Origin of the sequence: Streptomyces viridochromogenes, assembly GCF_001270495.1 — a bacterium.
Classification (GTDB): Bacteria; Actinomycetota; Actinomycetes; order Streptomycetales; family Streptomycetaceae; genus Streptomyces; species Streptomyces viridochromogenes_A.
In genome coordinates, this window is the sequence record NZ_LGUR01000184.1 from 55,579 (window position 1) to 111,690 (window position 56,112).

Here is a 56,112-nt window from a genome sequence, read left to right on the forward strand (position 1 = left end):
GTAACCCCACACGGCCATGCAATTTCGAATTTCTCTCGGTAAATTCAATTCGCATGACTGCCGCACAAGCAGACCTGCAAATCGACCGTCCGGCGGTGGCCGACGGGGCCGCGCTGTGGCGGATTGCCAGAGACTCCAAGGCCCTCGACCTCAACTCGTCGTACAGCTATCTGCTGTGGTGCCGCGACTTCGCCGGCACGTCGGCCGTCGCCCGCGACGAGCGCGGGGAGCCGGTCGGCTTCGTCACCGGATACGTACGACCGGAGCGCCCGCACGTGCTCCTCGTCTGGCAGGTGGCCGTGGACGACGCCCACCGCGGACGCGGCATCGCCGCCGCGCTGCTCGACGGGCTCGTCGCACGGGTCGCCGACGAGCACGGCGTCACGAACGTCGAGACCACCATCACACCCGGCAACATCGCCTCCGAGCGCCTGTTCGACGCCTTCGCCGAGCGGCACGGTGCCGCCCTGGAGCGCGAGGTGCTGTTCCCCACCAGCCTGTTCCCCGACGGGCCGCACGACCCCGAGGTCCTGTACCGCATCGGTCCCCTCTCCCGCTGACTTTCTCCCCCCACGTAACGAGGAGCGATTCGTCGTGACCATCACCCAGCCCGACCTCAGCGTCTTCGAGACCCTGGAGTCCGAGGTGCGCAGCTACTGCCGCGGCTGGCCCACCGTCTTCGACCGCGCGCGCGGCAGCCGTATGTACGACGAGGACGGCCACGAGTACCTGGACTTCTTCGCCGGCGCCGGTTCGCTGAACTACGGGCACAACAACCCGGTCCTGAAACGGGCGTTGATCGACTACCTGGAGCGGGACGGCGTCACGCACGGACTCGACATGTCCACCAGCGCCAAGCGGGCCTTCCTCCAGACCTTCCAGGACCTGGTACTGCGCCCGCGCGACCTGCCGTACAAGGTCATGTTCCCGGGGCCGACCGGGACGAACGCCGTCGAGTCGGCGCTCAAGCTGGCGCGGAAGGTGAAGGGGCGCGAGGCCATCGTCTCGTTCACCAACGCCTTCCACGGGATGTCCCTGGGCTCGCTCGCCGTCACCGGCAACGCCTTCAAGCGGGCCGGGGCGGGGATTCCGCTGGTGCACGGGACGCCGATGCCGTTCGACAACTACTTCGACGGAACGGTCGAGGACTTCCTGTGGTTCGAGCGGCTGCTCGAGGACCAGGGGTCCGGGCTCAACAAGCCCGCCGCCGTGATCGTCGAGACCGTGCAGGGCGAGGGCGGCATCAACGTCGCCCGCCCGGAGTGGCTGCGGGCGCTCGCCGAGCTGTGCGAGCGGCAGGACATGCTGCTCATCGTCGACGACATCCAGATGGGGTGCGGACGCACCGGTGCCTTCTTCTCCTTCGAGGAGGCGGGCATCACCCCGGACATCGTCACCGTGTCGAAGTCGATCAGCGGCTACGGACTGCCCATGTCCCTGTGCCTGTTCAAGCCCGAGCTGGACATCTGGGAGCCGGGCGAGCACAACGGCACCTTCCGCGGCAACAACCCGGCCTTCGTCACGGCCACCGCCGCCCTGGAGGCTTACTGGGCGGACGGGTCCGCGATGGAGAAGCAGACCCGCAAGCGCGGTGAGCAGATCGAGCAGGCGCTCATCTCCATCACGGAGGAGAACCTCGCCGACGTGAAGGAGTACCGCGGGCGTGGGCTCGTGTGGGGCCTGGAGTTCCACGACAAGGAGCGCGCCGGACGCGTCGCGCACCGTGCCTTCGAACTCGGCCTGCTCATCGAGACGTCGGGCCCCGAGAGCGAGGTCGTGAAGCTGCTTCCGGCGCTCACGATCACCCCGGAGGAACTGGACGAGGGACTCAGCGTCCTCGCCCGCTCCGTCCGGGAAACCATCTGAAACACCACCTAGGAGGCATCGCAGCACCGTGATCGTCCGTTCGTTCAAGGACATCGAAGGAACCGACCGCCATGTGAAATCGGCGTCCGGCACCTGGGAGAGCAAGCGCATCGTCCTCGCCAAGGAGAAGGTCGGCTTCTCCCTGCACGAGACGATCCTGTACGCGGGTACGGAGACGTCGATGTGGTACGCGAACCACATCGAGGCCGTCGTCTGCGTCGAGGGCGAGGCCGAGCTGACCGACCACGAGACCGGGCGGACGCACCTGATCACGCCCGGGACCATGTACCTCCTGGACGGGCACGAGAGGCACACGCTGCGGATCAAGGAGGACTTCCGCTGCCTGTGCGTCTTCAACCCGCCCGTGACCGGCCGGGAGGACCACGACGAGAACGGCGTGTACCCGCTGCTCACCGAGCCCGAGGAGGTGTGAGAACCCCATGACCACCGCCATGACCGCAAACGTCACCGATCTCTACCCCAGCCGCGGCGCCACCGAGGTGTCGACCCCGCGACAGGACCCTGTCGTGTGGGGCTCCCCCGACACCCCCGGCCCGATCGCGACCGGCGACCTGCAGTCCTTCGAGCGCGACGGCTTCCTCGCCATCGACCAGCTCATCACCGAGGACGAGGTCGCGGTCTACGCGCAGGAGCTGGAGCGGCTGGTCACCGACCCGGCGATCCGCGCGGACGAGCGCTCGATCATCGAGCCGAAGTCCAAGGAGATCCGGTCCGTCTTCGAAGTGCACAGGATCAGTGAGGTGTTCGCCTCCCTGGTGCGCGACGAGCGGGTCGTCGGACGGGCGCGGCAGATCCTCGGCTCGGACGTGTACGTCCACCAGTCGCGGATCAACGTCAAGCCGGGCTTCGGGGCCAGTGGCTTCTACTGGCACTCCGACTTCGAGACCTGGCACGCCGAGGACGGCCTGCCGAACATGCGGACGGTGTCCGTCTCGATCGCGCTGACCGAGAACTACGACACCAACGGCGGGCTCATGATCATGCCCGGCTCGCACCGTACGTTCCTCGGCTGCGCGGGTGCCACGCCCACGGACAACTACAAGAAGTCCCTCCAGATGCAGGACGCGGGCACACCGTCCGACGAGGCGCTGACCAAGATGGCCTCCGAGTACGGCATCAAGCTCTTCACGGGCAAGGCCGGTTCGGCGACCTGGTTCGACTGCAACTGCATGCACGGCTCCGGCGACAACATCACGCCGTTCCCGCGCAGCAACGTGTTCATCGTGTTCAACAGCGTGGAGAACACGGCGGTCGAGCCCTTCGCGGCTCCCGTACGGCGGCCGGAGTTCATCGGGGCGAGGGACTTCACGCCGGTGAAGTGACCGAGGCACCCCGCACAGCAACGCGGCGACGCGGCCCGCTCCAGTACGTTCCGTACGGCGGGCCGCGTTGTCGCTGCGTTGTCGCTGCGCTGGGCGGGGCGGGGCGCCCAAGAGCTCGGGGGGTGCGGCCTCGTGGCGAGTGCGGGTACGTCGTGGCTTGTCGCGCCGTTCCCCGCGCCCCTTGAGCGGCTGCGCCGCCCGGCGCCCAAGGGATCAGGGGGGTACGGCCTCGTGGCGAGTGCGGGTACGTCGTGGCTTGTCGCGCGCATGCGGCGGAGCCGCACATAGATACAGCCCCGCGCCCCTTAGGCGGCGGCGCCGCCCGGGGGCGCAGGCGGTTCAGGAGGACAGGACGTCCAGTAGGCGTTCGACGTCGGCCGGCGTGTTGTAGAGGTGGAAGGCCGCGCGGAGGTTGCCCGCGCGGTTGGAGACCTCGATTCCGGCGGCGCTCAACTCGGGCTGGCGGTGGCCGAGTCCGGGTACGGAGACGATCGCCGAGCCGGGCGAGGGGACCGGTTCGTGGCCGAGGGTCGCGAGTCCCGCGCGGAAGCGGTCGGCGAGGTCCAGGTCGTGGGCCTGGATGGCGGACACGCCGAGTTCCTCGATCAGCTCCAGGGACGCGCGGAGCCCGGCGTGGCTGAAGAGGCTGGGGCTGATGTCGAAGCGCCGTGCGGAGCGGGCGAGGTCCTCGACGGGGCCGTAGCAGCTGTCCCAGGGGGCCTCTCCGGCGACCCACCCGGCGAGCAGCGGCGTGAGCCCGCCGAAGTCCTCCGGGACGACGCAGAACGCCACGCCGTGCGGGCCGAGCAGCCACTTGAAGCCGACGGCGGCGACGAAGTCGTACGCCCCGGCGTCCAGCGGCAGCCATCCGGCCGACTGGGAGGCGTCGACGTAGGTGCGCGCCCCGTGCGCCCGTGCCGCCGCGCGCACGGCGGGCAGGTCGGCGATCCGGCCGTCGGCGGACTGCGCGGCGCTGACCGCGACGAGGGCGGTGTCCGGGCGGACGGACTCGGCGAGGCGGTCCAGCGGGACGGCGCGCACCTTGAGGTCGCCGCGCATGTGGAAGGGGTTCACCAGGGAGGAGAAGTCGGCCTCCGCGGTGAGGATTTCGGCTCCGGCGGGGAGCGAGGCGGCGATGAGTCCGCCGTACTCGGCGACCGAGGCCCCGGTCGCGACCCGCTCGACGGGCACGCCGGCCAGCCGGGCGAACGAGGCGCGGACGGCCTCCGCGTCCTCGTACAGGGGGCCGAGCGGCGTGCCCTCGGCCCGCATCCGCACGGCCCGGTGCAGGGCGGTGACGGTGCGGGCCGGCAGCAGGCCGTTGCTCGCGGTGTTGAGATAGACGTTCTTCGGGGCGAACTCGGCACGGACCAGGCTCTCGAAGGTCTCCATGGCTCCACTCTGAAGCCTCGGCACCTCTCGGTCCATTGCGATTCTTTACGTGGTTTCGCTAAGCAGTGCTTATAGATCGGCCCCGACCTGCGCGTTCGCTCGGCAGCTCAGCGCTGCGGCACCGCGCATCCGTCGGGACCGCACGCGTCCGCGTCACCCTGGTCGATGAGCGTCAGCGGCGACCGGTCGCCCCATGCCTGCGTCAGGGCCTGCTCGAAGACCTCGGCGGGCTGGGCGCCGGAGACGCCGAACTTGCGGTCGAGGACGAAGAACGGCACGCCGGTCGCGCCGAGCTGGGCGGCCTCCCGCTCGTCGGCGCGGACGTCGTCGGCGTAGGCGTCGGGGTCGGCGAGGACCTTGCGGACGTCGTCGGCGTCGAGCCCGGCGGCGACGGCCAGCTCCACGAGCCGCTCGTCGCCCTCGGCGAAGACGGACCGCTCCTCGGCGAAGTTCGCCCGGTAGAAGGCCTGGATCAGCGCGTCCTGCCTGCCCTGCTTCTTGGCGAGGTGCAGCAGTCGGTGCATGTCGAAGGTGTTGCCGTTGTCCCGGCCCCGGGTGCGGTACTCCAGGCCCTCGGCGGCGGCCTGCACGCCCAGGTTGTCCTCGGCGGCCTCGGCCTGCGCCTCGCTGATGCCGTACTTCTTGGCGATCATGGGGATGACGGGGCCGGTCTCGGCCTTGTCACGCCCCGGGTCCAGCTCGAACGAGCGGTGCACCACCTCGACCTGGTCGCGGTGCGGGAAGGCCCTGAGCGCCTTCTCGAAGCGGGCCTTGCCCACGTAGCACCAGGGGCAGGCGATGTCGCTCCAGATCTCGACGCGCATGTCTGTGGCTCTCTCCACTCGAACGGGTTCGGAGACTCCCTCCGCTTAGTGCATGAACATTCAATCAGCGGGGGTTCATTCCCCGGTCGCCGGGTTCGTTCCCCGGTCGCCTGGTTGGTTCCCGGTCACGGAGAAGCACAGGTTCACATGGTGATCCCCGTCGGCGGGCGGGTTCCGCGGGTCCGGACGCCAGCCCCGGCCCGCGTAGAAGGTCCGCGCACGCCGGTTGTCCACGTGCACGTCGAGCACGGCCGTGCGCTTCCCGTCGGCCCGCCACTCCTCCACACAGGCGGCGTGCAGGGCGGTGCCGACGCCGCGACCCCACCGGTCGGGGTCGACGTGGAACTGGAACAGCTTGACCGTGTCGGCGGGGGCGCCCTCCGGGGTGCGGAAGGACGCGAGACCGACGATCCGGCTCTGCTCGACGACGCACAGCACATGCCCGTCCGGCCGCGCGATGGCGCTCTGCCAGGCGGCGAGCCAGTCGGTGCCGTCCTGCGGGATCCCGTCGGGGTAGTACGTCGCCCGGGCGCGGGCGTGCAGCGCGACGACGTCCTCGGCCTCGGCGGGTACGACGGTGCGGATGACACGGCTCGCGGGCACTCGGTCATGGATCATGCAACGGAGGACGTGGCCCTGGCGGCGCCGGTTCCGAGCCTGCTGAACTGCGCCCGGTACGCACTCGGCGTCAGCCCCGTACGCCGGACCAGATGCCCCCGCAGCGAGTCGGCCGTCCCCAGACCGCTGGCGTGGGCCACCTGGTCCATGGGCAGGGCGGTGGTCTCCAGCAGTTCCTTGGCGCGCTCGATGCGCTGGTGGAGCAGCCACTGCAACGGGCTCACCCCGCTCTCGGCGTGGAAGCGGCGGGTGAGGGTGCGGACGCTGACGCCGGCGTGGCGGGCCAGGTCGGTGAGGGTGAGCGGCTTGTCGAGGTTGCGCATGGCCCAGCCGCGGGTGTCGGCGCAGGCGGTGCCGCGCTCGGGTGGCAGCGGGGTCTGGGTGAACTGGGTCTGGCCGCCCGGCCGTACGGGCGCGACGAGGGCACGCCGGGCGACGTCGTTGGCGACGGCGGCGCCGTAGTCGGTGCGGATGACGTGCAGGCACAGGTCGATGCCGGCGGCGTAGCCGGAGGAGGTGACGTAGGGCCCGTCCTGGACGTACAGCACGTCCCCGCAGAGCTGGACGTGCGGGTAGCGGCGGCGCAGTTCGTCGGCGTGCGCCCAGTACGTCGTGGCCCTGCGCCCGTGCAGCAGGCCCGCCTCGGCGAGCTGGAAGGCACCGGTGCACAGCGAGGCGATCCGCTTGCCGGCGTCGGCCGCCTCCCGCACGGCGGTCACGATCCTGGACTCCGGCTCGAAGGGTTCCCCGGTCCCGGCGACGAGCACCGTGTCCGCCTCGCGCACGGCGTCGAGTCCATGGCGTACGTACAGGTCGAGCCCGCCGCTGGTGGGCACCGGTCCCGGCTCGGCCGCGCAGATGACCACCTCGTAGCCGGGCCGCCCGTCGACGTCGACCTTGCCGAACAGCATCTCCGGGACGGCGATGTTGAACATCGAGACGGGCGAGGGCGCGACGACGACGATGCGGTGGGGGGCGCGGGAGCGGGGCATGGCCAGAACCTCCGGGTGCATGGCATTCCGGCCACTACTGTACGGCGGCCCGAAACCCCAGCATGGAAGGCATGTCAACGAACCGGATCCCCAAGGGCGACGAACTGGCCTTGCCGAAGAGCGGGTTGGAGCCCAAGAGGCCCTCCCCCGTCCTCACCCTCACCGCCGGCCTCCTCGGCTTCGCGCTGGTCTGCCTCGACGCGTCCATCGTGAACGTGGCCCTGCCCGCGATCGGTTCCTCCCTCGGGGGCGGCATGTCGGGTCTGCAGTGGGTGGTGGACGCCTACACCCTGGCCTTCGCCGCGTTGATGCTGTCCACCGGGGCGTTCTCGGACCGGGCGGGGGCGAGCCGGGCGTACGCGCTCGGTACCGCCGTCTTCACGCTCGCCTCGGCGGCGTGCGGTCTGGCGCCGAACCTGCCGGCCCTGATCGGCGCGCGGGTGGCGCAGGGCGTGGCGGCGGCCGTCGTACTGCCGGCCTCGCTGGCACTGGTGCGGCAGGCCTACGCGGATCCGGCGCGGCGGGCCCGCGCGGTGGCCGTGTGGGCGGCGGGCGGTTCGGTGGCGGTGGCGCTGGGTCCGGTGGCGGGCGGTGTGCTGACCACAGCCTGGGACTGGCGCGGGATCTTCTTCGTCAACCTTCCGGTGGGCGCGCTGATCCTGGCGCTGTTGGTCCGGGCCCCGCGCTCGCAGCCCCGCCCGGCACCGCTGGACCTGCCGGGGCAGGTGACGGCCGTGGTGGCGCTCACCGGGCTGACGTTCGCGGTGATCGAGGGCGGCACGGCGGGCTGGGCGGCGCTGGCGGTGGCCGTGGTGGCCGCTGTCGCGTTCTTCAGGGTCGAGGCGCGCCAACCGCACCCGGTCGTCCCCCTGGGCCTCTTCCGCAACCGGACCGTGGCGGTGACGGTGGCGGCGGGAGCGGCCGTGAGCGTGGCCTTCTACAGCATGGTGTTCGTCTTCTCGCTGTTCTTCCAGCAGATGCAGGGCCGCTCCGCGCTCCAGGCCGGGCTGATGTTCCTGCCGATGACGGGCCTGATCGGGGTGACGAACGTGATCGCGGGCAAGCTGGCAGGACGATACGGCGCCCGGCTGCCCATGCTGGTGGGGCAGGGCCTGGCCGTCGTGGGACTGCTCGTGATGCTGTACGTCGACGCCGGCACGCCCCCGGCTCTGGTCGCCCTGCTCCTCGTCCCCATGGCCCTGGGCTGCGCGCTGACGGTGCCGCCGCTGACCGCGGCGATGATGGACGCCGTACCCGCCGAACGGGCGGGCCTGGCGGCCGGTGTGCTCAACGCGGCGCGGCAGATGGCCGGGGCGCTGGGCATCGCCGTCTTCGGGACGCTGATCTCCGGCGGTTTCGTGACGGGGATGCGCCTGAGCCTGGTGATCAGCGCGGCCCTGCTCGCGGTGACCTGCCTGCTCAGCTTCCGTCTCGCAGGTCCTTCGGCCAGTCGGGCCTGAACTCGAGGTGGTCGTACGTCACGACACACCCCTCCCCCATCGGCGACTGTGTCATGAAGCCGACGAGGGCGGCGTCGGTCTCCTTCTCCTCCCCCAGCGTGAAGAGCCGGACGAAGGTCCAGCGCTCGCCGTCACGGGAGGCGTGGAAGGCGAAGGCCCGCCCGGTCCGGCTCACCCGCAGCCAGACCGAACTCCCCTCCACGGTGAAGGAGTTGGCGTCGTCGGAGTGTCCCCGGGTGACCACCGTGCAGACGGTGGGCACGTCCGGGGAGTACTCCAGGCAGAGCTTGGCCCAGGCCCGCTCCCCGACATGCACGTAGAGCACCCCGGCGTCGAACGCGGCGGCGAACCCGACGGTGACCCGCGCGATCAGCTGGAAGTCACCCTCGGGCGCACCGAGCAGACGCGGCGCGTCGGAGGCCGGGTCGAGCCCCTCCCCGGTGGGCGGCACGAACCGGTCCTGCCGGGGACCGGCCCATCCGGAGAGGATGCCGTCCTCGTAGGCCCAGTGACCGTCGGGTCCGTAGGTACGGAGGGGGAAAGGCAGTTCGGGAAGTTCCACGTCCATCGCCTCAGTGTCTCAGGTGCAGTGTGCCCACCAGGGGCGCGGGGAACTGCGCGACCAGCCACCGACGACCGGTAGCCCGCAGAACACCCGCACCCCTACGGCGAATCCCGCAATCTCTACCGCTCGAGACGCCCGTTGAACCGCCGCGGCAGCCCCAGCGGGTTGTCATCCCGCAGCTCCGGCGGCAGCAGCGCCTCAGGCGCCCCCTGGTACGCGACCGGCCGCATCCACCGCTCAATGGCCGTACCGCCCACCGACGTGGACGTCGACGTCGTCGCCGGGTAAGGCCCACCGTGGTGCTGGGCCGGCGCCACGGCAACCCCCGTCGGCCACCCGTTCACCAGCACCCGCCCGGCGAGCGGCGTCAGCTCCGCGAGGATCTCCGCGCCACGCCCCTCACCCGCGGCCTCCTCGGCCGACAGATGAACCGTCGCCGTGAGGTTGCCCGGCAGCCGGGACAGCACGGCCTGCGCCTGCGCGTCGTCGTCGTAGCGGACCACGACGGTCACCGGGCCGAAGCACTCCTCCAGGAGCAGGTCGTAGGACCCCTCGCTGGTCAGCTTGTCGGCGGCGACCGTCAGGAAGCCGGGGCTCACGGTGTGCTCACCGCCGGCGCCCGGCGTCACCGGGGTCTCCACGTCGGGGAGCTCGGCGCGCTCGGCGACCCCGGCGATGAAGTTGTCCCGCATACGGTGGTCGAGCAGGACACCGGCGTCGGTGTCGCTGACGGCGTCCGTGAGTGACTTGACCAGGCCGTCACCGGCGGCGCCGGACGGCACCAGCACCAGGCCCGGCTTCACACAGAACTGCCCGACGCCCAGCGTCATCGAGCCGGCCAGCCCGGTACCGATGGCCTCGGCGCGCTCGGCGGCGGCGGCCTCGGTGATCACCACGGGGTTCAGGGAGCCCAGCTCGCCGTGGAACGGGATCGGCACCGGCCGTGCGGCCGCCGCGTCGAAGAGGGCGCGGCCGCCCCGGATCGAACCGGTGAAGCCGGCCGCGGTGACCAGCGGGTGCTTGATCAGCTCGATGCCCGCCTCGAAACCGTGGACGAGCCCGATGACACCCTCGGGGATGCCGTGCTCGGCGGCGGCCCGCCGCAGGACGGCCGCGACCAGCTCGGACAGGCCCGGGTGGTCGGGGTGGGCCTTGACGACGACCGGGCAGCCCGCGCCGAGCGCGCTCGCGGTGTCGCCGCCGGCGACGGAGAAGGCGAAGGGGAAGTTGGACGCCGAGTAGACGGCGACGACGCCGAGGGACACCTTGTAGCGGCGCAGATCCGGGATCGGCGGGGTCGCGGTGTCGTCGGGGTGGTTGATCACGACGTCGAGGAAGGCGCCCTCGTCGACGATGTCCGCGAAGGACCGCAGCTGGAAGCAGGTGCGGGCGAGTTCGCCGGTGAGGCGGACCGGGCCGAGCGCGGTCTCGGCGTCGGCGGCCTCGACGAGATGGTCCTTGGCCGCCTGGAGCTTGTCGGCGGCGGTGCGCAGGAAGGCCGCGCGGACCGTGCGGTCGGCGAGGGCGCCGCGCGCGTCGTGCGCGGCGCGGACGGCGGCGTCCACCTCGTGGGCTGTGGCCTCCACCGCAACCTGTTCACGCTGCTTCCCGGTTCGGGGGTCGACACTCCAGACTGGTGCTGCTGCCACCGCGGGTCCCTCCACACATGTAATGCCGCAGTACGGGGTCATCCACCAGGTCGTTCGATATACTGAACGCTGTCTCTGATGATGAATATGCTGTCGGAGACTATTTCCCGTCGAACGAAGGGGTCAAGGGCGATGTCGGCTGGCGAGACGGGCGGCGGGGCGCAGGTCAAGTCCGCGGTACGGACGGTTGAACTGCTGGAATACTTCGCCGGACGTCCCGGCATGCACTCCCTCGCGTCGGTCCAGGAGGCCGTCGGATACCCCAAGTCCAGCCTCTACATGTTGCTGCGCACGCTCGTCGAGCTGGGCTGGGTGGAGACGGACGCGACGGGCACGCGCTACGGCATCGGCGTCCGGGCGCTGCTGGTCGGCACGTCGTACATCGACGGCGACGAGGTGGTCGCGGCGGCCCGTCCCACGCTGGACCGGCTGTCGGACGACACGACCGAGACCATCCACCTGGCGCGGCTCGACGGCACGAACGTCGTCTACCTGGCCACCCGCCAGTCCCAGCACTACCTGCGCCCCTTCACCCGGGTCGGCCGCCGCCTCCCGGCGCACTCGACCTCCCTCGGCAAGGCGCTGCTGAGCACCTACTCGGACGAACAGGTCCGCAAGCTGCTCCCGGAGACGCTCCCGGCGCTGACCGAGAACACGCTCACGGACCGCGAGAAGCTCATCGAGGAACTGCACCAGATCCGGGAGCAGGGCTTCGCCGTGGACCGCGAGGAGAACACGCTGGGGCTGCGCTGCTTCGGTGTCGCGATCCCGTACCGCACCCCGGCCCGCGACGCGATCAGCTGCTCGGTGCCGGTGGCCCGGCTGACGCCCGCGCACGAGCAGATGGTGAAGGACGCGCTGTTCGACGCGCGCGACCGGCTGACGCTTGCCACGCGACGGCTCTGACTCCCTCGTAGGCACCGGCTTCCCTCGTAGGCACCGGCTTCCCTCGTAGGCTCTGTCTCCATGGATGTGGAACTCCGCGAGGTGCACGACAGCGACCTGCCGGTCTTCTACCGGCAGTTGAACGACCCGGAAGCCCTGCGCATGGCGGCCTTCACCCCCAAGGACCCGGCCGACCGGGACGCCTTCGACGCGCACTGGAAACGGATCCGCTCCTCGCCGGACGTCCTGCGCACGATCCTGGCCGACGGTGATGTGGTGGGCAGCGCGGCCGTCTACGGGGAGCCGGGCGAGCGGGAGGTGACCTACTGGGTCGACCGCGCGTACTGGGGGCGCGGCGTCGCCACGGCGGCCCTGCGCGGGCTGCTCGCCGAGGTCCCCGAACGCCCGCTGTACGCACGTGCGGCGGCGGACAACGAGGGCTCGCTGCGGGTGCTGCGCAAGTGCGGGTTCCGGGTGACCGCGCAGGCCAGGGGCTTCGCGCACGCACGGGGTGAGGAGATCGACGAGGTCGTCCTCCACCTGGAGGGCTAAGGGCCTCTCCCCCGTCGGGCGGAGACGGATCATCGCCGTGCAGGAGGTGCCGACCGGCGACCTCACGGGAGCGTGGCCGTATGTCGCAGACACTCGTTCCCGCCCCGGAGACCGACCACGCCGTCGGGCTCGGCAGGGCCCGTCGCGCCCTGCGGGCCGTCGCCATCGGCTCCTGCGTGCCGTATCTCTCGCTCAAGGTCGCCTGGATCGCGGGGAGCCGGATCGGCATCCCGGACGGCAGCTCCCTGCTGGAGCACCGGGTGAGCATGGCCGTCGCCAACAGCGTCACCGTGCTCATGGACGCGGCCGTCATCGTGCTCGCGCTGGTGCTGACCCGGCCGTGGGGGCTGCGGGTCCCCGCGTGGCTGCTCGCCCTGCCCGCCTGGGCGGCCACCGGTCTGCTCGCGCCGATCATGGCCGGGTTCCCGCTCCAGGTCCTCGTCGACGCGCTCGGCGGGCCCCCGAACACCACCGCGGCCGGTGGTGAACCGTTCCTCGACGCCTGGGTCTTCGGGGTCGTCTACACCGGGTTCATCGTGCAGGGACTCACGCTCGGCGCCCTGCTCGTGCTGTACGCCCGCGACCGCTGGGGCCGGCTGTGGGAGGGGCGGGTCTGGGAGCTTCCGGTCGGCCTCATCGGAGCGGCCCAGCGTGCCGTCGCCGTAGCGGCGGCCGGGTGCGCGCTGCCGCCGCTGGCCGTCCACCTGCTGTGGGCGTGCGGCGGCACCGCCGGGCTGGACGAGACCCACCTCGCCGACCGGACCAGCGGTTTCTACGTCATGGAGGCCCTGTCCGCCGTGTTCCTCGCCATGGCCGTCACCGGCGGCCTCCTCCTCGCCTTCCGGCGCGGCCGGGCGCTGCCCGTCGCGCTGCCCCTCGCCCTCCTCTGGGTCGGCTCGGCGGCCGCGGTCTGCTGGGCGTGCTGGCTTTCGCTGGCCCCGCTCACGGACATCGCCGACGGCCCGACACCGGCGCTGAGCCTCACCTACGCTGGCCAGATGATCGTCGGCATCCTCGTCGCCTGCCTCGGCGTCCACTTCCTCGCGGAGCGCTCCGCAAGCCGGAAACGTCGTACGGCGTGAGCCGGTTCGGCCGGTTCCTGTTCGGGCGGCGGGCGCGCCGGCGCTGGGTCCACCTGATCCTCGGCGGCGCGCTCGCCATGCCGTACGTCTTCGTCGGCCAACTCGTCGTCGGTCCCGCCACCGACTCCCGGTACGTCTTCAACGACCTGCCCCTGCAACTGCTCTCCTTCACCGTCGGGTTGCCCCTCGCCACCCTCACCGCCGTCCTGTTCCCGCTGACACGGTCCCTGGAGGCGGGTGCCGTGCGGTCGCTGTGCGGTGTCGACGCGAGTCTGCTCGCCTACGGCCCGGCCCGGACGCGGGCGGCCAAGGGGCGCACGGCGGCCTGGTTCACGCTGCACCTCGGGGTCGGCGGGATCATCTCGGGGATGTCGCTGGCGGTGCCGCCGTTCGCCGGCTTCCTCATCGCGCTGCCGCTGATCGTCTGGCTGGGCGGCGCCGGGACCGTCGAGCTGCCCGCCTCCCTCGACCAGCCCTGGGTGCCGGCGCTCGCGCCGGTCGCGGGCGTGGCGGCGCTGCTCGCGCTCGCCGGCTGCGCGGCCGTCTCCGGGCTGCTGCTGGCCCGCTGGGCGCCCGCGCTGCTCGGCCCGACGCCCGAGGACCGGCTCGCGGCGGCGGAGGCGCGTGCCGCCGACCTCGCGGTCCGCAACCGGCTCGCGCGCGAGCTGCACGACTCCGTCGGCCACGCTCTGAGCGCGGTCACCCTCCAGGCGAGCGCGGCCCGTCGGGTCCTGGACACCGACCCGGAGTTCGTCCGTGAGGCCCTGGCCGCGATCGAGGACACGACCCGGCGTACGGTCGGTGAACTCGACGCCGTCCTGGGCGTGTTGAGGGTCGACGACGCTCCCGGTACGGCGCCCGCGCCCACCCTCGCCGCCGACCTCGGCGGCCTGCTTCGCCGCACCCGCGCGGCCGGGCTGCGGGTGACCGCCCGGGTCGACACCGACCCCGAGGCCCTGCCGCCCGTCCTCTCCCGCGAGGCCTACCGCATCGTGCAGGAGGGGCTGAGCAACGCCCTCAAGCACGCCGGTGACCGGACGAGCGTGGCGCTGCGGATCGAGGCCGTCGACGAGCACCTGGAGATCACCGTCGAGAACCCCCTCTCCCACGCCTCCCCCTGCCGCCCGGGCGGTGGCCACGGCCTGCGCGGCATCGCCGACCGGGCGCGGCTGCTGGGCGGGACCACGCAGGCCGGTGCCGCCGGGGGGACCTGGCGGCTGGCCGTACGACTGCCCATGAACTGCCCCTGAAGGGACCCCTATGACGACCCGCCCGACCGTCCGCGTCGTCCTGGCCGACGACGAGCGCATGGTGCGCACCGCCCTGCGCGCCATCCTCTCCGTCGAGCCGGACCTGGAAGTGGTCGGCGAGGCGGCCACCGGGGCCGAGGCGGTGTCCGTCGTGCGGGAGCTGCGGCCCGACGTGGTCCTGATGGACGTCCGCATGCCGGAGATCGACGGCATCCGGGCCACCGAGCAGATCCTCGCCACGCTCGACGAGCCGCCCCGGATCGTCGTCGTCACCACCTTCGAGAACGACTCCTACGTGTACGACGCCCTGCGCGCCGGGGCCGCCGGGTTCCTGCTGAAGCGGGCGGACGCCGACGCGCTCGTGCAGGCCGTGCGGCTGGTCTCGCACACCGACACCCTGCTGTTCCCGTCGGCCGTGCGCACCCTCGCGGCCGAGCACGCGCGCGCGTACCCCGCGCCGCCGGCCTGGGTGGCGAGGCTCACATGCCGGGAGAGCGAGGTGCTGCGGCTGATGGCGGAGGGGCTGACCAACGCGGAGATCGCGCGGCGGATGGAGGTCGGCCCGGCCACCGTGAAGTCGCATGTGGCGGCGATCCTCGCGAAGACCGGCACCCGGGACCGCACACAGGCCGTGATCGCCGCGTACGAGGCGGGCTTCATGAACGCTCGATGAGAAAGCGGGGCGCAAGGGAACGATCGCCCCCATCCCGATCGTCCTTCGGAGTGGGATGAACAAGACGATCAGGCGGGCGTCCGTCTTCGCGCTGCTGCTGGTGTTCGCTCTGCTGGTCAGGGCGACCTGGGTGCAGTTCTACGAAGGCCAGGCGCTCGCGGACGACAAGGAAAACCGGCGGAACACGATCGCGCTGTACAGCGAGCCGCTCGGCAACATCATCGTGGGCGGCAAGGCCATCACCGGCTCGGCGCGGACGAAGAGCGGTGACCTCGCGTACAAGCGGACGTACACGGACGGCGCGCTGTACTCGGCGGTCACCGGCTACAGCTCGCAGGCGTTCGGGGCGACGCAGTTGGAGGGGGTCTACCAGGATCTGCTCGACGGGACGGACACCCGCCTGAAGAGCGTGCTGGACACCGTCACCAACAAGCGGTCCGACCCGGGCAACGTGATCACGACGATCGACCCGGACGTGCAGAAGGCGGCGTACGACGCGCTCGGCGACAACAAGGGCGCCGCGGTCGCGATCGACCCCACCACCGGGAAGATCCTGGCGGTCGCCTCCACTCCGTCGTACGACCCGTCGCGGATCACCACGGGCGACGGGGACGCCTGGAAGCAGTTGACCAAGGACGCCGACAAGCCGATGACGAACCGCGCGCTGCGCCAGCCGCTGCCGCCGGGTTCGACGTTCAAGCTGGTCGTGGCGGCGGCCGCGCTGGAGGACGGCCTGTACTCGTCGGTGGACGAGCGGACGGACAGCCCGAACCCGTACCCGCTGCCGCAGTCGAGCGACAAGCTGGATAACGAGAACCCGTCCGCCCCGTGCGAGAACGCCTCGATCCGGGTGGCGCTGCAGTACTCGTGCAACAACGTCTTCGGGAGCATGGCCGTCGCCCTGGGTCAGGACAAGGTCCGGGAGATGGCCGAGAAGTTCGGCTTCAACGACAAGGAGCAGGACGTGCCGGTGCGGGCGTACACCAGCGTGTACCCCTCCGACATGGACGACGCGTCGACCGCCCTGACCGGCATCGGCCAGTTCGACGTCACCGCCACCCCGCTCCAGATGGCCATGGTGTCGGCCGCCATAGCCAACGGCGGCAAGCTGGTCTCGCCGCACATGGTGTCCCAGATCACCGACGGCGGCGGCGACGTCCTGGAGAACTACGACGACGACGCCGACACCAAGGAGATCGTCAGCTCCGACACGGCCGAGCAGCTCCAGTCGGCGATGCAGACGGTCGTCGAGAAGGGCACGGGCACGAACGCCCAGATCTCGGGCGCGACGGTCGGCGGCAAGACGGGCACGGCCCAGCACGGCGAGAACAACAGCAAGACGCCGTACGCCTGGTTCACGTCCTACGGAAAGACCGACGGCAAGGAGGTCGCCGTGGCGGTGATCGTGGAGCAGTCGAACGCGGAGCGGTCGGAGGTCAGCGGTAACGGGCTGGCCGCCCCCGTGGCCAGGAAGATGATGGAGGCGGCACTCAAGAACTGACGGACCAGGGACCTACTTGACGCCCAGGATCTGCTCGATCGGGTTGATGGCGAAGTACACCAGGAACAGAACCGAGGTTCCCCACAGCAGCCAGTGGATCTCCTTCGCCTTCCCCAGCACGGTCTTGATCACCACGTAGGCGACGAAGCCCGCCCCGATGCCGTTGGTGATCGAGTACGTGAACGGCATGACCGCGATGGTGAGGAACGCCGGGATGGCGATCTCGTACTTGTCCCAGTCGATGTGCTTGACCTGGGTCATCATCAGGAAGCCGACGGCGACCAGGGCGGGCGCCGCCGCCTGGAGCGGGACGATCGTGAGCAGCGGGGTCAGGAAGAGGGCCAGGGCGAACATGCCGCCGGTGACCAGGTTGGAGAAGCCCGTGCGCGCGCCCTCGCCCACGCCCGCCGCCGACTCGATGTAGGAGGTCGCGGAGGACGACGAGGCCGCACCGCCGGCGGCCGCGGCGACGCCGTCGATCAGCAGCACCCGGCCGAGGTTGGGCACCTTGCCCTGCTCGTCGAGGAGACCGGCTTCGGCGCTGATGCCGACGACCGTGCCCATGGTGTCGAAGAAGTCGGACAGGACCAGCGTGAAGATCAGCAGGACGACGGTGATGGCGGTGGTCTCGCCGAACGCGCCGAACAGGCTGAAGTCGCCGATCAGTCCGAAGTCGGGGGTGTCGACCAGCTTGTCGGGCCAGGCGGGTGTGGTCAGGCCCCAGACCTTGATGTCTGCGATGGAGTTGATGATCATCGCGACGACCGTCATGGTCACGATGCTGATCAGGATGGCGCCCTTCACCTTGCGGGCGAGCAGCGCGATGGTCAGCAGAACTCCGAGGCAGAAGACGAGGATCGGCCACCCGGTGAGGGTGCCGGTGCCGCCGAGCTGAACCGGGACGGTGGTGTTCGCGGCGTCCGGGATGCGGGTGACGAATCCGGCGTCGACGAAGCCGATGAAGGCGATGAACAGCCCGATTCCGACGCTGATCGCCTGCTTGAGCGGTTGCGGGATGGCGTGCATGACGGCCTCGCGCAGACCGGTGAGCACGAGCACGCAGATCAGCAGGCCTTCGAGGACGACCAGGCCCATCGCGTCGTCCCAGGACATCAACGGCGCGATCTGGAAGGCGACCACGGCGTTCAGCCCGAGCCCGGCGGCGAGCGCGAGTGGGAGGTTGCCGCCGACACCCATGATGATCGTCATGACCGCGGCCACCAGGGCGGTGGCGGTGGTGAGTTGGACGGCGTCCAGCTGGTGGCCGAACTTGTCCTTCGCGCTGCCGAGGATGATGGGATTCAGGACAAGGATGTAGGCCATCGTGAAGAACGTGGCGAAGCCGCCGCGTATCTCACGGGCGAAGGTGGAGCCCCGATCGGAGATCTTGAAGTACCGGTCGACGCTGTTCACGCCTGGTGGCGGCGCGCTTGACCGGTCGGCCACCTTCTGGGTCTCGGACATGGCGTGTTGCTCCTTGCTGCCTGATGGATCGGTGTGCGGATGCTGGCTGGATTGTTCCCGCGTTGAACGTGATTCAGGTTTTCTCCGTGTTACGGAATCAGTGCGGTTAACGTGCGACGTATCACACGGCGTTCGAAGTCCCGTACGAACGGAGCATTCGATCACTGCTACGCTTCCGGACCTCGCCGGATGATCTCCAAATGATCACCCGAGGCGCACATGTCATTCACATGCCACTCTCAGGCAGGAGGAGAGTCGCCCGTGGGCACAGTCGTCGACGACGCCGCCTCCGTGGAGTTCCACGCCTTCTTCGAGCGCCACTATGCCGAACTCTCCCGCCTGGCCCATCTGTTGACGGGCGAGGCCGACGCCGCCGACGATCTGGCGGCGGACGCGCTCCTCGCGCTGTGGCACCGCTGGGACCGGGTCCGTGCGGCCGACCACCCGGTGGCGTACGCGCGCGGCGTCGTCGCCAACCTGGCCCGCACCAGGATCCGCAGTGCGGTCCGGGAGCGGCGGCGGGTCGCCCTGTTCTGGTCACAGGGTGAGGAGAAGGCCGAGAACCCGGACGTCGCGGGGGTCGTCGACGTCCAGGGGGCGTTGCGTAGACTTCCGTTCCGCAAACGCGCCTGTGTGGTCCTGCGGCATGCGTTCGACCTCTCCGAGAAGGACACCGCGCTCGCCCTGGGCATATCGGTCGGTACGGTGAAGAGCCAGACCTCGAAGGGGATGGCCGAACTGCAACGGCTGCTCGGGACGCAGGGCGCTCCGCTCAAGGTGCACGCGGCGGCGATGGCCCGCACCGGGGACGCCGGAGGAAGGAACCGATGATGCGGCGGGACGTGCACGACGAACTGCGCGCCCGGCTGCATGAGGCGGCCGAGGCGCACGAACCCCACCGCGAACGGATCCTGGCCCGGATCGAGCGCGGCATGGCCGATCCGTCCGGGCAGCGCCCCGACCACCGCGCGACCCGTCCGCCCGTATACGGCTGGGCCCGGGTGGTGACCGCCACGGCCGCGGTCGCCGGTGTGCTCGCGGTCGGCGGCTACGCGGTGGCGTCCGCCGTGAAGGGGGACACCCCGCAGCAGACGGTGGCCACGTCGCCGACGCCCGCCCCGTCCCCGGACGCCACGAGCCGTCCCCCGGCCCCGCCGGCGGACCCGGCCCCCGAGGACCCACCGGAGTCCCGCGAGACGGCCAAGGCGCCGACACGGCAGCCGACCGCCACCGCCGCGCCGCCCGCCGCCCGGGGCGAGAAGGACGGCCCGCTGTGGTCGGACGGGTCGGTCGACCCGCACAGCAACGACTTCTGGGCGCAGAGCAACCTGACCCTGAAGACGAGCGAGCACCTCACCGCGCTCACCGTCCAGCTGAAGGTCGCGCAGACCGGCGGGGTCACCTCGACCGGCGCCTGGCGCTCACTGCCCGAGGACGACTTCACCCTCACGGTCGAGGAGAAGGACGGCTTCCTCGTCTACACCTGGGTGCTCAAGGAGGGCCGTACGGTCCGCGAGGGCGAGTGGGTCTTCGCGGGGCAGTACGACCATGAGCGCGGCGGCCGGGACGCGAAGGACGACAGCTATGCGATGACGGCCACAGCGGGCGGCGAACAGCTGTCCGTGGCGGGCGACTTCGCGCCGCACGACGACAACGACTCGGCAGCCGACGGGGATTCGTAAAGAGGATCCGGAGGACCGGCAACCCTTTCCTCACGCGTGGCGACCAGGAGACGCAAGGATCCCCTCCACGCAAGGAACCGGTTCATGACAGCACAGACCGAACAGCGCGTCCGGCACCGCCGCAAGGTCACCAAGCGGCGGGCACTCGTCGCCGGAGTCTGCGCCCTCGGCGTCACCGGCGCGGCCATCGTCACGACCACGTCGTTACTGTCGTCGGCCAGCGCGGCCGCGTCCTGGCCGACGCCCACCGACAGCAAGCCGGTGTCGAAGACGATCCCGGTGTCGGGCACGTACGACGGCAAGCTCGCGAAGTTCTACGGCTCCGGCGACCTGGGCGGCAGCGGTCAGGAGGAGGGCCAGGACCCGATCTTCGAACTGGCCGACGGCGCGGTCCTCAAGAACGTCATCATCGGCACCCCGGCTGCCGACGGCGTCCACTGCAAGGGCTCCTGCACGCTCCAGAACGTGTGGTGGCTGGACGTCGGTGAGGACGCCGCGACCTTCAAGGGCAAGTCGTCGTCGGCCGTGTACACGGTGTACGGCGGCGGCGCGAGGAACGCCGACGACAAGGTGCTCCAGTTCAACGGCGCGGGGAAGCTGGTCGTCTCCAGGTTCCAGGCGGAGAAGTTCGGCAAGCTGGTGCGCAGTTGCGGCAACTGCTCCACGCAGTACAAGCGCTCGATCATCATCAACGACGTGGACGTCACCGCGCCCGGCAACTCGATCGTCGGCGTCAACTCCAACTACGGCGACACGGCCGCGCTGCGCAAGATCCGCGTCCACGGCGACAGCGGAAAGAAGATCAAGACCTGCACGCGCTTCGAGGGCAACAGCAACGGCAAGGAGCCGAAGGAGCTCGGCAGCGGCCCGGATGGAACCGCTTGCCGGTTCTCGTCATCTGACATCACGTACCAGTGATCGAGGTCCCGTACCAGGGATCGGGCCCCAGGGACCTGCTGATCTGAGCCCCCCTCGGTCAGCAGAACAGAACGCCCCGCCGGTGACGACCGGCGGGGCGTTCGCTCTTGTCCCCACGGTCAGTTCATCGTCGAGCCGATGGTCGTGGAGCCCGTCGTCAGGAAGGTCGTGGCGGGCAGCGAGCCGTCCGCCTTACGAGCCCCGTACGCGGTTGCCGCGTCCTTCGACCTGAAGGCCGGGGTCGGGACACCGGCGTCCCAGTTGTTCGCCGCGTTCACCGTGGACGCCCCGGCCTTGGACAGCCCCTTCTTGTTGCTCACGGCGAGGTTCCGGGCCAGTCGCGCCTTGCCGGTGGCGAAGTAGAAGCCGGTCTCGGCGTTGGCGTACGCGGTGTTGCGGTTCAGGGCGATCGCCCCGGTGTTGGAGTTCTCGGTGAAGCCGTGCAGGGTGTTGTCCCAGGCCGCGTTGTTGTTGACAGCGTGGGCCACCGAGGCGCCCCCGCCGCCGAGCTTGAACCCGTTCCCGTTGCCCTCGAAGGCAGAGTCGCTCCACCGGTTCTTGCCGTTGCCGAAGGCCCAGGTGTGCTCGATGGTGACCGGCGAGGAGAACTGCCACAGGTCGAGCCCGTCGTCCGAATTGTTGTACAGGCGCGCCCCGGTGATCCGGTTCCCCGTGCCGGAGCCGAACTTCACGGCGATCCCGTCGGCGTTCTGGCCATGGCCGGCCGGGTCGTAGTTGCCGTAACTGTCCAGGTTCTGCACGAGGTTGTTCGTGGTGCCGTCGCCGCGCAGGGTGAAGCCGGAGTCGCCGTTGTCCGCGGTGACGAGGTTCTTGAAGACGCCGCCGACGGAGGACGTGGCGACGAAGCCCTGGGCCGGGGAGTTGACGAAGGTGAGGTCCTGGACGGTCCAGTAGTCGCCGTAGATGCCGGCCAGCCAGGACCCGGCGGGCAGCTTGGACCCGTCGATCCGCACCTTCTCACCGCCGTACGCCCGCAGCGTGATCCGGGCCGAACCCGTGCCGTTCGCCGTGGACTTGAGGGTCGCGGACGGGGTGTACGTGCCGCCGCGGACCTGGATCGTCGTACCGGCGGCCGCGTTCTTGACGGCCGACTCCAGCTGGGCGGTGCTGGACACGGTGACCGTCGCGGCGGCGGCCTGGGCGCCGCCGTTGGAGAGGCCGAGGTAGACGCCGCCCGCTCCGGAGGCGACGGCGACCGCCGCGGCGATGGAGAGCGTACGAGCCCTGCGGTGACGGCCGGTGCTCAAGCGCACGGGTGGTTCCTTTCCTGGGCCAGTGGGGACGAAGCGGGCCGGAGGGGCCGCCCCGGCCCGCTTCTGAGATCCGGTCGCCGCCATGCCCGGGAAGGTTGCCGCGCCGCACCGAAAGCCACCGAAACTTTCGCCCGGCCCTCATCTCGCACGCACCGATTGACGTGCTGTTTCCCACTGGTGAGACTCCGAAGGCGCACACGACCAAACAGGAACCCCCACACCCACACAGGAGTGACATGCGCCCACGAATCCTCCTAGTCGCCTGTCTCTCGCTGCTTCTCGCCCTCCTCGCCGCCCCGCCCGGTACCGCCGGGACCGCGAACTCCGGAGCACCACCCGTGAAGAACCCCAAGTACGCCGGCTATCTCTTCGCCTACTTCACCGGCGAGGGCACCTCCGACGGCGAGCAGATCCGCTACGCCCTCAGCCGCGGCAACGACGCGCTGCACTGGCGGGAGCTCAACGCCGGGAAGCCGGTCCTCACCTCCACGATCGGCGAGAAGGGCCTGCGCGACCCGTTCGTGATCCGCTCCCCCGAGGGCGACAAGTTCTACATGATCGCCACCGATCTGCGGATGTACCAGAACAGCAGCGGCAGTTGGGACCAGGTCCAGCGGCACGGCAGCAAGTCGATCATGGTCTGGGAGTCCACCGACCTGGTCCACTGGACCGACCAGCGCCTGGTGAAGGTCTCCCCCGACAACGCGGGCAACACCTGGGCGCCGGAGGCCTACTGGGACGACAGCCTCGGTGAGTTCGTCGTGTTCTGGGCGTCGAAGCTGTACGCCGACGACGACCCCGACCACACCGGATCGACGTACAACAAGATGCTGTACGCGACCACGAAGGACTTCCGTACCTTCAGCGCGCCGAAGGTCTGGGACGACCCGGGCTACTCCGTCATCGACTCCACAGTCGTCAAGCACGACGGCACCTACTACCGCTACACCAAGGACGAGCGCGACCCGTCCTCCAGCTCGCCCTGCTCGAAGTTCATCACCGCCGAGAAGTCGACGACGCTGACCTCGACGAAGTACGACTTCGTGGCCGACTGCATCGGCAGCGGCGCGATGGAGCGCGGTGAGGGTCCCACGGTGTTCAAGTCGAACACCGAGGAGAAGTGGTACCTGTTCGTCGACGAGTACGGCGGGCGCGGCTACGTCCCCTTCGAGACCACCGACCTCGACTCGGGCAAGTGGACTCCCTCGCAGAACTACCAGCTGCCCGCGAGCCCCCGGCACGGCACGGTGATCCCGGTGACGCAGGCGGAGTACGACCGGCTGCTGGCCGCGTATCCGGCGAGCCCCGCCTCGGTCGTGGACGCGACGGCGAAGGACCAGAAGGGGTACGCGATCGTCACGGACAGCGCCGCGAAGGTCGTGCTCCCCATGCGGCCGGACGCGGACCTGTCCCGTCTCGCCCCGAAGCTGTGGACCGGCGAGGGCACCACGGTCAGCCCCCGCTCCGGCACCCGGCGTGACTTCCGCAAGCCGCAGAAGTACACGGTGACCGGCGCGGACGGCACGAAGCGCGTCTGGACGGTCGAGGCGGTGCGCGCCAACAGCCCCACGCTGCCCGGCCTCAACGCCGACCCGGACGTGCACTACCTCGACGGCGAGTACTGGATCTACCCGACGACCGACGGCTTCCAGGGCTGGAGCGGGACCAGGTTCAAGGCGTACTCCTCCAAGGACCTGGTCCACTGGAAGGACCACGGCGTCATCCTGGACCTCGGCCCGGACGTCTCCTGGGCCGACAAGTACGCCTGGGCACCGGCGATCGCCGAACGCGACGGCAAGTACTACTTCTACTTCTGCGCCGAGCAGCAGATCGGCGTGGCGGTGGCCGACTCCCCGGCGGGCCCGTTCAAGGACGCCCTGGGCAAGCCCCTGGTCGCCAAGGGCGGCTCGCTGAAGGGCCAGATGATCGACCCGGCCGTCTTCACGGACGACGACGGGACGTCGTATCTCTACTGGGGCAACGGGCACGGGTACGTGGTCCCGCTCAACGACGACATGGTGTCGTACGACGCCTCGAAGGTACGGGACATCACCCCGGACAACTTCCGCGAGGGCTCCTTCGTGATCAAGCGCAAGGGCACCTACTACTTCATGTGGTCCGAGGACGACACCCGCAGCGAGAACTACCACGTCGCCTACGCCACGGGACCGTCCCCGCTCGGCCCGTGGACCAAGAAGGGGACGATCCTGTCCAAGCGTCCCGAGTACGGCATCCTCGGCACGGGCCACCACTCCGTGGTGAACGCCCCCGGCACCGACGACTGGTACGCCGTCTACCACCGGTTCGCCCTGAACGGCCCCGGCAGGCCGGGCGGTGACGGCATGCACCGGGAGACGACCGTCGACCGCCTGAGGTTCGCGGCCGACGGCACGATCGAGCCGGTGGTCCCGACGCTGGAGGGCATCAAGCCCGTGCGGCGCTAGCTCAGTCCATCGTCGCGCCGATGGTGGTGCTGCCCGTGGTCAGGAACGTGGTCGCGGGCAGCGTGCCGCTCGAACTGCGGGCGTTGTACGTGCTCGACGCGTCCGTGGACCGGAACGCCGGGGTCGATATCCCGGAGTCCCAGTTGTTGCCGGCGGAGACCACCGAGGAGCCCTTGTTCACCGCGCCGCCGCTGTTACTCACGGCCAGGTTCCTGCCGAGGCGGGCGGCGCCGGTGGCGAAGTAGTAGCCCCACTTGGCGTTGGCGTACGCCGTCGTCCGGTTGATGACGATCGCGCCCTTGTTGCTGTTCTCGGTGAAGCCGTTGCCGGCGTTGTCCCAGGCGGCGGAGTTGTTGATGACGTGGGCCACGGTCTCGCCGTCGCCGCCCAGCTTGTAGCCGTTGCCGTCGCCCGCGAAGGCCGAGTCGGACCAGCGGTTCTTGCCGTTGCCCATGGCCCAGGTGTGCTCGACGGTGACGGGCGAGGAGAAGGACCAGAAGTCCAACCCGTCGTCCGAATTGTTGTAGAGGCGGGCGCCGGTGATCAGGTTGCCGGTGCCGGAGCCGAACTTCACGGCGATGCCGTCGGCGTTCTCGCCGTGGTTGGCGGCGTCGTAGTGGCCGTAGGAGTCGATGTTCCGGACGGTGTTGTTGACCGTGCCGTCGCCGGTGAGCGTGAAGCCGGAGTCGCCGCCGTTGATGGTCTTGATGTTGTTCCACTTGGTGCCGGTGCAGGACTGGCAGACGACCGCGCTGTCCGGGGAGTTCTGGAAGGTGATGTTGGAGACGTTCCAGTAGTCGGCGGTCAGCTTGAAGATCCAGTCGCCGTCGGGGAGGTTCGAGCCGTCGATCTTCACGCTCTCCGAGCCGTACGCGGTGAGCGTGACCGGCGACGACGAGGTGCCGTTGGCGGTGGACTGAAGAGTGGCCGTCGGGTAGTAGGTGCCGCCGCGGACCTGGATGACGGTGCCGGCGGTGGCGTTCTTGATGGCGTTGGCCAGGTCGGTGGAGTTGCCGACGACCACGGTGGCGGCCTGGGCCTGGGTGGGGAGGACGGCCAGGCCGGCGCCCAGGGTGAGGGCCGCCATGGTGGCGAGTGCGGTGCGACGAGACATGGAGAGCGGGTCCTTCCTCGTGCGGGTGGGGGGATGGATCACGTGCGCAGGACGGTGCCGAGCCATGTGAAGACCTCGTCCTGCATGCGGTCGACGAAGACATGGCCGAGGTCGGGCCAGGTCTTCAGGTGCAACCGCTCCTCGGCGTGGCGGGAGCGCCAGACGGCGCGCAGCTTGTCGTAGGCCACGCGGACGCCGTCGGCGGGGAACAGCGGGTCGAGCCCGCCGTCGAAGAAGAGCATCGGCCTGGGTGCGGCGATGCTCGCCACGTCGGGGAAGTCGAGGAACCGGGGAAGCCCCGGGTGGAGCATGTAGTACGACGACTGCCCGCGCAGGGTGTTGTTGCCGGGCACCATCATTTCCTTCAGGCCGGTCATCCAGCAGACGGAGGCGGCGGCCGCGATGTCGTCGGTCAGCGCGGCCGTCTGCCAGGCTCGGTAGGCACCCATGGAGAACCCGAGGGCCGCGACCCGGCGCGCGTCCACGCGGTCGAGGCCCGCCAGGAAGCCGGCGGCACGGGCGTCCTCACGGGCCATGAGGCCGGCGAGCGAGGAGCCGAGGTTGTAGAAGTTGGAGGCGAGGGCCTGCTGCTGGTCGTAGGTGAGCGGGCCCCGGTCGCCCCAGCCGGGCGCGTCCGCGCACAGTACGGCGTATCCGCGCCGGGCCAGCTCGTCGCCGACGAACCGCCCGCTGAAGTACTTGTCCGCCCAGCCCTGCGCGGAGGCGAGCCGCGCGTCGTCGTACCAGGGCCGGACGAGCTTCTCCTTGCCGATGTCGAACTTCGCCCCGTGGTCGTGGAGCAGCAGCACGGCGGGGAACGGTCCGGGCCCCCGCGGGGTGAGCAGGGCGGCGCGGACCCGTTCGTGGCGCGTGAGGGAGAAGGTGACCAACTCCCTGTCATAGGCGCCACCTTGGGGTCCTTCGAGGAATTCCGCGTCGTACGGCGTCCCGTCCTCGCAGTCGACGAGGAGGTGCTCCTCGACCTTGGCGCGGGCCGCGCGCCGCCAGGCCCGGAAGTCGCGGACCGGTGAAGTGCCCCAGGCGAGGGGGAAGTTCAGCCGTGCCTTGAGCGCCGGGTGGAAGTCGGGCAGCGGGCCGTCCACGACCCCGGCCGCCGCGGGGCTCACCGCTCCCCCGGCCAGCACGGCCGCGCCGGCGCCCACCACGAACGCCCTTCGCCCGAAGGCGTCATGGTCGCGCATACCGCCTCCCGGTGCCGGCGTGTGTCAGGACGTGGTGCTCGACCGCCGCGGCGGAGGTGAGCGGCCGGTAGTCGTAGACGTCGGCCGGGTCCCAGCCCACGTCGTCGGTGAGTCCGAGGCCGGCGGCGACCGTGTTCAGGCGGGCCGGACGGCCGTTGGCCCAGGAGCCGGTGTCGTGGAAGCGTTCGCCTCCGTAGGGGGCGACGGCGAGGCCCGGGTCGTCGTGGCGGGCGTCCGACCACTCGGCACCGTCCTGGCCGAAGCAGGACATGTACTTCGCCAGGTCGTAGCCGGGCGCGTAGTCCTGCTCACCGAACAGCGAACCGTCGGCCGCCTCATGCCCGTTGATGTCGCCGACGACCCGGATCACCTTCGGTGCGGTGGGGTCGCCGTGATGGGCGAGGGCCTCCTTGAGCTCGGCGCGGGTGCGCACCGTCCAGGTCGTGCCGCCCGCTCCCCCGGTGGTGCCGGGGCCGGTGGCGGCCCAGCCGACGGGTTCCCGCTCGACGCCGGAGGCGGCGGAGGCCGTGGGCGGCGCCGACAGGAGGGCGAGCACCCCGAGCACCGCGGCGGCCGCCGCCCTACGCACGGGGCCGCCAGTCGCCGAGATACGTCCGCTTCGTATGCAACTCGGCTTCCACGGAGGTCATTTGGGGCCGGTTCTCCAGCACCGTGATCTCCGCCCCCGGCCCAGAGTTCCGGTACTCCCGGAACCGCATGGTCTGCCAGGGATACGCCTCCCGCATGTTGGTGTACGGCGCCACCGGGTCGATCCCCGGCCCGATCCGGGTGTCGCGCACGACGAGGGAAGGCCAGGCGGTCGTCTCGTACGTCGGCACCCACGGCCGGGCCAGCTTGTACGCCCTGTCCTCGGCGCCGGAGGTGATGCGGGAGCGGACGGCGAGGATGCCGCGGGGGTTGGCGCGGGCGGTGGACGGGGCGAAGACCATGCCCTTGGGGGTGAAGTCCACGTCCCGCTGCAGCGTGTGGAAGTGGCACTCCTCGAAGACGGCGGTCGCCCGGCCGAAGACGAAGTCCACGTCGCCCTCGATGTAGCAACGGTGGAAGTACTGCCGGTCGAAGGCCGTCAGCGCGGTCGTCTCGACGAACAGCGTGTCCTGGTGGGCCAGCAGCCGGACGTTCTCGAAGTGGGTGCGGTCGCCGTACGTGTACGCCGCCACCGCCTGGGTGCCGGTGATGTCGGGATGTTCGGCGCGCAGCCAGTCGTTGGCCAGGGTCAGGTCGCGGACCGTGAGGCCGGGGGCCGCCGAGGTGAACGTTGCGGAGCCCGCGGTGCCGTGGGTGCCCGAACCGTCGGGTTTGGGGGTGCCGTTGGCGTTGTCGTACACGATCACGGCGTCCCGCGGATCGCGGGTGGCGCCGCAGACCGTCAACTCCTGTTTGTCCGCCGGGACTTGCACCACCTCGCGATACGTCCCCGGGTGCACGACGATCGTCCGGCCGGGCCCGTCCACCGCGTCCACGGCCGCCTGCACGGAGTCGCCGGGCCGCACGTGCAGCACCCGGCGGGAACCGGCGAAGGCCGGAGTGGCACCGGCTGTCACTCCGCCGGCGAGTCCGGCGACCCCGACGCTTCCGGCGATCCCGGCGATCCCGGCGATCCCGGCGAGGAGGGTGCGTCTGCGCATGTCAGCGGCCCTTCTTCCATGGCTTCCAGTCGCCGAGATACACCTCACGGGTCGCCGACCGGGCCTGAGCGGCGGTGAGTTGGGGCCGGTTCTCGTCGACGGTGACGACCGCGCCGGGGCCGGTGTTGCGGTACTCGGCGAAGCGTTGGTCCTGCCAGGGGTGGGTGTCGCGCATGTTGGCGTAGGGCGCGACGGCGTCGATGCCGGGGCCCAGCCAGGTCTCCCGGACGGTGAGCATCGGGCGGACGGTGGTGCTGGAGGTGGGCACCCAGGGACGGGCCACCTTGTAGTGGGCGTCGGGGGCCTCGCTGGTCACCCGGCCGCGCAGGACCAGGTAGCCGTACGGGTTGGTCCGTTCCGTCGAGGGGGCGAAGACGAAGCCGTACGGGGCCGAGGATACGTCCGTGCGGTTGAGCGTGCGGAAGTGGCAGTGCTCGTAGACGGCCGTGGCCCGGCCGAAGACGAAGTCGACGTCGCCCTCGACGTAGCAGTGGGAGAAGTACTGGCGGGCGAAGAGGGTGGCGGAGTTGGAGTCGGCGTACAGGGTGTCCTGGTGGCCGAGGAAGCGGCAGTGGTGGAAGGCCGAGCGGTCGCCCTGCACCTTGATGGCGACGGCTTGGGTGCCGCTGATCTCGGGGTGCTCCTCGCGCAGGAAGTCGTTGGCGAAGGTGATCCGGTGGGCGGTGAAGCCGTCTGCCCGGACGGTGGTGGTGGCCGAGCCGGTGGTGCCGTAGGTACCGGAGCCGTCCGGCTTCGGGGTGCCGGCCGCGTTGTCGTAGACGATGACGACATCGCGCGGGCCGTCGCCGGCGCCGAGCCAGGTCATCTCCGTGGCGGCGCGGTCGACGGAGACCGTCTCGCGGTACGTCCCCGGCGCGATCACCAGCGTCCAGCCGCTGCCGGTCGCGGCCGTCACGGCGGCCTGGACGGAGGTGAAGTCGCCCTGGCCGGCGGCGTCGACGTAGAGGGTCTGCGGGGTGAGGCGGGCGGCCGGTGAACCGTACCGGCCGAACGGGCAGGGCCCGGCGGCCCGTGCGGGGGCCGACGAGAGGGCGAGCGCGGCGCCGACGGCGGCGGTCGCGGTCAGCAGTCCCCTTCTGGACAGGGCAGGTCGGGGGTGGGACGAAGGCATGCGGGTGCTCCTTCGGGGTGCGGCTCGTGCGGGGTTCGGGGCCGGGGCGGGACGCACGCCCGGGTGACGGCGTGCGGTGCGGGCCGCCCCGGCCTGCTCGGGAGAAGGGTCAGCGCAGGCGGCCGGCGCCCGCGCAGTTGCCGACGATCCCCGGCACCGCCCTGGGATTGTCGACCTTCGTCCGCAGGGTCGGCTTCCAGCCGGCGCCGGACTGCAGGATCTCCTCCGGGACCTCGGCATTGTGGACCGCGATGAGATCGGTCAGCTTGCCGTTGACGTAGTTGTTCTCAGCGGTGAGCGGGGACTCCTTCCACTTCTTCAGCACCTTGCCGACGCGAGCGCCGGGCAGCAGTGTGAAGGCGTTGTCGGTGGCGTACAGCTGCGAGGAGATGCCGACGCCGAGGGCGTAGGACTCGCCCTTCGGGTCCTCGGCCACCACGTAGTGGTTGTTGTAGACGTCGACCTGCCCGAACCGCACACGCGGGGAGCGCTGGAGGATCCCCTCGAAGCGGTTGTGGTGCATGGTGACCTTGAGCTTGCCGGCGTCGACGGCGGCGAGGCTGTCGCCGTTCCCGATCAGCATGTTCTTGTCGTGGTTGTCGAACCGGTTCCAGGACACCGTCACGTAGTTGGAGCCGCGCACGATGTCCGCCAGCCCGTCGTGCTGCTGGAAGACCCTGTCGAAGTAGACCGGCGCCTCGCTGTCGAGGTAGCGCCCGTCGGTCAGCGTGTTGTGGTCGATCCACACGTGGTCGGAGCCGTGGACGACCACGGCGTCGTACCTGGAGTTCCAGGCGCCCAGATCGCCGTTGCCGTTGTCGTCGGTCGGGTCCCACATCGGGAAGCAGTCGAGCGGGGCCTCGATGGTGAGGTTGCGCACGATGACGTTCGAGGCGTCCCTGATCTGGAGGCTGCCGCCGAGGATGCCGGAGTTCCTGCCGACGCCGACGATGGTGGTGTTGCTGGGAACGCTGACCGTGATCTCCGCCCCCTGCTTGTCGGCGGACGCGCCCCGTGCCTCCTCCTGCGGACCACTGGCGGGCTTGTCGTTGCCCCAGACCGCCGGGTCGTAGTCCTTGAGGTACTGCTGGAAATCGAACCCGTCGGTGACGAAGGCCTCGCAGCCCTCGGAGACGGCGTCGATCATGCCCTTGACCTTGATGATCTTGGGTGCGTCACCGCTGTCGGCGAGCGCCCGCTTGAACTCCGCCCAGGTGGTGACGGTGTGGACGTGATCGGCGTCGGCGGCCGCGCCGCCGGTGGTCCCCGGCCCCTCCGAGCCCCAGCCGTCGCCCGCGGCGAGGACCTGGCGTCCGGGGTCCCGGGGGCCGGCCTGTGCACCGGTGCCGGTGGCGCCCACGACGAGCGCGGTGCAGCCGATCAGCACGGCAGCCCTCGCTGTGGCATGCCCATGCCATACGCGTGTGTTCATGGTGCGGTTCTCTTTCTGCGGTCGGGAGTTACGCGGCGGCCTGCGGCCAGGTGATCCAGGACTCCGGGATCGTCTCGTCGAGTCGGCGCAGGTCCTGCGATCCGAGCACACCCGTGCGCAGCAGCTCCCGCGCCACGAGACGCGCCACGGCGATCGCGCCCGGCGGATTGAAGTGCGTGTTGTCCTGCTCGGTGGCGGTCCAGTTGAAGTACTTCTTGGTCTCCTCGACCCCGAGCCGCTGCCAGAGCGCGATGGACAGGGCCTGGATGTCGAGCAGCGTGACGCGCTCCTCCTGAGCGAGCGCCCGCATCGCCGCCGGATATTCGCCGTGGGTCGGCACGGCCTTGCCGGCCGCGTCGAACTTCCGCCGCTCGACGGAGGTGGCGAGCACCGGTCGCGCACCCCGGGCGCGGGCGCCGTCGATGTACAGCCGCAGATAGTCCTGGTACGTCGTCCAGGGCTCGGTGTACCGAGTGGGGTCGGCGACCTTCTCGTCGTTGTGGCCGAACTGGATGAGAAGGAAGTCCCCCGGCCGAATGGCACGGAGGATGACGTCGAGCCGCCCTTCGTCGACGAAGCTCTTCGAACTACGCCCGTTCTGCGCGTGGTTGGAGACGGACCGGTCCTTGCGCAGAAAGAAGGGGAGCGCCATGCCCCACCCGGTCTCGGGGGCGACGTCGGAGTACTTCTGGGCGGCGGTGGAGTCACCGGCGATGTAGAGGGTGCGGGTGCGGTGGAGGGAGGTGGCCTGAGCGGTACCGGTGGCCGCGAACGTGAGCGGAGCGGCGGCGAGGGCCGCCATCGCGGCCTGTCTGCGGGTGAGCGACACGTGGATGTGCCTTTCTCGACAGTGCTGGTGAGGAGGTGGGTTCAGCGGTGCCTTTCAGCCTGGGGACGGCAACGGCACCGTCCCCAGGAGCGGGGGGTGGGCTGATCTGCGGCTGCCGCCGCGTGGGGCGCGGCCGGCCACGAACGAACTGGCGACCGGCCGCGCAGAGGAGCGACCGGGCTGTCAGCCGTTCCTTTCCTTCCACTCGGTCTGAGCCTCGTTGAGCTGGCCGGCCATCGTGTCCAGGAAGTCCTTGGCGCTCATGTCACCGTTCAGCACCTTCTGGAAGTTGGGCTCGTTGTCGGCCTTGGAGATCGTGTTCCAGTCCGGCAGGTAGTACGGCAGCTGGACGATCGTCGTGGAGCCGTCGGACAGCGCCTCGGCGGCCAGCTTGGTCGGCTCGGCCTTGGAGATCCAGGCGTCCTTGGCGGCATCCGAGTTCGCCGGCACCGCGCCCGCGGACTCGTTCCACTTGGAGTTCTCCGCGGCCGAGACGGCGAACTCGATGAACTTCCAGGCCGCTTCCTTGTTCTTGGAGCTCTTGAACACGCCCAGGCCGTCGACCGGGTTGGAGACCTGGACACGCTTGCCGCCGGGGCCGGTCGGCTGCGGGATACCCCGGAACTTGTCGACGCCGAGCGCCTTCACGTGGTCCTGGTAGGAGCCCAGGTTGTGGTTGAGCATGCCGATGGTGCCCGAGTCCCACTGGGCGACCATCTTGGTGAAGTCGTTGTTGAGGTCGGCGGCCGGGGTGACCTTCTTGTAGAGGCCCGCGTACTTCTCCAGCGCCGCCACGTTCTTCGGGTCGTTGACCGTGGTCTTCTCATTGCCGGAGTCCCAGAACGAGGTGATGCCGGACTGCCCGTACATCGCGTCCAGCGCCTGGGCGATGGAGCCGGCGCCACCACGGATGGTGTACCCGAACTCGTTCTTGCCCTTGTTCGTCAGCTTGTCCGCGGCCTCGTAGAACTTGTCCCACGTGGTCGGCTCGTCCAGGCCCGCCTTCTTGAACAGGTCGGTCCGGTAGTACAGGACGCCGTTGTTCGCGGAGGTCGGGATCGAGTACAGCTTGTCGTCACCGCCGCCGGCCGCCTTCATCGAAGCGACCAGGTCGTCGTTGAGCTTGCCGTTCAGGGAGGACTTGGCGAACCGGTCGTCCAGCGGCTCCAGCGCGTTCTGCGCGGCGAACCCTGCGAGCATCGCCGCGCCGACACCGCCGACGTCCGGCAGTCCGCCGCCCTGGAGGGCGGTGTCCACCTTGGACTGGTAGTCGGTGGACGGGATCCCGACGTACTCGACCTTGATGTCCGGGTTCGCCTTCTCGAAGTCGGCGATGATCTCCTTCCAGATGTCGGTGCGGACACCGCCGTTGTTGTCCCAGAAGACGACCTTTCCCGTGCCGCTGCCCTCGGCGCCCTTGTCGCCGCCCGTACCGCTCCCGTCGTCCCCGCAGGCGGTGGCGGTCAGGGCGAGCACTGCACTCAGGGCAACGGCGGCCGGCGTACGGCGCCCGCCTGCGCTGCTTCTGCGATTGCTGATCTTCATTGGTCGGCTCTCTTCTTCTGGATCAGACGGAGATATGCAGTTGTGGGGGCTTCGGGGGCGCTGAGCAGCCGTCAGTGCCGGACGTGCGGCGCCCAGCCGTCGGTGCCCTTCAGGTAGTCGGAGACGGTGTGGGACCGCGCCGCCTCGTCGCTCATCTGCGGCCGGTCCGCCGTGACGGCGGCTCCCGGCCCGTAGTTGCCGTACTCCGTGAACCGCGCGTCCTTCCAGGAGAACTCGCTCATGTCGGTCCACGGCGAGGCCTTGATCGCGGCGGGCAGCAGGGTGTCGCGGATCAGCACCTGCGCGACCGCCGCCGGTTCACCGCCCGGGTGCCAGGGCCGCCCGAGGTGGAAGCTCCCGGCAGGCGCGTCGCTCACGATCTTCGACCGCGTGATCAGGAAGCCGTACGGGTTGCCGGTCCAGGTCGAAGCCGCCGTGATCCAACCGTTGTTGGTGGTGGAGCCGCGGTTCAACGCCTTGATCAGCGAGTGCTCGATGACGGTGCTCGCCCGCCCGTAGATGAAGTCGACGTCGCCCTCGATGTAGCAGTCGCGGAGGTAGACCCGGCTGAGGGTGGTCAGCTTGGGGCTGTCGGTCATCAAGGTGTCCTGGTTGCCCAGGAAGCCGGTGTTCTCGAAGACGATCCGGTCACCGGTCGTCTTCATCGCCAGCGCCTGCTCGCCCTTGAGCTCGTGCGCGGCCTCGTCGAAGTCGTTGCTGAAGGTGAGGTTGCGGGCGGTGACGTCGTTCGCCGCGATCCTGACGGTGGCGCTCCCCGTCGACCCCCCGTACTCGGCGGGCGTGTCGAAGACGATCAGGGTGTCGGAGCGGTCGCGTCCAGTCCCCTGGAGCACGATGTTCGGCTTCTTCGCCGGGATGAGCACCTTCTCGCGGTACGTCCCCGGCGCGACAGCGATCGTCACCGCACTGGCGTTGCCCTCGGGCACCGCGTCCACCGCGGCCTGCACCGTCGGGTAGGCGGCCGGAACGTTCAGCACCACACCGATCCGCTCCTGCGGCCCGGAGAACCGCTTCACCAGCGCCGGCACGGCTGCCGCCGGGTCGAGCCGGTAGTCGTAGAAGTCCCGCGGTTCGAAGGCGGCGCCCCACTCGTCGTGCCGGCCGGTCGTGTTCTTCAGGATCGACCCGCGCTGCACCAGCTCCGCGGTCGCGTCGGCCTGGTACGGGTGCTGGACGTCCCGGTAGTAGCTGTTCTCGATGACCATCTTGGTCCTGCCCCGCGACCAGTTGCCGTACGTCCACACCGGGTCACCGGGATCCGCCTGCGCGGTCAGGTAGTTGTTGTACAGGTGCGCGTAGGCGGCGTTGTCGACGGACGGGTTGCGCTGCTTGGTGCCCGCGAACCAGTTGTGGTCGATCGTGATCTGCGTCTTGACGTTGGTGGTCCAGCCGAGGCCGAACGTCTTGTTGTTGTTCTCGAACCGGTTGTAGGAGACGGTCACGTACTCGCTGTCCTTGCGGACGTCGAGCTGACCGTCGCAGATGTTCGAGAAGCGGTTGTGGTCGACCCACACGTGGTGGACGGTGTCCATCTGGATACCGTCGAAGTCGGTGTCCTTGCAGTCCCAGTTGCCCGCGATCGCCGAGTCGCGGATCGTCATGTTGCGGATGATCACGTTGTGCGTGCCGGGCGCGAGATGGAACTCGCCCTGCACCAGCTCACCGCTCGTACCGACGCCGATGATCGTCTTGTCCGAGGCGACGTTGATGCTCGCGCCGAAGGGCTGCGCGGTGATGGCGCCCTGCACCCGGATGACGTAGGGCTCGGGCGCCGCCGCGTACCTGGCCAGCGAGGCCTGGTCCGTGACGGTGACGACCTTGCCGCCCGCACCGCCGGTCGTACCGCCGGCGACGGAGGCGAAGCCGTGAGGCTGGTCGCTCCAGCGGGCGGCCGGCGTCTTGGTGGTCGTGGCGGGGGCGGCGGCGTTCGCCTCGCCCAGTGTCCCCAGCCCCAGGGCGGCCACCAGGCCCACCACGGCGGTCAGGGTTCTACCGGATCCGGGACCAGATATCGGCAAGCGCTTGCTACGGAGGTGCGTCATTGCGACTCCAATGGCTCAACAGGCTTACATGCGAGATGAGTTACAGAGAACGGATCCTGAACTGCGTGAAGGTCGCCGCGCCCGCGTGCCCCTGCTCTGCGGGAGCGAGAGCGAACAACCCCAGCAGGGCGCCGACCCAGCGCCACGGCATGGCGGCGAAGACGGGCCCCGAGGCGCGCGGGCCGTCACCGGCGTCGGTGAAGAACCGGCAGCGCGCCCCCGCCCCGATCTCGATCCGCAGCCGCACTCGCCCGTCCGGGGCGAGCCGCGCGTGTTCGGCGTCCCGTTCCTTCTCCGCGACCGCTTCGGCGAACCGGTGCACCACGTGCGCCTCCCCGTCCGCGCCCCGCTGGAGCCCGATCCAGCCGAACGCGTCTCCGAGCACCGCGAGCCCCGCCCGCGCCCCCGGCTCCTCGCTGTCCAGCTGTAGCTCGACCTCGACCGCGCAGGGCGTGCCCGGCAGTCGCTGGGTGAGGATGTTCGGCAGTTTGCGCAGGTCGTGGGCGTCTGCCGAGCGGACGCAGGCCAGTTTCAGGCCGTCGCCCGAGTGGTGGGTGGCCCAGCCGTCCTGTGGGATGGCGGTCCAGGACCACTGGCGGCCGAAGCGTCCGCCGGGGAAGTCGTCGTCGGTGGCGGGTGCGGCGGGCGGCTGCGGCGGCAGGTCGGGCCTGCGGTGCACGGCGACGGGCGCGCCGTCGTCGCCCAGCACCGGCCAGCCGTCGGCGCCCCAGCGCATCGGCTGGAGGTGGACGACCCGGCCGTACGCGCCCCGCTGCTGGAAGTGCAGGAACCAGTCCTCACCGGAGGGGGTGCGCACCCAGCCGCCCTGGTGCGGTCCGTTGACGTCGGTGTCCTTCTGTTCGAGGACGATCTTCTCCTCGTAGGGCCCGAAGAACTCGCGCGAGCGGAAGGCACCCTGCCAGCCGGTCTCCACTCCCCCGGCGGGCGCCAGGATCCAGAACCAGCCGTCGTGCTGGTAGAGCTTCGGCCCTTCGAGGGTGAACCAGCCGGGGATCCGGTCGCCGTCGACGATCAGCTTGCCCTCGTCGAGGAGCTCGGTGCCGTCGGGGCGCATACGGTGGCCGGTGAGCCGGTTCTTCACTCCGGACCGGGACTTGGCCCAGGCGTGCACGAGGTAGGCCTCGCCGGTCTCGTCGTCCCAGAGGGGGCAGGGGTCGATGAGGCCCTTGCCCTGCTTCACCAGGTGCGGGCGCGTCCAGGGGCCGCGGATCTCAGGGGCGTTGACCTGGAAGATGCCCTGGTCGGGGTCGCCCCAGAAGATCCAGAAGCGGTCGTCGTGGTGGCGGAGGGAGGGCGCCCAGACCCCGCAGTCGTGGCGAGGGGTCGCGAACTCCTCGGCCGGTTCGAGGTGGTCGACGGCGTGGCCGACCAGGGTCCAGTTGACCAGGTCCCGGGAGTGCAGCAGCGGCAGGCCCGGGGCGCGGCTGAAGCTGGAGGCGGTGAGGTAGAAGTCGTCACCGACGCGGACGACGTCCGGGTCGGACCAGTCGGCGTTCAGGATCGGGTTCGTGTACGTCTCGGAGGTCACGGGCTCACCGCCTTGCGGACCAGGGACGCCGCTTCGAGCCGGCTGATCCGGCCGTCGGCGACGACGGTGACGATCCGGCGTACGGCGGTCTCACCGGGCGGGATCTGCAGCCGTTCCTCGGCGGCGAGGGAGGAGCCGACGCCGGGATACTCCTCGGCGCGCACGAACCAGGGGTCCCGGCGGGTCTGCTCGGTGGCCCCGGCGAAGATCAGGGTCCAGGTGGAGCCCATGAGCGCCACCCAGGGGGCGCGGGTGCCGTGGATCTCCTGCTCGCCCTCGCGGTCGGCGGTGAACACGTCCGGCGCCGACTCCTCCTTGCGGGCCCGCCAGAAGAAGCCGCCGTACGCCGCGCCGGGGCGCCCGTTGGTGGCGGGGCTGCCGATCGACAGCGGGCCGGAGGTGACGTTGGTCAGGGAGAAGGTGAAGTCCAACGCCCAGGCGAACTCGGTGAGTTCGGTTGCCGCGACCGTACGGCGCTCGCGCAGCAGCTCGGCGCCGGACGCCACCCAGCGCAGTTCCTCGACGAAGCCGTCGGGGTCGCGCAGCTGGAAGGAGGAGTGCCGCTGGGCGCCGTGGTTGTCCAGCTCGGTCGGTCCCTGGTCGCGGACGAAGGTGCGTCCGCCCCAGAAGTTGGACCCCTCGACGTCGGGAACGGCGACACCGACGCCGAGGTGGTGTATGTGGTCGGCGGGGCTGAGCTCGGTGACCGCCGTGCCGGCCAGGGTGGTGACGGGGTGCAGATAGGGGCGTGGGGAGAGCCGGGGCGGCAGTTCGGGCCGGGTGACGTACCGGCCGACGGGGCGGCCCGCGACGCGCAGCACCGCGGTGTCGTGGGGGGTCATCAGGTGCTCACCTCTTTCGTTCTCGCCGGCAGCGCCCAGGCGGCGCCCAGCTCGGAGTAGAGGGCGAGGTTGTCGGCGGCGGCCGCGACCAGGCCGTCGATGCCGGGCACGACCCGGCGCTGCTCGTCGGGGAGCAGCTGCCAGGTTCCGGTCGGCAGCTGGGCCGGGTCGGGAGCCAGCCGAATCGCTTCAACGACCTTCATGAAAGCGCCGGCCGTCTCGGGTGTGACCAGCAGGTCTGCGCCGTCGATGAGGTGCTCGACGAGGTTCTCCAGCAGGTCCGTGCGGTCGTACTCGGACTCCTCGGGGCCGTGACCCGCGCGCTGGAGCAGGACGCGGTCCTGCTTGTACCAGAAGGTGATCCGGCCGCGGTCGCCGTGGACGACGACGTACGGCTCGTCGGGGTCCTCGGCGCACAGGGTCGCGGCGACGACGACACGGTGGCCGGCCGTGGTGGTGACGCGGACGCAGGAGGTGTCGTCGGACTCGATGTCGTTGGCGCGCAGCAGTTCGGTCTCGATGGCGGTGACGTCCTCGGCCTGCACCGTGCCGCCCAGCGCGAGGGCGGTGGCGACGGCGTGCGCGAGCGGGTTGGTCAGCACCCCGTCGATGACGTCGACGCCGTTCAGCCGCCGCTTGCCCGCCCAGGGCGCACGCCGGTAGTACGCCTCGGCGCGGGCCCAGGCCCCGGCCCCGCCGATCCCGACGATCTCGCCGATCGCACCCTGCGCCATCAGCTCCCGGATCGCGGGCACGGCACGCGAGCCCAGTGACTGGAAGCCGATCTGACAGACGACCCCGGCCTCGGCGACCCCGTCGGCCATGCGCCGGAACTCGGCGTACGACGGCGCGGGCGGCTTCTCCAGCAGGACGTGGACACCCCGGCGGGCGGCCGTCAGGGCCAGGTCGGTGTGGGTCGGGATCGGTGTGCAGATCACCGCGACGCTCGCGCCGGTGGAGTCGAGGAGGGCGCCGAAGTCGGCGGACTGCTCCGGCGAGCCGAGGCCCTCGGGCAGTTCCTCCGCCGTCAGCGGGGTCAGCTCGCAGATCCCCGCCAGCCGGACGATTCCCTTGTCCTGGAGCCGGCGGATGTTGTCGAGGTGCCAGCGGCCGTGGCCGCGCGCGCCCGCGAGGACGACGGGTACGGCAGTGCTCATGGGATCCTCCCTGCGCCCGCGCCGCGTGCCACCTCACGGTCGGCCGTGGCGGCGCTGTCGATCTTTGTGTGCAGGGTAGGTGTCCAGCCGACGTCGGCCGTGAGATCACGCTCGCTGCCGGAGTTGTAGGCGTTGTAGATGGCCAGCAAGTCCACCGGATAGCCGTTGAAGAGGGTGCCGGACTGGTGGAGGGCGGTGCCGTTCCAGCTCTTCACCAGGTCGGCGGCCTCGACGTGCCCGGGAGTGGTGAAGGCGTTGTTCTGGGCGTAGACGGCGGACTCGGTCGACACTCCGACGGAGTACCGGTAGTCGTACGCGTCGGCCGGGACGACGTACCGGTTGTTGTAGAGGTGCACCTGCCCGAAGCGGACGCGCGGGGCGCGCTGGACGACGGACTCGAACTCGTTGTGGTGCAGGGTGACGCGGAGCTTTCCGCGATCGCCGGTCGCGGTGTCGCCGTTGCCGATGAGGATCGCCTTGTCGTGGTCGGTGAACCGGCTCCAGGAGACGGTGACCAGGTCGGAGGCGTTGGTGATGTCCAGCAGGCCGTCGTGGCGGAGGTAGTTGCGGCCGAAGTAGGCGGGTTCCCCATGGTCCGGATGCCCGTTGTCGCTCAGGGACACATGGTCGACCCACACATGGGTGGCGCCGCGCAGCCATATGTTGTCGTACGCGGTCTTCCAGTCACCGAGGCCGCCTGTGTTGGGCTGCCACACAGGGAAGCAGTCGTAGGCGTCGCGCAGTTCCAGGTTGCGGACGATGACGTTGTCCGCGGCCTTGACCTGGAGGCTCGCGCCCTTCAGCACGGCCTTGTCGCCGAGTCCGACGAGGGTGGTGTTGGAGCCGACGGTCAGCTCGATCCGCTCGGCCTGCCTGGCCGCCGACGCCTGGCGGGCCTCCTCCTGCGGGCCGCTGGGCTTGGCGGAGCCCCAGGTGCGGGGGTCGTAGGCGGCCAGGTACTTCCTGGTGCTGTAGCCGTCGGTGGCGTAGTCGGCGCAGTCCAGGTGGTCGCCGTCGTCGTCGGTGTTGGCGTCGATGGTGCCGGCGACCCTGATGATCTTCGGGGTGGCGCTGCCGCCGTCGAGGGCACGGACCAGCTCACTCCGGTTGCGTACGGTGAAGACATGGGCGTCGTCGGCGGCGGAACCCCCCGTGGTACCACCGCCGGCCGCCGCCCAGCCGTCGTTCGGGGCGAGGGTGTCGCGGCTGATGTCGCGGGCCTCGGCCCCGGCCGGGGCGCTGAACGCGAGGCCCAGCATCCCGGCGAGGACGACCAGTTGAATGCCCCTTCGGCGCCTCATCCCTTCACCGCCCCCGCGCTGAAGCCCGTGATCAGCCACTTCTGGATGAAGGCGAAGACGATCACGACGGGTACGGCCGCGATGATGCCGCCCGCGGCGAGCGCGCCCAGGTCGACGCTGTCCGCGCCCATCAGGGTGTTGAGGCCGACCGGGATGGTCTGCTTCTCCGGGTTGTTGAGGAACATCAGGGCGAACAGGAAGTGGTTCCAGGAGTGCACGAAGGCGAAGGAACCGACGGCGATCAGACCGGGGCGCAGAAGCGGCAGGACGACGATCCTGAAGGCCGTCATCCGGTTGCAGCCGTCGACCCAGGCCGCCTCCTCCAGGGAGTAGGGCACGTTCTTGATGAAGTTGCTGATCAGGATCATCGACAGCGGCAACTGGAAGACCGTCTCCGCGATGATGACGCTGCCCAGCGAGTTGATCATCTGCAGCTCGGCGAAGGTCTCGAACAGCGGCACCAGGAGCAGCGCGCCCGGCACGAACTGGGAGCACAGCAGGGCGAGCATGAAGGCGCGCTTGATCTTGAAGTTGAAGCGCGCGAGGGCGTAGCCGCCGGCCAGGGCGACGAGGGTCGTCATCAGCAGGGTGGCGATGCCGACCAGGACACTGTTCTGGAAGTACGTGCCGAAGCTCCGCTCCGTCCAGACCTTCTCGAAGTGGTCGAAGGTGATCGGCCAGGGCACGAGCGAGGTGGAGCCGGCCGGGCGCAGGGAGAAGAGCAGGATCCAGTAGAAGGGGATCAGGGTGAAGACCAGGTAGATCGACAGCGGCAGGTAGATCTGCCAGCGGGGGGCCTCGTCCCAGGACCGGTTCTTCTTCGTCGGGCGCGGCGGTTCGGGTGCGGCGCGCAGGGGCGCGGGCGCGGTCTTGGTGGCTTCCTTCACGCTCACTTGTCCTCACCTCCGAACTTGCTCAGCCGCAGATAGACCATCGAGCAGAAGAGCAGGATCACGAACGCGACCGTGGTCAGGGCGGACGCGTAACCGAAGTTGTGCGCGTCGACGCTGGTGTTGGCGATGTAGAGCGGCAGGGTCATGGTCTCCCCCGCCGGTCCGCCGCCGGTCAGTGTGTAGAGCAGGTCGACGTTGTTGAACTCCCACACCGCGCGCAGCAGCGTGGACAGGACGATGGCGTCCTTCAGATGGGGCAGCGTGATGTGCCAGAACTGCTTGATCCGGCTGGCCCCGTCGACCTCGGCGGCCTCGTACAGGTCCTTCGAGACGGACTGGAGGTCGGCGAGGATGAGGATCGCGAAGAAGGGCACCCCGCGCCACAGGTCGGCGACGATCGCCGCCGGGAACACGGTGGAGGTGTCCGACAGCCAGCTGGTGCCGTAGGAGCCGATGCCGACGTCGGCGAGGTAACGGGTGATACCGGTCTGGGAGTTGTAGAGCAGCACCCAGATCGCCGAGGTCAGCACGCCGGAGACGGCCCAGGGGGAGAAGACGAGAGCCCGGCCGAGCGCCCGTCCCGCGAACGTCTGGTTGACGATCAGCGCGAGCGCGAGCCCGAACAGCAGCTGGAGTCCTACCTCGACGAACACCCACTTGGCGCTGAAGACCAGCGTGTCCCAGAACAGCGGGTCGTCGGTGAAGGCGTGGACGAAGTTGTCGAGGCCCGCGAAGCCGTTCCGCCACGGTTTGGTGGGGTTGTACTCCTGCAGGCTGTAGTAGAAGACGCTGATCACCGGGTAGGCGATGAAGCCCAGCATGAGCAGTGCCGCCGGGGCGATCAGCAGATAAGGGAGCCTGCGCGGCGTGGCGGAGGCACGGCGTCGCCGGGGTGGCGCGGGCGGTTTCGCCACGGCTGCGGCTTGGGCCATGACAGGGTCTCCGATCTCGGTACGTCGTGCGAGGTCGTACAGGAAGCGCTTTCTCGATATGCGGAGGTCGGCCCCGGTCACGCGGAACGGGGTGCCTCTTGCTGTTGTGCGGCGGCTGCGGGTGCGTTGCGGTTTGTCGCGCCCCGCGACGGAGTCGCAGATTGGTACAGCCCCGCGCCCCTGGGTGGGGCCGGTCAACCGGCGTAGGGGTCTGGGGCCTTGCCTGGTCTTGCCAGGAACTCGAAGTCGCAGCCTGTGTCGGCCTGGGTGATCTGGTCGTTGTAGAGGGCGCCGTAGCCGCGCTCGTAGCGGGTGGACGGTGGGGTCCACTCCGCCCTTCTGCGCTCCAACTCGTCGTCGTCCACATTGAGTTGGAGGATGCGAGCTTCGACGTCCAGGGTGATCGTGTCCCCGGTGCGTACGAGGGCCAGCGGTCCGCCGACGTACGACTCGGGCGCGATGTGCAGCACGCACGCGCCGTAACTGGTGCCGCTCATCCGGGCGTCGGAGATCCGCACCATGTCCCGTACCCCCTGCTTCAGCAGATGGTCGGGGATCGGCAGCATGCCGTACTCGGGCATGCCCGGGCCGCCCTTGGGCCCGGCGTTGCGCAGCACGAGCACGCTGTCGGCGGTGATGCCGAGCGACGGGTCGTTGATGGTCCGCTGCATCGTCTTGTAGTCGTCGAAGACGACGGCGGAACCGGTGTGCTTGAGCAGGCGCCGCTCGGCCGAGATGTGCTTGATGACGGCGCCGTCGGGGCAGAGGTTGCCGCGCAGCACGGCGACCCCGCCCTCGTCGGCGACCGGGTTCTCGCGGGTGCGGATGACGTCGTCGTTGTGGACGACGGCGCCCTGGAGCTGCTCCCGCAGGGTGCCGTTGACGGTCGGCCGGTCCAGGTGGAGCAGGTCGGTGATCCGCGAGAGGAAGGCGGGCAGGCCGCCGGCGAAGTGGAAGTCCTCCATGAGGTACGTCCGTCCGCCGGGCCGCACGTTGGCCAGTACCGGGACCGTGCGGGCGATGCGGTCGAAGTCGTCGAGGGTGAGCGGCACTCGGCAGCGTCCCGCCATCGCGATCAGATGGATGACCGCGTTGGTGGAGCCGCCGAGCCCGAGCACCGTGGTGACGGCGTCCTCGAAGGCCGCCGGGGTGAGAATCCCGGACGGCTTGAGCCCGGTCCACGCGAGCTCGACGGCCCGGCGCCCGGAGGCGGCGGCCATGCGCTCGTGCCCGGAGTCGACGGCCGGGATCGAGGAGGCACCCGGCAGCGTCATGCCGAGGGCTTCCGCCGCCGCGGTCATCGTGGAGGCGGTACCCATGGTCATGCAGTGACCGGGCGACCGCGCCAAACCGCCCTGGAGTTCCCGGAGTTCGCAGTCCGTCAGGTTGCCCGCGCGGTGCTCGTCCCAGTACTTCCACATGTCGGTGCCGGACCCGAGGGTCTCACCGCGCCAGTGGCCCGGCAGCATCGGCCCCGCGGGCACGAAGACCGACGGTACGTCGGCCGAGGCCGCGCCCATGAGCAGCGCCGGCGTCGACTTGTCGCAGCCCCCGAGCAGCACCGCCGCGTCGATCGGGTACGACCGCAGCAGCTCCTCCGTCTCCATCGCGAGCAGGTTGCGGTAGAGCATCGGGGTCGGCTTCTGGTACGTCTCCGAGACCGTGGCGACCGGGAACTCGAGCGGGAAGCCCCCGGCCTGCCACACCCCCCGCTTGACCGCCTCGGCACGCTCGCGCAGATGGACGTGGCAGGGGTTGATGTCGGACCAGGTGTTGAGGACGGCGATCACCGGACGGCCCCGGTACTCCTCCGCCTCGTAACCGAGCTGGCGCATGCGGGCGTTGTGCGACCAGGTGCGCAGCTGCCCCTCGGTGCCGTACCACTGGTGGCTTCTGAGCTCTTCGGGACGCTTCCTTCCGGTGCTCTTCTCGCTGGTCATATCGACCACCCGGCGGCTATGGCGGCGACTTCGGCGCGCTCGTCCTCGGGCAGGTGCCGGCTCGGCGGGCGGACGTCGCGACGGCACAGGCCGAGGGAGGCGAGGGCCTCCTTGACGACGGTGACGTTGTTGGCGGAGCCGTTCGCGGCGCGCAGTTCCTCGAAGCGGCGGATCTGCTCCCAGACCTTCATGGCGGCCGGGTAGTCACCGGATCGAAGCGCTTCGATCATGTTCAGCGAAACGGACGGGGCGACGTTCACGAGTCCGGAGGTGAAGCCGGTGGCACCCGCGGAGAAGTACGAGGGGGCGTACGGCTCGGCGAGCCCGGCGACCCACACGAAGCGGTCGAACCCCGCGTCACGCGCGAAGGCGGCGAACTTGGCGGCGTCCGGGACGGCGTACTTCACGCCGATGACGTTCGGGCAGTCGTCGGCGAGTTCGGCCAGGCGCGCGCCGCCGAGCTGGGCGTTGCGGATGTAGGGGACGACGCCGAGCTCGGGCACGGCTTCGGCGATGGCGCGGTGGTAGTCGACCCAGCCGCTCTGGGAGACGTACGGATGGACGGGCTGGTGGACCATCACCATCTGGGCGCCGAGCTCGCGGGCGTGCCGGGCGGAGGCGATGGCGGTGGGCACGTCGTGGCCGACGCCGACGAGGATGGCGGCATCGCGGCCGCGGGTCTCGTCGATCGTCAGCTCGGTGACGAGACGGCGCTCTTCGGGGGTGAGGGCGTAGAACTCGCCGGTGTTGCCGTTGGGGGTGAGGGTGGTGATGCCCCCGTCGAGCAGCCGACGCAGCAGGGCCCGGTGGGCGTCCTGGTCGACGCGGCCGTCCTCGGCGAACGGGGTCACCGGGATCGCCACCACGTCGGCCAGGGCCGTCCGCTGGCTCTCGAACGACGTGGTCATGCCGGACCGTCCTCTCCCTGGGCCTCGACCTCCACGTCGGGGAAGGCCCGTTGCACGAACGACGCGATGTGGGCGTGCAGGGCGCGCGCGGCGCCGTCCGCGTCCCCCTCCAGCGCGAGCCGCAGGATCTCCCGGTGCTCGCCGGCCTCCCGTTCCCAGGAGGGCGAGGCGGCCCAGGCGACAGCCGAGACGAGGGCGGCCTGGTCGCGGACCTCGTCGAGCATCCGGCCGAGCAGCGGGTTGCCGCACGGCAGATAGAGGGCGCGGTGGAACTCCCGGTTGGCGAGGGAGCGTTCGGCGGTGTCGCCGGCCGCGTCGGCGCGGGTCAGCGCGTCACGGGCGGCGTCGAGGGAGGCGCCACGTCTGACGGCCCGCTTCAGCGCCTCGGGTTCGAGGAGCAGCCGCACGTCGTAGACCTCGCGCGCCATGTCCGCGTCCACCATGCGCACCGTGACGCCCTTGTACTGGCTCATCACGACCAGCCCGGTCCCGGCCAGCGTCTTGAGCGCCTCGCGGACGGGGGTCTTCGACACCCCGAACTGCGCGGCGAGCTCGGTCTCGACCAGGGCCTGACCGGGCGTCAACTGCCCGGTGAGGATGCGGCGTTTGATCTCCTCCAGCACGTACTGCGTGCGCGAGGGGATCGGCGTGGGCACAGAGGTCATGCGCGCCTCTCGGATCTTCGCGGGATGGCTCTCGCGTATGGGATCTCACGTATCGCGTCTCATATATGACGTACGAAGTACGACGCGATGAAGGTAAGAGGAGCCGCATGTTTCGTCAATGCTTCTTACAAAGGAAGTTGAGGTTGCCTCAGAGACTCAGCACCTGACCTTCCCGCGCGGTGAGGGTGGGCCCGCCGAAGGTCGCGGCGGCGCGTACGGTCGCCTCCTCCGGGGTGAGCGTGGGCCCGACGTGCGTGACGACGAGTTGCCGCGCACCCGCCCGGCGGGCGGCGATTCCGGCGTCCTCGGGCGTCAGGTGGACCTGTTCGCCATCGCGATGCGCGTCGATGTCGGCCTCGCACAGGAACAGGTCGGCGTCGCGGGCGAGTTCGGTGAGGGCGGGGCAGGGTCCGCTGTCCCCGGAGTACGCGAGAACGCGCCCGCCGCTCTCCACCCGCAACCCGTAGGCCTCGACGTCGTGCACGACGGCCCGCGAGGTGAGCAGCAGGTCACCGTGGCGGGCGGAGTGGCCGTCGTGGAGCGGCCGGAAGTCGAAGACGCCGCTCAGGAAGGAGGTGTCCGCGCGCCCGAAGAACCCGGCGAGTCGCTGTGCGCAGTCGCCCGGCGCATAGACCGGAATGGGTACGTCCGGAGTGAGCCCGCCATAGGCCAGGCCGTAGACGGCGGCGAGCAGATCGGCGTTGTGATCGGCGTGCAGGTGGGAGATCCAGACCGCGGAGAGCTCTGCCGGATTCGTATGCCGCTGCAACTCCGCGAAGGTCCCGGTCCCGGCGTCCACCCACACCTCGGCTCCTGCTCCGCGCACCAGATAGCCGGAGCAGGGGCGGCCGGGGCCGGGGTGCGGGGAGGCGGTTCCGAGGACAGTGACGGCGAGGGTGCGCGTGCTGGACATGCGGGGAGCGTACGACCCGCTTCCGGCAGGGGCCCCGGAATCACGGCGTCCAGCCAGGGTCCCGTCCGCTCAGCCCGACCGTCCGGTCGAGCAGTGGCGCGTCGGCGGTGACCGGCACCACGGGGCCGAAGATGTCGCCCCGGTCGGGGTCGTCGACGGCGGCGAGGAGGAAGTCGTGCGACGCCTGCAACGCGGCGGGGTCGGGGGTGTACTCCTGGCCGGTCGCGCGGGCCAGGTCCCAGCCGTGGATCACCAGCTCGTCCACGGCCACGGCGACCGCCACCGGGCCCGGCAGGTCCACGCCGCCCGCGCGGGTCATGCCGGTCCGGGCGCCGGGGTCGCGCCACGCCTCGGCCAGTTCGTCGAGCACCTTGGGCAGCTCCTCGCGCCAGCCCGGCCCGATGTCCGGTACAGCGGCTCCGGGGCTGGTGTCGGTCGTGGCGCCGAGGTCCTTGCGGGCGGCGTCGCGGAAGGCGACGGTCAGTCCGAGCAGGTGCCCCAGCAGGTTGCGTACCGCCAGGTCCGGGCAGGGCGTGGACGCCGAGAGCTGGTCGTCGGTGACACCGTCGGCGAGGCGGGCGATGACGCGCGTCTGCGGTCCGAGGTCGGGGGTCGTGTCGGTCATGGGCCGGCTCCTCACAGGTCTGTTCCTGAAGGGTGGACCGACGGCGACGGCGAAACTCATCGGTGGCACGGGGGCGAGTGCCGATCCGGGGATCGCGTCCGCGCCTTCCCGCCCGCGAAGCCCCACGGCGCGATCACCGGGGCGCAGCCTTTCGGGAAGCCAAAACGGCCCGCCGGATAGTCCGACGAACCGTCACCGCACTTTCCGTACTCCCCGTCGGATGTCAGCCGACCGGCTCCGCCGCAATGGCGGCCGACGTCTCCGCGATCGTCGGCTCTTCGGACGCCACGCCCTCTACGCCGTCTTCCCGCTGCTTCTTCAACGCGAGTTCCTTGGCCGTCTTTTCCGAGAACAGCCTCATCTCGGCCTCGGTCCGGAGATCGAACACCATTGCCTCCTTCAAGCATTGTCGAGCCGCGGCTCCCTTGACCGCCGCGAGCGCCTCTTTGCCTGAACATTACCTTGAGACCCACTCCCGCGTCACGATCAAATTACGGTTGCACACAGGGAATTGGCGCACAGTTCACCTCGGACGCACGCCCCCGCACGCCCCGGGGTCGTCGCTGCGCACGACCGGCAGGCGCCATAGAACGCGCCGGCCGGTGAACGCGCGCTGCGGCCACGACTAGGGGGTGTTTCGAAAGTCCCGTGCGGTGCCCGCGGTGTCCGGTGCGTGCCCTGGGGGTCCCCCCGGCCGAAGGCTGGGGGAGTGCCGGACGAAGGGTACTGGACGTACTTGGGCCTTTGGCCGGTGCGGCGAGGGTGCGTGCCGGGCGCCGTGGGTGCTGTGCGGGACTTTCGAAACACCCCCTAGGGCACTTCCCTCATCCGGACACCCCCGCCTTAGACCCACGATGGCGTGGCATGACGACAACCGCCCCCTGGGCCCTCCCTCGCGTCCTGCGCGACCGCGACGCCGCCCTCTACCTCGCCGGAGTCGTGGTCTCCGGATTCGGCACCTCGGCGTTGTGGCTGGTGTCCGGCGTATGGGTCAAGGACCTCACCGGCTCCGACGGCCTGGCAGCGCTGTGCATGCTCGCCATGTGGGCGCCCACCCTGGCCGGCCCGCTCCTCGGCACGCTCGCCGACCGCACCCGCCGCAAACCCCTGCTGATCGGCGCGAACCTCCTTCTGGCCGGCCTCCTGCTCACCCTCTTCACCGTCGACTCCCCGGACCGTCTCTGGCTCCTCTTCGCGGTCCTGTTCGTCTACGGCGCCGCGGGCGTCGTCCACGACGCGGCCGAGTCCGCCCTCGTCGCCTCCGCCGTCCCCGCCCCGCTGCTCGGCGACTTCAACGGGCTGCGCATGACGGCATCGGAGGGCATGAAACTCCTCGCCCCGCTGGCCGGTGCCGGCGTCTACGCGGCGTACGGCGGCGCGAGCGTCGCCCTGCTCGACGCGGTGACGTTCGTGGTCGCGACCGGCCTGTACGCCTGCCTCCGCGTCCGCGAGAGCAGGCCCGAGCCGCCGAAGGGAGGGTGGCGGGCGCAGACCGCCGAGGGGGCCCGCTTCCTCTGGACGCACCCCCGGCTGCGCCCCCTCGTGCTGGCCGGCGGCACCACCATGCTCTGCGCCGGCCTCAACGGCGCGATGGTCTACGCCGTCATCGAGGGGCTCGGGCACGCCCCCGCGTACGCCGGTGTGCTGTACGCAGTCCAAGGCGCCGGGTCGGTGGCGATCGGGCTGCTCTCCGGCCCCGCGCTGCGCCGGCTCGGCGAGCGTCGTTTCGCCGCGTACGGCATCGCCCTGACGGCCCTCGCCGCGGGCCTGCGGGCGATCCCGTCCGACCCCGTGGCCCTGGCATGCAGCGCCGCGAACGGCGTGGGGCTGCCCTGTGTGCTGATCGCCGCGCTCACCGCCGTGCAGCGCGAGACGCCGGACGCCCTGCTCGGCCGTACCGCCGCCACGGCCAACACGCTCGTCTTCACACCGAACGTCATCGGGCTGGCGGCGGGAGCGGCGCTGGTCGAACTGCTCGACGTACGGCTGGTGTTGGTCGTCCTGGGCCTGGTGTGGCTGGCGACGGCCCTGCCGCTGCTTCAGAGCGCGGCGAGGCCCTCCCGTACCGACACCAAGTCACCGTCCGACGCCAACCCCGCGTGATAGAGCCGGATCTCCGTGGCGCCCAGCTCACGCGCGCGTGCCGTGTCCGACGCCAGCGTGCCCGGGCTGCCGCCCATCCCGGAGACCACTCCGAAGTTGGCGGCGATGACCGCGTCCCTACGGCCCTGCTCGGCGAAGGGTGCCAGCAGGCCGGGGCCACCCGCGCAGGGCACGACCACGCCGTCCGCGACGGAGAGGATGTGCTCGGGGTCGACGCCGGGGTTCGCGCCGACGTGGTACGTCACCGGGTCGGCGTGCAGCAGGATCTGGAAGCCGTCGGGGGCGGCCCGGCGTACCGCCCGCACCGCTGTCTCCTGGAGCGTACGGGCGGTTTCGTCGCGCCACGCGCGCGTGGCGGCCGCGTTCGACTCGCCGAGCAGTTTCTCGACCCCGGCCCAGCCCTCGTCGGCGACCGTGCCCTGCCACAGCGGTTCGAGGGCGGCGCGTACGGCGGCCGCCAGCTCGTCGGGGTCCAGGCCCTGGGCGCCGTAGCCCGCCCTGCACGTCGGGCAGAAGCAGAGCGCCATCAGGTACATCCCGGCGTCGCCGAGCGGCACTCCGCCGGTCTTGTCGTGCGCGTGCAGGTGCTGGAGGCCGTACCAGCCGAGGGACTCCAGCTCGGTGCCGCGCGCCCCCGGGCGTACGGCGGCCTCGGCGGCCAGGTCGACGAGGTACGCGCGCGTGGCGGGCTGTGCGATGCAGGGGGCCCAGGGGTAGCGGTCCCCGTAGGCGTTGACGACCGAGGTGTCGGGGTGCTCGGCGCCCAGGCGGGAGTTGTGCGCGAGGACCACCCAGGTGTGCACCTCCAGACCGGCGTCCGCGAGCGCGCCCGACGCCTCGCCGTACGCATCACCGGGCGCCCAGTCACCGGCCGGGTACGGGCGCAGCTCGCGGCCCTGCCACCGGTCGTCCGTCGGGTACAGCACGGCCGCGTGCTCGGCGGTGACGATGCGGTGGCGCGGGTGGCGGGGGGTGAGGGCGCGGGTGGAGTGGTAGGCGGCGGCAAGCGTCACCTGTCGCACGCCGAGCGCGGCGATCCTCCCGGGGGCTTCCGGGTCCCCGTTGACGTCCCAGGGGTAGACGAATGTCGACGCCTTCACTTGGTGTCCTCCGGCTCCTTCTCCAGCAGCGCGTATCCGCGCTCGATCACCTCGGCGAGCTGCTTCACATGATCCTCGCTCGGCTCGTGCAGCGGGGGCCGGACCTCCCCCACGGCCGGCCCGCGCAGCCGTACGCCGGCCTTGACGAGGGCGACGGCGTAGCCACGGCCCTGGGCACGCAGCTCGACGAACGGGCGGTAGAAGCCGTCCAGGAGGCGGTTCACCGTGGTGTCGTCGCCCGCCTCCAGTGCCCGGTAGAAGGCGAGGGCGATCTCGGGGGCGAAGCAGAACACGGCGGAGGAGTAGAGCGTGACGCCGATGGCCCGGTAGGCGAGCTGGGTCTGTTCGGCGGTCGGCAGGCCGTTGAAGTAGAGGAAGTCGCCGGGAACCTCGGTGCGTACGGCGCTGACGATCCGCTGCATGAGGTCCAGGTCGCCGAGGCCGTCCTTGAGGCCGATGACGCCGTCCGTGCGGGCGAGTTCGACGACGGTGGCCGGGGTGAACACGGCGTTGTCGCGCTGGTAGACGATGACGGGGAGCGCGGTCGCCGCGGCGACCTCCCGGTAGTGCCGCAGCAGCCCCTCCTGCCCGGCGACGACGAGATACGGCGGCATGGCGAGCAGCCCGTCCGCGCCGGCCGCCTCGGCGAGCCTCGCGTACCGCACGGCGAGGGCGGTGCCGTATCCGGCGCCCGCGACGACCGGCACGCGTCCGGCCGCCGCCTCGACGGCCGCCCGCACGCACGCCTCGTACTCCTCGGGGGTCAGCGCGTGGAACTCCCCGGTGCCGCAGCACGCGAACACGGCGGCGGCCCCGGCCTCGACGCCCCGGCGCACATGGGCGCGGTAGGTGTCGAGGTCGACCGAGCCGTCCGGGCCGTAGGCGGTGACGGGGAAGAACAGCGGCCCGCCGGGGATGCTGAGGCGTACGGCGAGGGGGGCAGGCGTCACGGTCTCTCCCTGGGGCGAATACGGAAACTGGCATGACGAGTGCAGGATGGTGATCAGAGTTTACGTTTATGAACGACGACTGCACCACCCTTGACTCGCACGGGTAGTGATCCTTAACTTGTCCACGAATGTGAATACCGTGCACGCACGCGGCCGATCACTCAAGGAGCCCCGAGGATGCCCGCACCCCGCACCGTTCTGCTCACCGGCGCCGCCGGCGGGCTCGGCACCCTGATGCGGGACCTGCTCCCGGCGTACGGCTACGAGCTGCGACTGCTCGACCTGCGCCCGATCGAGGGCGAGCCGGACGCGATCGTCGCCGACCTCGGCGACCGGGAGGCGCTGCGCGAGGCCGTGCGGGGCGTCGACGCGATCATCCATCTCGCGGGCATCTCCCTGGAAGCCCCGTTCGAGAAGATCCTCCGCGCCAACATCGAGGGCACCTACAACCTGTACGAGGCCGCCCACGAGGAGGGCGTCGGACGCATCGTCTTCGCCTCCTCCAACCACGCGGTGGGCTTCACGCCCCGCCCCCGGGGTGACGACCCCCTCATCCCCATCGACGCCCCGCGCCGCCCGGACACCTTCTACGGCCTGTCCAAGTGCTTCGGCGAGGACCTCGCGCAGCTCTACTGGGACAAGCACGGCCTGGAGACGGTGTCCGTCCGCATCGGCTCCTGCTTCCCCGAGCCGACCAGCGTGCGCATGCTCTCGGTGTGGATGAGCCCCGCCGACGGCGCCCGCCTCTTCCACGCGGCCCTCACCGCCGAGAACGTCGAGCACACCGTCGTCCACGGCTCCTCGGCGAACACGCGCCTGTGGTGGGACCTGACCACCGCCCGCTCCCTCGGCTACGACCCGCAGGACGACTCCGAGCCGTACGCCGAGAAGCTCATCGCCGAGCAGGGCGAGCTCGACCCGGAGAACATCGCGCACGCCTACCTGGGCGGCCACTTCGTGAGCGACCCGCCGATCTGGCCGTACTGACATCCGGCCGTACTGACCGAAAAAAGTCGTCGCACAAGGCGGGCGGGCACCGAACGGGCCCGCCCGCCGCCGTATTCGGGCGCCCGCTGCGCCCGATCTCACGCGCCCCACCACAACCACGCAGGTCCGAGACGGGCATGCCGCTCGGTGAACGGGCACATACGGGCAGCATCGGGCCTGCAACAGAGCTGGTCAGTGCCGGACACCCGCTGTAGAACTTCCCCCATGGGCCTCACCGGGCCCGAACGGGCAGCACAGCGGAAGGCAGGTGTCGGCATGAGCACGAGAACGGCGGAAGAACGCCAGCGCGAGATCGTGCTGACCGCCCGGCGCGACGGCTCGGTCGACGTCACCGCCCTCGCCACCGAGCTGGGCGTGGCCAAGGAGACCGTACGGCGGGATCTGCGCGTCCTGGAGGACCACGGCCTACTCCGCCGTACCCATGGCGGCGCCTACCCCGTGGAGAGCGCCGGCTTCGAGACGACGCTCGCCTTCCGCGCCACCAGCCACGTCCCCGAGAAGCGCCGGATCGCGGCCGCCGCGGCCGAGCTGCTCGGGGACGCCGAGACCGTCTTCGTCGACGAGGGCTTCACCCCGCAGCTCATCGCCGAGTCCCTGCCCACCGACCGGCCGCTGACCGTGGTCACCGCTTCCCTGCCGGTCGCCGGCGCCCTCGCCGAGTCCGAGCACGTCTCCGTGCTGCTGCTCGGCGGCCGGGTGCGGCGCGGCACCCTCGCCACCGTGGACCACTGGACGACGAAGATGCTGGCCGGCTTCGTCATCGACCTGGCCTTCATCGGCGCCAACGGCATCTCCCGGGAACACGGCCTGACCACCCCCGACCCGGCCGTCAGCGAGGTCAAGACACAGGCGATCCGGGCCGCGCGCCGCACGGTGTTCGCCGGCGTGCACACCAAGTTCGGAGCGGTCAGCTTCTGCCGGTTCGCCGACATCGGTGCGCTGGAGACGATCGTGACGAGCACCCTGCTTCCGGCCGCCGAGGCGCATCGGTACTCGCTGCTGGGCCCCCAGGTCATCCGCGTCTGACAACGTCCGAAAAACAAACCCACTCCCCCTGGGGGCACCCGCACACCCCCACATGCCCCTTATCTCCCCATACGCCCCATCTCCCATACGTCCAGGAGCGATCCATGCGAACCCAGAGCCGACGACGGCCGCCGCGAGCCACGCTCGCCATGGCCGCCGCAGGGACGCTGCTCGCCCCGCTGCTCTCCGGCTGCTGGGTCGGAGCCGGCGGGGCGGGGTCGGGCGGCAACTCGATCAACGTCCTGATGGTCAACAACCCCCAGATGACCGAGTTGCAGAAACTCGCCCCCCGCTTCACCGAAGAGACCGGCATCAAGGTCAACTTCACCGTCCTGCCCGAGAACGACGTCCGCGACAAGATCAGCCAGGACTTCGCCAACCAGGCCGGCCAGTACGACGTCGCCACCCTCTCCAACTACGAGATACCGATCTACGCCCGCAACGGCTGGCTGCACGAGATGAACTCGTACGTCGCCAAGGACCCCGCGTACGACGAGCAGGACGTCCTCAAGCCGATGCGCCAGTCCCTCACCGGCGACGACGGCAAGCTCTACGGCCAGCCCTTCTACGGCGAGTCGTCCTTCCTGATGTACCGCAAGGACGTGTTCGAGGAGAAGGGGCTCACCATGCCCGCGCACCCCACCTGGCAGCAGGTGGCGGACCTCGCGGCGAAGGCGGACGGCGCCGAGCCCGGCATGAAGGGCATCTGCCTGCGCGGACTGCCCGGCTGGGGCGAGGTGATGGCCCCGCTCACCACCGTCGTGAACACCTACGGCGGCACCTGGTTCGACAAGGACTGGAAGGCCCGGCTCGACTCCCCCGAGTGGGAGAAGGCGACGAAGTTCTATGTCGACCTGGTGCGCGAGCACGGTGAGTCGGGAGCCGCCCAGTCAGGTTTCGCCGAGTGCCTGAACAACATGACCCAGGGCAAGGTCGCCATGTGGTATGACGCCACCTCCGCGGCCGGATCCCTGGAGTCGGCGAACTCCCCCGTCAAGGGCAGGATCGGCTACGCACCGGCCCCCGTCGAGAAGACGGAGTCCTCCGGCTGGCTCTACACCTGGGCCTGGGGCATCCAGCAGGCGTCCCGGAACCCCGACAACGCCTGGAAGTTCGTGTCCTGGGCGTCGAGCAAGCAGTACGAGCAGCTGGTCGGCGACGAGATCGGCTGGTCCGACGTCCCGGCCGGCAAGCGTGCCTCCACCTACGCCAACCCGGCGTACCGCGAGGAGGCGGCCGCCTTCCAGGAGATGACGAAGGAGGCCATCGAGGGCGCCCGCCCGAACGACCCCGGCGTCCAGCCGCGCCCCGCGCCCGGCATCCAGTTCGTCGGCATCCCCGAGTTCACCGACCTCGGCACCAAGGTCTCCCAGGAGATCAGCGCGGCCATCGCCGGACGCCAGTCCGTCGACTCGGCCCTGAAGAAGTCCCAGCAGCTGGCCGAGAAGATCTCCGAGGAGTACGAGGGGCGATGACAGCGACGACCACGGCCCCCGTGGCCACGACACCCATGCGTACGACGCGCCGGCCCTCCGCCCGGCTGCGCGCCTGGGCGACCCGGGCACCCTTGCTCCCCGCCCTCATCTTCATGATCGTGGTGACCCAGCTGCCGTTCGTGGCCACGCTGGTGATCTCGTTCTTCGACTGGAACTCCCTCTACCCCGACGCCCGCCACTTCACCGGCGTCGACAACTACCAGGAAGTCCTCACCGACGCGGATCTGCGCCACTCGGTGTGGACGACCGTGCTCCTGACGGTCGCGGTGGTCCTGGCCAGCCTGGTCCTCGGCCTGATCCTGGCGCTGCTCCTGGACCGGAAGTTCAAGGGCCGCGGGGTGGTCCGCACCCTGCTGATCGCCCCGTTCCTGGTGGTGCCCGTAGCCGCGGCCCTCCTCTGGAAGCATGTGCTCTACAACCCCGAATACGGCCTGTTCAATGGGTTGTTGCACTATGTGGGCGGCCCACAGCCCGACTGGATCTCCAACACCCCGCTGCTCGCGGTCGAGGCCGCTCTGGTCTGGCAGTGGACCCCGTTCATGATGCTGATCCTGCTGGCCGGCCTCCAGAGCCGCGACCACGAGCAGATCGAGGCGGCGCGGGTCGACGGCGCCAGTGACTGGCAGATCTTCCGCCACCTGACGCTCCCGCACCTGCGCCGCTACCTCGAACTCGGCGCCCTGCTGGGCTCGATCTACATCGTCCAGAACTTCGACGCGGTCTTCACGATCACGTCCGGCGGCCTGGGCACCGCCAACCTCCCCTACACCGTCTACCAGAGCTTCTACCAGGCCCACGAGAACGGCCTCGCCTCGGCCGCGGGCGTCCTGGTGGTCATCGGCTCGATCATCATCGCGACCTTCGCGCTGCGCGTGGTGTCGTCCCTGTTCCGCGAGGAGGTGTCGCGCGCATGAGTGCAGTGGCCGTACGACTTCGCAGCCGCCGCAAGGGAGCTGGCCTCGGCCTGGTGGCCTGGCTGCTCGGGATCGTCTTCTTCCTGCCGATCGCGTGGATGGCTTTGACGTCCTTCCACTCCGAGGAGGACGCGGCGACCAACCCGCCGTCCTTCGCCGCGTCGCTGACGCTGGACGGCTACCGCGAGTTCTTCGGCGCGGGCGGCGGGGCCAGCCCCTGGCCGGCGCTGATCAATTCAACGGTGGCGTCGGTGGCGTCGACGCTCTTCGTCCTGGTCCTCGCCCTCCCGGCGGCCTACGCCCTGTCGATCCGCCCGGTGAAGAAGTGGACGGACGTCCTGTTCTTCTTCCTCTCCACGAAGATGCTGCCGGCTGTGGCGGGCCTGTTGC

At 70.4% G+C, this 56,112-nt stretch carries 52 protein-coding genes (1 of these 52 only partly in view); 21 read left to right on the top strand and 31 right to left on the bottom strand.

Annotated elements, in window-relative coordinates; genetic code table 11:
• Positions 1–53: 53 nt before the first annotated feature.
• From ectA to thpD, 4 genes are read left to right on the top strand one after another with little or no spacing between them, the layout of a single operon-like run.
• Positions 54–560 carry a diaminobutyrate acetyltransferase gene (gene ectA, locus ADK36_RS18315; protein ID WP_048583629.1) on the top strand — a complete coding sequence of 169 codons (507 nt, stop codon included), beginning with the start codon at positions 54–56 and terminating at the stop codon, positions 558–560.
• Between the two features lie 34 nt (positions 561–594).
• A complete protein-coding gene (gene ectB / locus ADK36_RS18320; protein WP_048583630.1) occupies positions 595–1,866 on the top strand; it encodes a diaminobutyrate--2-oxoglutarate transaminase in 1,272 nt (423 codons plus the stop codon).
• Positions 1,867–1,894: 28 nt separating this feature from the next.
• Positions 1,895–2,299 (top strand): ectoine synthase, encoded by a 405-nt coding sequence (locus ADK36_RS18325; protein WP_048583631.1) that lies wholly within the window; start codon positions 1,895–1,897, stop codon positions 2,297–2,299.
• 7 nt (positions 2,300–2,306) lie between these two features.
• Positions 2,307–3,209, top strand: a complete 903-nt coding sequence (gene thpD / locus ADK36_RS18330) for an ectoine hydroxylase (RefSeq protein ID WP_048583632.1) — start codon at positions 2,307–2,309, stop codon at positions 3,207–3,209.
• Positions 3,210–3,548: 339 nt separating this feature from the next.
• Here the strand turns inward: thpD and ADK36_RS18335 are convergent, their stop codons facing one another.
• The 4 genes from ADK36_RS18335 to ADK36_RS18350 form a co-directional block, all read right to left on the bottom strand.
• Positions 3,549–4,601 (bottom strand): aminotransferase class V-fold PLP-dependent enzyme, encoded by a 1,053-nt coding sequence (locus ADK36_RS18335; RefSeq protein WP_053198294.1) that lies wholly within the window; start codon positions 4,599–4,601, stop codon positions 3,549–3,551.
• Between the two features lie 107 nt (positions 4,602–4,708).
• Positions 4,709–5,425 carry a DsbA family oxidoreductase gene (locus ADK36_RS18340; protein ID WP_048583634.1) on the bottom strand — a complete coding sequence of 239 codons (717 nt, stop codon included), beginning with the start codon at positions 5,423–5,425 and terminating at the stop codon, positions 4,709–4,711.
• Positions 5,426–5,500: 75 nt separating this feature from the next.
• Positions 5,501–6,043: a GNAT family N-acetyltransferase gene (locus tag ADK36_RS18345; protein WP_053198297.1), complete on the bottom strand. Its 543-nt coding sequence runs from the start codon at positions 6,041–6,043 to the stop codon at positions 5,501–5,503.
• The gene (locus ADK36_RS18350) at positions 6,040–7,035 is read right to left on the bottom strand and encodes a GlxA family transcriptional regulator (protein WP_053198318.1); all 996 of its coding nucleotides are present in this window, start codon (positions 7,033–7,035) and stop codon (positions 6,040–6,042) included. Before ADK36_RS18350 ends, ADK36_RS18345 begins: the two co-directional genes overlap by 4 nt.
• Before the next feature lie 71 nt (positions 7,036–7,106).
• Between ADK36_RS18350 and ADK36_RS18355 the strand changes: the two genes are divergently transcribed.
• Complete coding sequence (locus ADK36_RS18355; RefSeq protein WP_048583636.1) at positions 7,107–8,495, top strand: MFS transporter; 1,389 nt, start codon at positions 7,107–7,109, stop codon at positions 8,493–8,495.
• Here the strand turns inward: ADK36_RS18355 and ADK36_RS18360 are convergent.
• The gene (locus tag ADK36_RS18360; protein ID WP_048583637.1) at positions 8,455–9,063 is read right to left on the bottom strand and encodes a DUF1349 domain-containing protein; all 609 of its coding nucleotides are present in this window, start codon (positions 9,061–9,063) and stop codon (positions 8,455–8,457) included. The genes ADK36_RS18355 and ADK36_RS18360 overlap by 41 nt on opposite strands.
• Before the next feature lie 116 nt (positions 9,064–9,179).
• Positions 9,180–10,709, bottom strand: coding sequence for an aldehyde dehydrogenase (NADP(+)) (locus tag ADK36_RS18365; RefSeq protein WP_078916419.1), 1,530 nt, complete (start codon positions 10,707–10,709; stop codon positions 9,180–9,182).
• A 132-nt stretch (positions 10,710–10,841) separates the two neighbouring features.
• Here ADK36_RS18365 and ADK36_RS18370 point away from each other — a divergent pair, with 132 nt between their 5' ends.
• The 6 genes from ADK36_RS18370 to ADK36_RS18395 all read left to right on the top strand — a co-directional run bounded on the left by ADK36_RS18370 (position 10,842) and on the right by ADK36_RS18395 (position 16,652).
• Entirely contained in the window at positions 10,842–11,615 is a 774-nt protein-coding gene (locus ADK36_RS18370) for an IclR family transcriptional regulator (protein WP_048583639.1), read from the top strand.
• A gap of 60 nt (positions 11,616–11,675) precedes the next feature.
• Positions 11,676–12,146 (top strand): GNAT family N-acetyltransferase, encoded by a 471-nt coding sequence (locus ADK36_RS18375; protein ID WP_048583640.1) that lies wholly within the window; start codon positions 11,676–11,678, stop codon positions 12,144–12,146.
• 80 nt (positions 12,147–12,226) lie between these two features.
• Positions 12,227–13,228 carry a hypothetical protein gene (locus ADK36_RS18380; protein WP_048583641.1) on the top strand — a complete coding sequence of 334 codons (1,002 nt, stop codon included), beginning with the start codon at positions 12,227–12,229 and terminating at the stop codon, positions 13,226–13,228.
• Positions 13,225–14,478, top strand: a complete 1,254-nt coding sequence (locus ADK36_RS18385; RefSeq protein WP_048583642.1) for a sensor histidine kinase — start codon at positions 13,225–13,227, stop codon at positions 14,476–14,478. Before ADK36_RS18380 ends, ADK36_RS18385 begins: the two co-directional genes overlap by 4 nt.
• A gap of 10 nt (positions 14,479–14,488) precedes the next feature.
• A complete protein-coding gene (locus tag ADK36_RS18390; protein WP_048583643.1) occupies positions 14,489–15,151 on the top strand; it encodes a response regulator transcription factor in 663 nt (220 codons plus the stop codon).
• A gap of 55 nt (positions 15,152–15,206) precedes the next feature.
• Positions 15,207–16,652 (top strand): peptidoglycan D,D-transpeptidase FtsI family protein, encoded by a 1,446-nt coding sequence (locus ADK36_RS18395; RefSeq protein WP_048583644.1) that lies wholly within the window; start codon positions 15,207–15,209, stop codon positions 16,650–16,652.
• Positions 16,653–16,664: 12 nt separating this feature from the next.
• Here the strand turns inward: ADK36_RS18395 and ADK36_RS18400 are convergent, their stop codons facing one another.
• Complete coding sequence (locus ADK36_RS18400) at positions 16,665–18,116, bottom strand: NCS2 family permease (protein WP_048583645.1); 1,452 nt, start codon at positions 18,114–18,116, stop codon at positions 16,665–16,667.
• Positions 18,117–18,377: 261 nt separating this feature from the next.
• Between ADK36_RS18400 and ADK36_RS18405 the strand changes: the two genes are divergently transcribed.
• From ADK36_RS18405 to ADK36_RS18415, 3 genes are all read left to right on the top strand, one after another.
• Complete coding sequence (locus ADK36_RS18405) at positions 18,378–18,947, top strand: SigE family RNA polymerase sigma factor (RefSeq protein ID WP_048583646.1); 570 nt, start codon at positions 18,378–18,380, stop codon at positions 18,945–18,947.
• Complete coding sequence (locus tag ADK36_RS18410; protein ID WP_053198299.1) at positions 18,944–19,798, top strand: anti-sigma factor; 855 nt, start codon at positions 18,944–18,946, stop codon at positions 19,796–19,798. The genes ADK36_RS18405 and ADK36_RS18410 overlap by 4 nt, the downstream gene beginning before the upstream one ends.
• Before the next feature lie 84 nt (positions 19,799–19,882).
• A complete protein-coding gene (locus ADK36_RS18415; RefSeq protein WP_048583648.1) occupies positions 19,883–20,716 on the top strand; it encodes a pectate lyase in 834 nt (277 codons plus the stop codon).
• A gap of 119 nt (positions 20,717–20,835) precedes the next feature.
• On the opposite strand, the gene ADK36_RS18420 is transcribed toward ADK36_RS18415, so the two are convergent.
• Positions 20,836–21,990, bottom strand: coding sequence for a right-handed parallel beta-helix repeat-containing protein (locus ADK36_RS18420; protein WP_053198301.1), 1,155 nt, complete (start codon positions 21,988–21,990; stop codon positions 20,836–20,838).
• 236 nt (positions 21,991–22,226) lie between these two features.
• On the opposite strand from ADK36_RS18420, the gene ADK36_RS18425 reads away from it, so the two are divergent.
• On the top strand, positions 22,227–24,434 hold the full coding sequence (locus ADK36_RS18425; RefSeq protein WP_048583650.1) for a family 43 glycosylhydrolase: 2,208 nt from the start codon (positions 22,227–22,229) through the stop codon (positions 24,432–24,434).
• Between the two features lies 1 nt (position 24,435).
• On the opposite strand, the gene ADK36_RS18430 is transcribed toward ADK36_RS18425, so the two are convergent.
• The 21 genes from ADK36_RS18430 to ADK36_RS48895 all read right to left on the bottom strand — a co-directional run bounded on the left by ADK36_RS18430 (position 24,436) and on the right by ADK36_RS48895 (position 47,516).
• Positions 24,436–25,548 carry a right-handed parallel beta-helix repeat-containing protein gene (locus ADK36_RS18430; protein WP_048583651.1) on the bottom strand — a complete coding sequence of 371 codons (1,113 nt, stop codon included), beginning with the start codon at positions 25,546–25,548 and terminating at the stop codon, positions 24,436–24,438.
• Between the two features lie 38 nt (positions 25,549–25,586).
• On the bottom strand, positions 25,587–26,750 hold the full coding sequence (locus tag ADK36_RS18435) for a dienelactone hydrolase family protein (protein WP_053198303.1): 1,164 nt from the start codon (positions 26,748–26,750) through the stop codon (positions 25,587–25,589).
• Complete coding sequence (locus tag ADK36_RS18440) at positions 26,737–27,339, bottom strand: hypothetical protein (RefSeq protein WP_053198304.1); 603 nt, start codon at positions 27,337–27,339, stop codon at positions 26,737–26,739. The genes ADK36_RS18435 and ADK36_RS18440 overlap by 14 nt, the downstream gene beginning before the upstream one ends.
• Positions 27,332–28,399 carry a pectinesterase family protein gene (locus tag ADK36_RS18445; RefSeq protein WP_078942663.1) on the bottom strand — a complete coding sequence of 356 codons (1,068 nt, stop codon included), beginning with the start codon at positions 28,397–28,399 and terminating at the stop codon, positions 27,332–27,334. The genes ADK36_RS18440 and ADK36_RS18445 overlap by 8 nt, the downstream gene beginning before the upstream one ends.
• 1 nt (position 28,400) lies before the next feature.
• Complete coding sequence (locus tag ADK36_RS18450) at positions 28,401–29,531, bottom strand: pectinesterase family protein (protein ID WP_048583655.1); 1,131 nt, start codon at positions 29,529–29,531, stop codon at positions 28,401–28,403.
• 109 nt (positions 29,532–29,640) lie between these two features.
• Positions 29,641–30,963, bottom strand: a complete 1,323-nt coding sequence (locus tag ADK36_RS18455) for a pectate lyase family protein (RefSeq protein ID WP_048583656.1) — start codon at positions 30,961–30,963, stop codon at positions 29,641–29,643.
• Between the two features lie 28 nt (positions 30,964–30,991).
• Positions 30,992–31,792 (bottom strand): rhamnogalacturonan acetylesterase, encoded by an 801-nt coding sequence (locus ADK36_RS18460; protein WP_048583657.1) that lies wholly within the window; start codon positions 31,790–31,792, stop codon positions 30,992–30,994.
• A gap of 183 nt (positions 31,793–31,975) precedes the next feature.
• Entirely contained in the window at positions 31,976–33,337 is a 1,362-nt protein-coding gene (locus tag ADK36_RS18465) for an ABC transporter substrate-binding protein (RefSeq protein WP_048583658.1), read from the bottom strand.
• Positions 33,338–33,408: 71 nt separating this feature from the next.
• On the bottom strand, positions 33,409–35,400 hold the full coding sequence (locus tag ADK36_RS18470; RefSeq protein WP_048583659.1) for a pectinesterase family protein: 1,992 nt from the start codon (positions 35,398–35,400) through the stop codon (positions 33,409–33,411).
• A 40-nt stretch (positions 35,401–35,440) separates the two neighbouring features.
• Entirely contained in the window at positions 35,441–36,949 is a 1,509-nt protein-coding gene (locus ADK36_RS18475) for a glycoside hydrolase family 43 protein (protein WP_048583660.1), read from the bottom strand.
• Complete coding sequence (locus tag ADK36_RS18480) at positions 36,946–37,791, bottom strand: PmoA family protein (RefSeq protein ID WP_048583661.1); 846 nt, start codon at positions 37,789–37,791, stop codon at positions 36,946–36,948. The genes ADK36_RS18475 and ADK36_RS18480 overlap by 4 nt, the downstream gene beginning before the upstream one ends.
• Complete coding sequence (locus ADK36_RS18485; protein WP_048583662.1) at positions 37,791–38,948, bottom strand: Gfo/Idh/MocA family protein; 1,158 nt, start codon at positions 38,946–38,948, stop codon at positions 37,791–37,793. The genes ADK36_RS18480 and ADK36_RS18485 overlap by 1 nt, the downstream gene beginning before the upstream one ends.
• Positions 38,945–40,249, bottom strand: coding sequence for a pectate lyase family protein (locus tag ADK36_RS18490; protein ID WP_048583663.1), 1,305 nt, complete (start codon positions 40,247–40,249; stop codon positions 38,945–38,947). The genes ADK36_RS18485 and ADK36_RS18490 overlap by 4 nt, the downstream gene beginning before the upstream one ends.
• On the bottom strand, positions 40,246–41,142 hold the full coding sequence (locus ADK36_RS18495; protein WP_048583664.1) for a carbohydrate ABC transporter permease: 897 nt from the start codon (positions 41,140–41,142) through the stop codon (positions 40,246–40,248). Before ADK36_RS18495 ends, ADK36_RS18490 begins: the two co-directional genes overlap by 4 nt.
• A complete protein-coding gene (locus ADK36_RS18500) occupies positions 41,139–42,074 on the bottom strand; it encodes a carbohydrate ABC transporter permease (RefSeq protein ID WP_048583689.1) in 936 nt (311 codons plus the stop codon). Before ADK36_RS18500 ends, ADK36_RS18495 begins: the two co-directional genes overlap by 4 nt.
• A 194-nt stretch (positions 42,075–42,268) precedes the next feature.
• The gene (araD, locus tag ADK36_RS18505) at positions 42,269–44,014 is read right to left on the bottom strand and encodes an L-arabinonate dehydratase (RefSeq protein ID WP_048583665.1); all 1,746 of its coding nucleotides are present in this window, start codon (positions 44,012–44,014) and stop codon (positions 42,269–42,271) included.
• Entirely contained in the window at positions 44,011–44,922 is a 912-nt protein-coding gene (locus ADK36_RS18510) for a dihydrodipicolinate synthase family protein (RefSeq protein WP_048583666.1), read from the bottom strand. Before ADK36_RS18510 ends, araD begins: the two co-directional genes overlap by 4 nt.
• Positions 44,919–45,587 (bottom strand): GntR family transcriptional regulator, encoded by a 669-nt coding sequence (locus ADK36_RS18515; protein WP_048583667.1) that lies wholly within the window; start codon positions 45,585–45,587, stop codon positions 44,919–44,921. Before ADK36_RS18515 ends, ADK36_RS18510 begins: the two co-directional genes overlap by 4 nt.
• Before the next feature lie 148 nt (positions 45,588–45,735).
• On the bottom strand, positions 45,736–46,500 hold the full coding sequence (locus ADK36_RS18520) for an MBL fold metallo-hydrolase (RefSeq protein WP_048583668.1): 765 nt from the start codon (positions 46,498–46,500) through the stop codon (positions 45,736–45,738).
• Positions 46,501–46,540: 40 nt separating this feature from the next.
• Complete coding sequence (locus tag ADK36_RS18525) at positions 46,541–47,125, bottom strand: TIGR03086 family metal-binding protein (RefSeq protein ID WP_048583669.1); 585 nt, start codon at positions 47,123–47,125, stop codon at positions 46,541–46,543.
• 223 nt (positions 47,126–47,348) lie between these two features.
• Complete coding sequence (locus ADK36_RS48895; protein WP_159029220.1) at positions 47,349–47,516, bottom strand: hypothetical protein; 168 nt, start codon at positions 47,514–47,516, stop codon at positions 47,349–47,351.
• A 473-nt stretch (positions 47,517–47,989) separates the two neighbouring features.
• Between ADK36_RS48895 and ADK36_RS18530 the strand changes: the two genes are divergently transcribed.
• On the top strand, positions 47,990–49,228 hold the full coding sequence (locus tag ADK36_RS18530) for an MFS transporter (protein WP_053198306.1): 1,239 nt from the start codon (positions 47,990–47,992) through the stop codon (positions 49,226–49,228).
• On the opposite strand, the gene ADK36_RS18535 is transcribed toward ADK36_RS18530, so the two are convergent.
• Positions 49,165–50,328: a hypothetical protein gene (locus tag ADK36_RS18535; protein WP_053198308.1), complete on the bottom strand. Its 1,164-nt coding sequence runs from the start codon at positions 50,326–50,328 to the stop codon at positions 49,165–49,167. The genes ADK36_RS18530 and ADK36_RS18535 overlap by 64 nt on opposite strands.
• On the bottom strand, positions 50,325–51,278 hold the full coding sequence (locus ADK36_RS18540) for a 5-dehydro-4-deoxyglucarate dehydratase (RefSeq protein ID WP_048583672.1): 954 nt from the start codon (positions 51,276–51,278) through the stop codon (positions 50,325–50,327). The genes ADK36_RS18535 and ADK36_RS18540 overlap by 4 nt, the downstream gene beginning before the upstream one ends.
• A gap of 177 nt (positions 51,279–51,455) precedes the next feature.
• Here ADK36_RS18540 and ADK36_RS18545 point away from each other — a divergent pair, with 177 nt between their 5' ends.
• The 5 genes from ADK36_RS18545 to ADK36_RS18565 all read left to right on the top strand — a co-directional run.
• Positions 51,456–52,265: an NAD-dependent epimerase/dehydratase family protein gene (locus tag ADK36_RS18545; protein WP_048583673.1), complete on the top strand. Its 810-nt coding sequence runs from the start codon at positions 51,456–51,458 to the stop codon at positions 52,263–52,265.
• A 276-nt stretch (positions 52,266–52,541) separates the two neighbouring features.
• On the top strand, positions 52,542–53,312 hold the full coding sequence (locus tag ADK36_RS18550) for a DeoR/GlpR family DNA-binding transcription regulator (RefSeq protein WP_048583674.1): 771 nt from the start codon (positions 52,542–52,544) through the stop codon (positions 53,310–53,312).
• A gap of 104 nt (positions 53,313–53,416) precedes the next feature.
• Complete coding sequence (locus ADK36_RS18555; RefSeq protein WP_053198310.1) at positions 53,417–54,787, top strand: ABC transporter substrate-binding protein; 1,371 nt, start codon at positions 53,417–53,419, stop codon at positions 54,785–54,787.
• Positions 54,784–55,722: a carbohydrate ABC transporter permease gene (locus tag ADK36_RS18560; protein WP_048583676.1), complete on the top strand. Its 939-nt coding sequence runs from the start codon at positions 54,784–54,786 to the stop codon at positions 55,720–55,722. The genes ADK36_RS18555 and ADK36_RS18560 overlap by 4 nt, the downstream gene beginning before the upstream one ends.
• Positions 55,719–56,112, top strand: partial view of a carbohydrate ABC transporter permease gene (locus ADK36_RS18565; RefSeq protein WP_048583677.1) — the start only. The gene runs 455 nt beyond the window's last position; only the first 394 of its 849 coding nucleotides appear in the window; it begins with the start codon at positions 55,719–55,721; its stop codon lies beyond the right edge, outside the window. The genes ADK36_RS18560 and ADK36_RS18565 overlap by 4 nt, the downstream gene beginning before the upstream one ends.

Excerpts from the sequence above, each read along its gene's own strand:
- ADK36_RS18520 (WP_048583668.1), bottom strand. The coding sequence starts at position 46,500 with ATGTCCAGCACGCGCACCCTCGCCGTCACTGTCCTCGGAACCGCCTCC.
- ADK36_RS18470 (WP_048583659.1), bottom strand. The coding sequence starts at position 35,400 with ATGACGCACCTCCGTAGCAAGCGCTTGCCGATATCTGGTCCCGGATCC.
- ADK36_RS18485 (WP_048583662.1), bottom strand. The coding sequence starts at position 38,948 with ATGAGCACTGCCGTACCCGTCGTCCTCGCGGGCGCGCGCGGCCACGGC.
- thpD (WP_048583632.1), top strand. The coding sequence starts at position 2,307 with ATGACCACCGCCATGACCGCAAACGTCACCGATCTCTACCCCAGCCGC.
- ADK36_RS18455 (WP_048583656.1), bottom strand. The coding sequence starts at position 30,963 with ATGAACACACGCGTATGGCATGGGCATGCCACAGCGAGGGCTGCCGTG.
- ADK36_RS18340 (WP_048583634.1), bottom strand. The coding sequence starts at position 5,425 with ATGCGCGTCGAGATCTGGAGCGACATCGCCTGCCCCTGGTGCTACGTG.
- ADK36_RS18550 (WP_048583674.1), top strand. The coding sequence starts at position 52,542 with ATGAGCACGAGAACGGCGGAAGAACGCCAGCGCGAGATCGTGCTGACC.
- ADK36_RS18480 (WP_048583661.1), bottom strand. The coding sequence starts at position 37,791 with ATGACCCCCCACGACACCGCGGTGCTGCGCGTCGCGGGCCGCCCCGTC.
- ADK36_RS18370 (WP_048583639.1), top strand. The coding sequence starts at position 10,842 with ATGTCGGCTGGCGAGACGGGCGGCGGGGCGCAGGTCAAGTCCGCGGTA.
- ADK36_RS18390 (WP_048583643.1), top strand. The coding sequence starts at position 14,489 with ATGACGACCCGCCCGACCGTCCGCGTCGTCCTGGCCGACGACGAGCGC.
- ADK36_RS18450 (WP_048583655.1), bottom strand. The coding sequence starts at position 29,531 with ATGCCTTCGTCCCACCCCCGACCTGCCCTGTCCAGAAGGGGACTGCTG.
- ADK36_RS18435 (WP_053198303.1), bottom strand. The coding sequence starts at position 26,750 with ATGCGCGACCATGACGCCTTCGGGCGAAGGGCGTTCGTGGTGGGCGCC.
- ADK36_RS18525 (WP_048583669.1), bottom strand. The coding sequence starts at position 47,125 with ATGACCGACACGACCCCCGACCTCGGACCGCAGACGCGCGTCATCGCC.
- ADK36_RS18380 (WP_048583641.1), top strand. The coding sequence starts at position 12,227 with ATGTCGCAGACACTCGTTCCCGCCCCGGAGACCGACCACGCCGTCGGG.
- ADK36_RS18400 (WP_048583645.1), bottom strand. The coding sequence starts at position 18,116 with ATGTCCGAGACCCAGAAGGTGGCCGACCGGTCAAGCGCGCCGCCACCA.
- araD (WP_048583665.1), bottom strand. The coding sequence starts at position 44,014 with ATGACCAGCGAGAAGAGCACCGGAAGGAAGCGTCCCGAAGAGCTCAGA.
- ADK36_RS48895 (WP_159029220.1), bottom strand. The coding sequence starts at position 47,516 with ATGGTGTTCGATCTCCGGACCGAGGCCGAGATGAGGCTGTTCTCGGAA.
- ectA (WP_048583629.1), top strand. The coding sequence starts at position 54 with ATGACTGCCGCACAAGCAGACCTGCAAATCGACCGTCCGGCGGTGGCC.
- ADK36_RS18500 (WP_048583689.1), bottom strand. The coding sequence starts at position 42,074 with ATGGCCCAAGCCGCAGCCGTGGCGAAACCGCCCGCGCCACCCCGGCGA.
- ADK36_RS18445 (WP_078942663.1), bottom strand. The coding sequence starts at position 28,399 with ATGCGCAGACGCACCCTCCTCGCCGGGATCGCCGGGATCGCCGGGATC.
- ADK36_RS18490 (WP_048583663.1), bottom strand. The coding sequence starts at position 40,249 with ATGAGGCGCCGAAGGGGCATTCAACTGGTCGTCCTCGCCGGGATGCTG.
- ADK36_RS18515 (WP_048583667.1), bottom strand. The coding sequence starts at position 45,587 with ATGACCTCTGTGCCCACGCCGATCCCCTCGCGCACGCAGTACGTGCTG.
- ADK36_RS18345 (WP_053198297.1), bottom strand. The coding sequence starts at position 6,043 with ATGATCCATGACCGAGTGCCCGCGAGCCGTGTCATCCGCACCGTCGTA.
- ADK36_RS18465 (WP_048583658.1), bottom strand. The coding sequence starts at position 33,337 with ATGAAGATCAGCAATCGCAGAAGCAGCGCAGGCGGGCGCCGTACGCCG.
- ADK36_RS18395 (WP_048583644.1), top strand. The coding sequence starts at position 15,207 with ATGAACAAGACGATCAGGCGGGCGTCCGTCTTCGCGCTGCTGCTGGTG.
- ADK36_RS18355 (WP_048583636.1), top strand. The coding sequence starts at position 7,107 with ATGTCAACGAACCGGATCCCCAAGGGCGACGAACTGGCCTTGCCGAAG.
- ADK36_RS18360 (WP_048583637.1), bottom strand. The coding sequence starts at position 9,063 with ATGGACGTGGAACTTCCCGAACTGCCTTTCCCCCTCCGTACCTACGGA.
- ADK36_RS18430 (WP_048583651.1), bottom strand. The coding sequence starts at position 25,548 with ATGTCTCGTCGCACCGCACTCGCCACCATGGCGGCCCTCACCCTGGGC.
- ADK36_RS18335 (WP_053198294.1), bottom strand. The coding sequence starts at position 4,601 with ATGGAGACCTTCGAGAGCCTGGTCCGTGCCGAGTTCGCCCCGAAGAAC.
- ADK36_RS18375 (WP_048583640.1), top strand. The coding sequence starts at position 11,676 with ATGGATGTGGAACTCCGCGAGGTGCACGACAGCGACCTGCCGGTCTTC.
- ADK36_RS18555 (WP_053198310.1), top strand. The coding sequence starts at position 53,417 with ATGCGAACCCAGAGCCGACGACGGCCGCCGCGAGCCACGCTCGCCATG.
- ADK36_RS18545 (WP_048583673.1), top strand. The coding sequence starts at position 51,456 with ATGCCCGCACCCCGCACCGTTCTGCTCACCGGCGCCGCCGGCGGGCTC.
- ADK36_RS18410 (WP_053198299.1), top strand. The coding sequence starts at position 18,944 with ATGATGCGGCGGGACGTGCACGACGAACTGCGCGCCCGGCTGCATGAG.
- ADK36_RS18415 (WP_048583648.1), top strand. The coding sequence starts at position 19,883 with ATGACAGCACAGACCGAACAGCGCGTCCGGCACCGCCGCAAGGTCACC.
- ADK36_RS18560 (WP_048583676.1), top strand. The coding sequence starts at position 54,784 with ATGACAGCGACGACCACGGCCCCCGTGGCCACGACACCCATGCGTACG.
- ADK36_RS18530 (WP_053198306.1), top strand. The coding sequence starts at position 47,990 with ATGACGACAACCGCCCCCTGGGCCCTCCCTCGCGTCCTGCGCGACCGC.
- ADK36_RS18350 (WP_053198318.1), bottom strand. The coding sequence starts at position 7,035 with ATGCCCCGCTCCCGCGCCCCCCACCGCATCGTCGTCGTCGCGCCCTCG.
- ADK36_RS18425 (WP_048583650.1), top strand. The coding sequence starts at position 22,227 with ATGCGCCCACGAATCCTCCTAGTCGCCTGTCTCTCGCTGCTTCTCGCC.
- ADK36_RS18510 (WP_048583666.1), bottom strand. The coding sequence starts at position 44,922 with ATGACCACGTCGTTCGAGAGCCAGCGGACGGCCCTGGCCGACGTGGTG.